59 protein-coding genes and 2 tRNA genes (2 of these 61 cut by a window edge) are annotated in these 54,691 nt (G+C 63.8%); 44 read left to right on the top strand and 17 right to left on the bottom strand.

Going from position 1 to position 54,691, the window contains the following annotated elements; genetic code table 11:
• Together CYJ07_RS10360 and CYJ07_RS10355 are read right to left on the bottom strand one after the other, a co-directional pair.
• On the bottom strand, window positions 1-512 hold the 5' portion of the coding sequence (locus CYJ07_RS10360; RefSeq protein ID WP_104203613.1) for a response regulator transcription factor. Its footprint begins 151 nt before the window's first position; the window shows 512 of its 663 coding nt (coding positions 1-512); its start codon is at window positions 510-512; its stop codon lies beyond the left edge, outside the window.
• Window positions 509-1,111: a helix-turn-helix domain-containing protein gene (locus CYJ07_RS10355; protein WP_104203612.1), complete on the bottom strand. Its 603-nt coding sequence runs from the start codon at window positions 1,109-1,111 to the stop codon at window positions 509-511. Before CYJ07_RS10355 ends, CYJ07_RS10360 begins: the two co-directional genes overlap by 4 nt.
• Window positions 1,112-1,301: 190 nt before the next feature.
• Between CYJ07_RS10355 and CYJ07_RS10350 the strand changes: the two genes are divergently transcribed.
• The 17 genes from CYJ07_RS10350 to CYJ07_RS10270 all read left to right on the top strand — a co-directional run bounded on the left by CYJ07_RS10350 (window position 1,302) and on the right by CYJ07_RS10270 (window position 17,148).
• Window positions 1,302-2,288: a Bug family tripartite tricarboxylate transporter substrate binding protein gene (locus tag CYJ07_RS10350; RefSeq protein WP_104203611.1), complete on the top strand. Its 987-nt coding sequence runs from the start codon at window positions 1,302-1,304 to the stop codon at window positions 2,286-2,288.
• Window positions 2,288-2,740 (top strand): tripartite tricarboxylate transporter TctB family protein, encoded by a 453-nt coding sequence (locus CYJ07_RS10345; protein ID WP_104203610.1) that lies wholly within the window; start codon window positions 2,288-2,290, stop codon window positions 2,738-2,740. The genes CYJ07_RS10350 and CYJ07_RS10345 overlap by 1 nt, the downstream gene beginning before the upstream one ends.
• On the top strand, window positions 2,740-4,272 hold the full coding sequence (locus CYJ07_RS10340; RefSeq protein WP_104203609.1) for a tripartite tricarboxylate transporter permease: 1,533 nt from the start codon (window positions 2,740-2,742) through the stop codon (window positions 4,270-4,272). Before CYJ07_RS10345 ends, CYJ07_RS10340 begins: the two co-directional genes overlap by 1 nt.
• A 397-nt stretch (window positions 4,273-4,669) precedes the next feature.
• The gene (gene urtA, locus CYJ07_RS10335; protein WP_422666959.1) at window positions 4,670-5,962 is read left to right on the top strand and encodes an urea ABC transporter substrate-binding protein; all 1,293 of its coding nucleotides are present in this window, start codon (window positions 4,670-4,672) and stop codon (window positions 5,960-5,962) included.
• Window positions 5,963-6,031: 69 nt separating this feature from the next.
• A complete protein-coding gene (urtB, locus tag CYJ07_RS10330; protein WP_104203607.1) occupies window positions 6,032-7,657 on the top strand; it encodes an urea ABC transporter permease subunit UrtB in 1,626 nt (541 codons plus the stop codon).
• A gap of 5 nt (window positions 7,658-7,662) precedes the next feature.
• The gene (gene urtC / locus CYJ07_RS10325) at window positions 7,663-8,793 is read left to right on the top strand and encodes an urea ABC transporter permease subunit UrtC (RefSeq protein ID WP_104203606.1); all 1,131 of its coding nucleotides are present in this window, start codon (window positions 7,663-7,665) and stop codon (window positions 8,791-8,793) included.
• Window positions 8,790-9,614 (top strand): urea ABC transporter ATP-binding protein UrtD, encoded by an 825-nt coding sequence (gene urtD, locus CYJ07_RS10320; protein WP_104203605.1) that lies wholly within the window; start codon window positions 8,790-8,792, stop codon window positions 9,612-9,614. The genes urtC and urtD overlap by 4 nt, the downstream gene beginning before the upstream one ends.
• On the top strand, window positions 9,614-10,312 hold the full coding sequence (gene urtE / locus CYJ07_RS10315; protein WP_104203604.1) for an urea ABC transporter ATP-binding subunit UrtE: 699 nt from the start codon (window positions 9,614-9,616) through the stop codon (window positions 10,310-10,312). Before urtD ends, urtE begins: the two co-directional genes overlap by 1 nt.
• 219 nt (window positions 10,313-10,531) lie before the next feature.
• Window positions 10,532-11,425 carry an urease accessory protein UreD gene (locus CYJ07_RS10310; RefSeq protein WP_197038313.1) on the top strand — a complete coding sequence of 298 codons (894 nt, stop codon included), beginning with the start codon at window positions 10,532-10,534 and terminating at the stop codon, window positions 11,423-11,425.
• A 17-nt stretch (window positions 11,426-11,442) separates the two neighbouring features.
• A complete protein-coding gene (gene ureA / locus CYJ07_RS10305) occupies window positions 11,443-11,745 on the top strand; it encodes an urease subunit gamma (protein ID WP_104203603.1) in 303 nt (100 codons plus the stop codon).
• 10 nt (window positions 11,746-11,755) lie between these two features.
• Window positions 11,756-12,076, top strand: a complete 321-nt coding sequence (locus tag CYJ07_RS10300; protein WP_104203602.1) for an urease subunit beta — start codon at window positions 11,756-11,758, stop codon at window positions 12,074-12,076.
• Complete coding sequence (gene ureC, locus CYJ07_RS10295; protein ID WP_104203601.1) at window positions 12,073-13,824, top strand: urease subunit alpha; 1,752 nt, start codon at window positions 12,073-12,075, stop codon at window positions 13,822-13,824. The genes CYJ07_RS10300 and ureC overlap by 4 nt, the downstream gene beginning before the upstream one ends.
• Before the next feature lie 222 nt (window positions 13,825-14,046).
• Window positions 14,047-14,583 (top strand): urease accessory protein UreE, encoded by a 537-nt coding sequence (ureE, locus tag CYJ07_RS10290; protein ID WP_104203600.1) that lies wholly within the window; start codon window positions 14,047-14,049, stop codon window positions 14,581-14,583.
• Window positions 14,573-15,292 (top strand): urease accessory protein UreF, encoded by a 720-nt coding sequence (locus CYJ07_RS10285; RefSeq protein ID WP_104203639.1) that lies wholly within the window; start codon window positions 14,573-14,575, stop codon window positions 15,290-15,292. The genes ureE and CYJ07_RS10285 overlap by 11 nt, the downstream gene beginning before the upstream one ends.
• Before the next feature lie 255 nt (window positions 15,293-15,547).
• On the top strand, window positions 15,548-16,186 hold the full coding sequence (ureG, locus tag CYJ07_RS10280; protein WP_104203599.1) for an urease accessory protein UreG: 639 nt from the start codon (window positions 15,548-15,550) through the stop codon (window positions 16,184-16,186).
• Between the two features lie 49 nt (window positions 16,187-16,235).
• On the top strand, window positions 16,236-16,838 hold the full coding sequence (locus tag CYJ07_RS10275) for a HupE/UreJ family protein (RefSeq protein ID WP_104203598.1): 603 nt from the start codon (window positions 16,236-16,238) through the stop codon (window positions 16,836-16,838).
• Between the two features lie 82 nt (window positions 16,839-16,920).
• A complete protein-coding gene (locus CYJ07_RS10270; protein ID WP_104203597.1) occupies window positions 16,921-17,148 on the top strand; it encodes a lipopolysaccharide assembly protein LapA domain-containing protein in 228 nt (75 codons plus the stop codon).
• Between the two features lie 11 nt (window positions 17,149-17,159).
• Here the strand turns inward: CYJ07_RS10270 and CYJ07_RS10265 are convergent, their stop codons facing one another.
• Window positions 17,160-18,083 carry a YihY/virulence factor BrkB family protein gene (locus CYJ07_RS10265; RefSeq protein ID WP_231489597.1) on the bottom strand — a complete coding sequence of 308 codons (924 nt, stop codon included), beginning with the start codon at window positions 18,081-18,083 and terminating at the stop codon, window positions 17,160-17,162.
• 463 nt (window positions 18,084-18,546) lie between these two features.
• Here CYJ07_RS10265 and CYJ07_RS10255 point away from each other — a divergent pair, with 463 nt between their 5' ends.
• The 4 genes from CYJ07_RS10255 (at window position 18,547) to dcd (ending at window position 22,187) form a co-directional block, all read left to right on the top strand.
• Window positions 18,547-19,068 carry a hypothetical protein gene (locus CYJ07_RS10255; protein ID WP_156085489.1) on the top strand — a complete coding sequence of 174 codons (522 nt, stop codon included), beginning with the start codon at window positions 18,547-18,549 and terminating at the stop codon, window positions 19,066-19,068.
• Window positions 19,069-19,234: 166 nt separating this feature from the next.
• Window positions 19,235-20,584: a coiled-coil domain-containing protein gene (locus CYJ07_RS20300; protein ID WP_156085488.1), complete on the top strand. Its 1,350-nt coding sequence runs from the start codon at window positions 19,235-19,237 to the stop codon at window positions 20,582-20,584.
• A gap of 135 nt (window positions 20,585-20,719) precedes the next feature.
• Complete coding sequence (apbC, locus tag CYJ07_RS10245; protein WP_104203594.1) at window positions 20,720-21,526, top strand: iron-sulfur cluster carrier protein ApbC; 807 nt, start codon at window positions 20,720-20,722, stop codon at window positions 21,524-21,526.
• 94 nt (window positions 21,527-21,620) lie between these two features.
• On the top strand, window positions 21,621-22,187 hold the full coding sequence (dcd, locus tag CYJ07_RS10240; RefSeq protein ID WP_104203593.1) for a dCTP deaminase: 567 nt from the start codon (window positions 21,621-21,623) through the stop codon (window positions 22,185-22,187).
• A gap of 313 nt (window positions 22,188-22,500) precedes the next feature.
• Here dcd and purN read toward each other — a convergent pair whose 3' ends face one another.
• Window positions 22,501-23,241, bottom strand: coding sequence for a phosphoribosylglycinamide formyltransferase (gene purN / locus CYJ07_RS10235; protein ID WP_104203592.1), 741 nt, complete (start codon window positions 23,239-23,241; stop codon window positions 22,501-22,503).
• Window positions 23,238-24,314 carry a phosphoribosylformylglycinamidine cyclo-ligase gene (gene purM / locus CYJ07_RS10230; RefSeq protein ID WP_104203591.1) on the bottom strand — a complete coding sequence of 359 codons (1,077 nt, stop codon included), beginning with the start codon at window positions 24,312-24,314 and terminating at the stop codon, window positions 23,238-23,240. The genes purN and purM overlap by 4 nt, the downstream gene beginning before the upstream one ends.
• A gap of 168 nt (window positions 24,315-24,482) precedes the next feature.
• Between purM and CYJ07_RS10225 the strand changes: the two genes are divergently transcribed.
• Window positions 24,483-25,559 carry an AI-2E family transporter gene (locus CYJ07_RS10225; RefSeq protein WP_104203590.1) on the top strand — a complete coding sequence of 359 codons (1,077 nt, stop codon included), beginning with the start codon at window positions 24,483-24,485 and terminating at the stop codon, window positions 25,557-25,559.
• A complete protein-coding gene (hda, locus tag CYJ07_RS10220) occupies window positions 25,556-26,257 on the top strand; it encodes a DnaA regulatory inactivator Hda (RefSeq protein WP_104203589.1) in 702 nt (233 codons plus the stop codon). The genes CYJ07_RS10225 and hda overlap by 4 nt, the downstream gene beginning before the upstream one ends.
• A 4-nt stretch (window positions 26,258-26,261) precedes the next feature.
• On the opposite strand, the gene CYJ07_RS10215 is transcribed toward hda, so the two are convergent.
• Entirely contained in the window at window positions 26,262-26,795 is a 534-nt protein-coding gene (locus CYJ07_RS10215) for a carboxypeptidase-like regulatory domain-containing protein (RefSeq protein ID WP_104203588.1), read from the bottom strand.
• A 268-nt stretch (window positions 26,796-27,063) separates the two neighbouring features.
• On the bottom strand, window positions 27,064-28,068 hold the full coding sequence (locus CYJ07_RS10210) for a sensor domain-containing diguanylate cyclase (RefSeq protein WP_104203587.1): 1,005 nt from the start codon (window positions 28,066-28,068) through the stop codon (window positions 27,064-27,066).
• Between the two features lie 237 nt (window positions 28,069-28,305).
• On the opposite strand from CYJ07_RS10210, the gene CYJ07_RS10205 reads away from it, so the two are divergent.
• Complete coding sequence (locus CYJ07_RS10205) at window positions 28,306-29,058, top strand: helix-turn-helix domain-containing protein (protein WP_231489596.1); 753 nt, start codon at window positions 28,306-28,308, stop codon at window positions 29,056-29,058.
• Here the strand turns inward: CYJ07_RS10205 and CYJ07_RS10200 are convergent.
• Window positions 28,996-29,565: a hypothetical protein gene (locus CYJ07_RS10200; RefSeq protein ID WP_104203586.1), complete on the bottom strand. Its 570-nt coding sequence runs from the start codon at window positions 29,563-29,565 to the stop codon at window positions 28,996-28,998. The genes CYJ07_RS10205 and CYJ07_RS10200 overlap by 63 nt on opposite strands.
• A 293-nt stretch (window positions 29,566-29,858) precedes the next feature.
• Between CYJ07_RS10200 and CYJ07_RS10195 the strand changes: the two genes are divergently transcribed.
• Window positions 29,859-31,238, top strand: a complete 1,380-nt coding sequence (locus tag CYJ07_RS10195; RefSeq protein ID WP_104203585.1) for a class II fumarate hydratase — start codon at window positions 29,859-29,861, stop codon at window positions 31,236-31,238.
• Window positions 31,239-31,245: 7 nt separating this feature from the next.
• Here CYJ07_RS10195 and CYJ07_RS10190 read toward each other — a convergent pair whose 3' ends face one another.
• The 3 genes from CYJ07_RS10190 to CYJ07_RS10180 form a co-directional block, all read right to left on the bottom strand.
• Window positions 31,246-32,310 (bottom strand): endonuclease/exonuclease/phosphatase family protein, encoded by a 1,065-nt coding sequence (locus CYJ07_RS10190; protein WP_422666958.1) that lies wholly within the window; start codon window positions 32,308-32,310, stop codon window positions 31,246-31,248.
• A 70-nt stretch (window positions 32,311-32,380) separates the two neighbouring features.
• Entirely contained in the window at window positions 32,381-33,883 is a 1,503-nt protein-coding gene (gene glpD, locus CYJ07_RS10185; RefSeq protein ID WP_104203583.1) for a glycerol-3-phosphate dehydrogenase, read from the bottom strand.
• 155 nt (window positions 33,884-34,038) lie between these two features.
• Entirely contained in the window at window positions 34,039-34,797 is a 759-nt protein-coding gene (locus tag CYJ07_RS10180) for a DeoR/GlpR family transcriptional regulator (RefSeq protein ID WP_104203582.1), read from the bottom strand.
• A 150-nt stretch (window positions 34,798-34,947) separates the two neighbouring features.
• Between CYJ07_RS10180 and glpK the strand changes: the two genes are divergently transcribed.
• The 3 genes from glpK to CYJ07_RS10165 all read left to right on the top strand — a co-directional run bounded on the left by glpK (window position 34,948) and on the right by CYJ07_RS10165 (window position 36,697).
• Complete coding sequence (gene glpK, locus CYJ07_RS10175) at window positions 34,948-36,435, top strand: glycerol kinase GlpK (RefSeq protein ID WP_104203581.1); 1,488 nt, start codon at window positions 34,948-34,950, stop codon at window positions 36,433-36,435.
• A gap of 90 nt (window positions 36,436-36,525) precedes the next feature.
• Window positions 36,526-36,602 (top strand) — tRNA-Val (locus CYJ07_RS10170).
• 18 nt (window positions 36,603-36,620) lie between these two features.
• A tRNA-Val gene (locus tag CYJ07_RS10165) sits at window positions 36,621-36,697 on the top strand.
• 72 nt (window positions 36,698-36,769) lie between these two features.
• Here the strand turns inward: CYJ07_RS10165 and CYJ07_RS10160 are convergent.
• The gene (locus tag CYJ07_RS10160) at window positions 36,770-37,255 is read right to left on the bottom strand and encodes a GAF domain-containing protein (protein WP_104203580.1); all 486 of its coding nucleotides are present in this window, start codon (window positions 37,253-37,255) and stop codon (window positions 36,770-36,772) included.
• Between the two features lie 93 nt (window positions 37,256-37,348).
• Between CYJ07_RS10160 and CYJ07_RS10155 the strand changes: the two genes are divergently transcribed.
• The gene (locus CYJ07_RS10155) at window positions 37,349-37,648 is read left to right on the top strand and encodes an MTH1187 family thiamine-binding protein (protein WP_104203579.1); all 300 of its coding nucleotides are present in this window, start codon (window positions 37,349-37,351) and stop codon (window positions 37,646-37,648) included.
• 82 nt (window positions 37,649-37,730) lie between these two features.
• Here the strand turns inward: CYJ07_RS10155 and CYJ07_RS10150 are convergent, their stop codons facing one another.
• From CYJ07_RS10150 to CYJ07_RS10140, 3 genes are read right to left on the bottom strand one after another with little or no spacing between them, the layout of a single operon-like run.
• Complete coding sequence (locus CYJ07_RS10150) at window positions 37,731-38,546, bottom strand: MetQ/NlpA family ABC transporter substrate-binding protein (protein WP_104203578.1); 816 nt, start codon at window positions 38,544-38,546, stop codon at window positions 37,731-37,733.
• Between the two features lie 25 nt (window positions 38,547-38,571).
• Complete coding sequence (locus CYJ07_RS10145) at window positions 38,572-39,225, bottom strand: methionine ABC transporter permease (RefSeq protein WP_104203577.1); 654 nt, start codon at window positions 39,223-39,225, stop codon at window positions 38,572-38,574.
• Window positions 39,206-40,294 (bottom strand): methionine ABC transporter ATP-binding protein, encoded by a 1,089-nt coding sequence (locus tag CYJ07_RS10140; protein ID WP_104203576.1) that lies wholly within the window; start codon window positions 40,292-40,294, stop codon window positions 39,206-39,208. Before CYJ07_RS10140 ends, CYJ07_RS10145 begins: the two co-directional genes overlap by 20 nt.
• 427 nt (window positions 40,295-40,721) lie before the next feature.
• Between CYJ07_RS10140 and CYJ07_RS10135 the strand changes: the two genes are divergently transcribed.
• From CYJ07_RS10135 to CYJ07_RS10105, 7 genes are all read left to right on the top strand, one after another.
• Complete coding sequence (locus tag CYJ07_RS10135) at window positions 40,722-41,351, top strand: riboflavin synthase subunit alpha (RefSeq protein ID WP_104203575.1); 630 nt, start codon at window positions 40,722-40,724, stop codon at window positions 41,349-41,351.
• Between the two features lie 197 nt (window positions 41,352-41,548).
• Window positions 41,549-42,850: an NCS2 family permease gene (locus CYJ07_RS10130; RefSeq protein ID WP_104203574.1), complete on the top strand. Its 1,302-nt coding sequence runs from the start codon at window positions 41,549-41,551 to the stop codon at window positions 42,848-42,850.
• A 22-nt stretch (window positions 42,851-42,872) separates the two neighbouring features.
• On the top strand, window positions 42,873-43,418 hold the full coding sequence (locus tag CYJ07_RS10125) for an adenine phosphoribosyltransferase (protein WP_104203573.1): 546 nt from the start codon (window positions 42,873-42,875) through the stop codon (window positions 43,416-43,418).
• Window positions 43,419-43,425: 7 nt separating this feature from the next.
• On the top strand, window positions 43,426-43,905 hold the full coding sequence (gpt, locus tag CYJ07_RS10120) for a xanthine phosphoribosyltransferase (protein WP_104203572.1): 480 nt from the start codon (window positions 43,426-43,428) through the stop codon (window positions 43,903-43,905).
• Window positions 43,906-43,908: 3 nt separating this feature from the next.
• The gene (gene ung, locus CYJ07_RS10115; RefSeq protein WP_197038312.1) at window positions 43,909-44,607 is read left to right on the top strand and encodes a uracil-DNA glycosylase; all 699 of its coding nucleotides are present in this window, start codon (window positions 43,909-43,911) and stop codon (window positions 44,605-44,607) included.
• A gap of 111 nt (window positions 44,608-44,718) precedes the next feature.
• On the top strand, window positions 44,719-45,348 hold the full coding sequence (gene upp, locus CYJ07_RS10110) for a uracil phosphoribosyltransferase (RefSeq protein WP_104203570.1): 630 nt from the start codon (window positions 44,719-44,721) through the stop codon (window positions 45,346-45,348).
• Window positions 45,349-45,474: 126 nt separating this feature from the next.
• Window positions 45,475-46,719, top strand: a complete 1,245-nt coding sequence (locus tag CYJ07_RS10105) for a uracil-xanthine permease family protein (RefSeq protein WP_104203569.1) — start codon at window positions 45,475-45,477, stop codon at window positions 46,717-46,719.
• A 259-nt stretch (window positions 46,720-46,978) separates the two neighbouring features.
• On the opposite strand, the gene CYJ07_RS10100 is transcribed toward CYJ07_RS10105, so the two are convergent.
• The gene (locus CYJ07_RS10100; protein ID WP_104203568.1) at window positions 46,979-47,560 is read right to left on the bottom strand and encodes a cupin domain-containing protein; all 582 of its coding nucleotides are present in this window, start codon (window positions 47,558-47,560) and stop codon (window positions 46,979-46,981) included.
• A gap of 150 nt (window positions 47,561-47,710) precedes the next feature.
• On the opposite strand from CYJ07_RS10100, the gene mobA reads away from it, so the two are divergent.
• The 6 genes from mobA (at window position 47,711) to CYJ07_RS10070 (ending at window position 51,758) form a co-directional block, all read left to right on the top strand.
• Entirely contained in the window at window positions 47,711-48,310 is a 600-nt protein-coding gene (gene mobA / locus CYJ07_RS10095) for a molybdenum cofactor guanylyltransferase MobA (RefSeq protein WP_104203567.1), read from the top strand.
• Window positions 48,310-48,909, top strand: a complete 600-nt coding sequence (gene mobB / locus CYJ07_RS10090; RefSeq protein ID WP_104203566.1) for a molybdopterin-guanine dinucleotide biosynthesis protein B — start codon at window positions 48,310-48,312, stop codon at window positions 48,907-48,909. The genes mobA and mobB overlap by 1 nt, the downstream gene beginning before the upstream one ends.
• Before the next feature lie 145 nt (window positions 48,910-49,054).
• On the top strand, window positions 49,055-49,864 hold the full coding sequence (gene moaC / locus CYJ07_RS10085) for a cyclic pyranopterin monophosphate synthase MoaC (RefSeq protein WP_104203565.1): 810 nt from the start codon (window positions 49,055-49,057) through the stop codon (window positions 49,862-49,864).
• Between the two features lie 5 nt (window positions 49,865-49,869).
• Window positions 49,870-50,337 (top strand): molybdopterin synthase catalytic subunit MoaE, encoded by a 468-nt coding sequence (gene moaE, locus CYJ07_RS10080; protein ID WP_104203564.1) that lies wholly within the window; start codon window positions 49,870-49,872, stop codon window positions 50,335-50,337.
• Window positions 50,327-51,319, top strand: coding sequence for a GTP 3',8-cyclase MoaA (gene moaA, locus CYJ07_RS10075; protein WP_104203636.1), 993 nt, complete (start codon window positions 50,327-50,329; stop codon window positions 51,317-51,319). Before moaE ends, moaA begins: the two co-directional genes overlap by 11 nt.
• A 148-nt stretch (window positions 51,320-51,467) precedes the next feature.
• On the top strand, window positions 51,468-51,758 hold the full coding sequence (locus CYJ07_RS10070; RefSeq protein WP_104203563.1) for an H-NS family histone-like protein: 291 nt from the start codon (window positions 51,468-51,470) through the stop codon (window positions 51,756-51,758).
• A 106-nt stretch (window positions 51,759-51,864) separates the two neighbouring features.
• Here the strand turns inward: CYJ07_RS10070 and CYJ07_RS10065 are convergent, their stop codons facing one another.
• On the bottom strand, window positions 51,865-53,448 hold the full coding sequence (locus CYJ07_RS10065) for a ribonuclease J (RefSeq protein WP_104203635.1): 1,584 nt from the start codon (window positions 53,446-53,448) through the stop codon (window positions 51,865-51,867).
• Between the two features lie 243 nt (window positions 53,449-53,691).
• On the opposite strand from CYJ07_RS10065, the gene purU reads away from it, so the two are divergent.
• Both purU and CYJ07_RS10055 read left to right on the top strand, forming a co-directional pair.
• A complete protein-coding gene (purU, locus tag CYJ07_RS10060; protein ID WP_104203634.1) occupies window positions 53,692-54,546 on the top strand; it encodes a formyltetrahydrofolate deformylase in 855 nt (284 codons plus the stop codon).
• 26 nt (window positions 54,547-54,572) lie between these two features.
• Window positions 54,573-54,691, top strand: the beginning of a protein-coding gene (locus CYJ07_RS10055; protein WP_104203562.1) for an energy-coupling factor ABC transporter permease. Its footprint extends 553 nt past the window's final position; 119 of the gene's 672 nt are visible here — the first part of the coding sequence; it begins with the start codon at window positions 54,573-54,575; the stop codon falls past the right edge of the window.

Raw genomic sequence — 54,691 nt, 5'->3', positions numbered from 1 at the left:
TTGTCGACGGGTTCGCCGGCGTGACGCATCAAGCAGCCGAGCAGGCGCTGTTCCCGGGGCGGCAGGGCGAGAACCTCGCCGTCGAGGGTGAAACGCTGCGCCAGGCCGTCGAAGTGCAGCGACCCGACGCGCAGCTCCTGACCCCGAACGCGTCGTCTCAGCAATGCACGCACGCGGGCCTCGAGTTCCTCGAGCGAGAATGGCTTGGCCAGGTAGTCGTCGGCGCCCAGGTCGAGCCCGCGTACGCGATCCTCCACCGCACCCCGGGCGGTAAGAATCAGCACCGGCGTGTCCCGGTCGTGACGCCTCAACGCCTCGAGCACTTCCAGCCCACTGGCGCCGGGTAGATTGAGGTCGAGCAGGACCAGCGCGTGGCCGTGATGCGGGTTCTCCAGATGCCGATGGCCGGCGTCGCCGTCGGCCAGGTGCGTCACCGCATAACCCGCCAGGGCTAGAGCGTCCTGAAGGGTTTCGGCCAGCAGATGGTCGTCCTCGACGAGCAGTAGATTCATGTCACGACCTCCGCTTGGCGGGTGGCCGTCAGCTCGTCCCGCGCCGCCTTCAATGCGGCCTCGCCACGGGCATCGAGTCGGCTCGACGGGCCCGAGAGGGACAACCAGCGCCTAGGCTCGCCGGGAACGCTGGGCAGGGCTTGCAGCAGCATGTTGCCGCCGGGCAGGTCGGGGCGGGGGTCGTCGGCCGCGGCCAGGGGCCATTGGCTGCCGGGCCTCAGCTCGTGGCGCAGGGCCTCGGTCGGCAGGGCGACCAGTCGGCATTCGACTTGGCTTCCATCATTCTCCAGCAGGGCGGCGGTCTCGCCGGTCTCGGCAGCCAACCGGTCGAGCAGCGGCTGAATGCGCGTGCTCAGGTGGCGGCTGGGAGGGTGGCGCCGCGCCAGGCGCAGCGGCGCATGACCCAGGCTCCAGCGGCCGTCATGGCTGCGCTGTACGTAATCGAAGCGGGCCAGCGAACCCAGCAGGCGTAGCAGGGTGCTCTTGTAGTAGCCGGTCGCCTGGGCGAGCTCGGCCAGGGTGAAGGTTTCCTGCTCGTTGTCGAACGCTGCCAGTACGGTGAGTGCGCGCTCGACGGCTTCGACGCGATCCTGGGCCATGCCTTGAGTCTCCTGGTTGGGAAGCATTGGACTTTGGTCGCAATTGCACCCCTACGCATTGACGCTACCTGTCGGCACGCCTAGTTTCTATTCTGAAGAACGTTGTTCTGCCTTACAGAATTGTAAGGTAGCCGACTAAACACCGCAAGCCACATTTGCACAACACGACAAGACCGGAGGGACAACGACAATGTCCACGAACACGCCGCTCAAATTTCTCGCCGTCGCTGCTTTCACCCTGAGCGCCAGCAGCGCCATGGCCTTCGAGCCCCAGGGCAAGGTGGAGTGTCTCGCCCCGGCCGACCCTGGCGGCGGCTGGGACTTCACCTGCCGCAGCGTGGGCAATGTGATGGAGGAGCTGGATCTGGTGCCGCGCAGCGTACAGACCGTCAATATGGCGGGCGCCGGCGGCGGCGTTGCCTTCGCTCATACCGTATCCAAGCGTTCCGGCGACGAGCAGCTGCTGGTTGCCGCTTCCACTGCCACCACTACCCGTCTGGCCCAGGGCCAGTTCCCCGGGATGACCGCCGACATGGTCAACTGGATTGGCGCGCTGGGGGCCGACTACGGCGTCATCGCCGTGGCCGCCGACTCCGAGTATGACGACCTGCCCGCACTGATGGAGGCGCTTCAGGAGGACCCGCGCAGCGTCAAGTTCGCCGGTGGTAGTGCCAAGGGCGGCTGGGACCACCTCAAGGTCCTGATCGCTGCGGATGCTGCCGGAGTGGATGAGCTGCCGCGCATTCCCTATCTCTCGTACAACAACGGTGGCGAAGCCATGACCCAGGTCGTGGGTGGCCATGTGGATGCCTTCACCGGTGACATCAGCGAGGCGCAGGGCTTCATGGAGTCCGGCGACCTGCGCGTGCTGGCGGTGCTCTCCGATGACCGTCTGCCGGGTGAGTTCGGCGAGATTCCCACCGCCATCGAGCAGGGCATCGACGCGGTCGGGCCCAACTGGCGCGGTTTCTACATGCCGGCGGATATTTCCGACGAAGCCAAGCAGTACTGGGTCGAGGCCATGGACACCATTTACGAGAGCCAGGAATGGCAGGACATCATGGAAAACAATGGCCTGATGCCCTTTCACATGAGCGCAGGTGAGTTCGAGACGTTTGTTAAAGAGCAGATCGAGGACATCGAGACGCTCTCCAAGGATATCGGGCTGATCCAGTGATGACGTTCAACGACCGCATCTTCGGTGTTCTGCTGCTCGTCCTGGCCGTCGCGTACGGCTGGGGCGCCAGCCAGTTCCCCGAGCCGTTCGGTGGGTCCGAGGCGATCGGACCCGAAACCTTTCCCTATCTGCTTGCCGTGGTGCTGGCACTGTCCAGTCTCTACTTGATCGTACGTCCCGACCCGGATAACGCCTGGCCCTGGAGCCGGACCGGGGTCGAGCTGATCATTGCTGTGGTGGTGCTGGTGTTCTACGCCATGCTGCTGCAGCCGCTGGGCTTCATCCTCAGTACCACACTGGCCGTCGGCACCCTGTGCTGGCGCATGGGCGCTAGGCCGCTCAATGCCTACCTGGTCGGGGCGGCGTCGGGCGTGGTGGTGTTCCTGCTGTTCAACTTCGCCCTCGACCTGTCGTTGCCGCTGGGGCTGCTCTCGTTTCTGGAGGTGGGCTGATGGAAACCCTCGGCTTTCTGATCGACGGCTTCGGGGTGGCGCTCGCCCCGCACAACCTGCTGTTCGCCCTGATGGGCGCCTTTCTGGGCACCCTGATCGGCGCGCTGCCAGGCCTGGGACCGGCCAACGGCGTGGCCATCCTGATTCCGCTGGCCTTCTCGCTGGGGCTCGCACCGGAAACCGCGCTGATCATGCTCACGGCGGTCTACGCCGGAGCCATGTACGGCGGACGCATCTCGTCGATTCTGCTCAATATCCCCGGCGACGAGCCGGCCATGATGACCTGCCTCGACGGCTATCCCATGGCCCAGCAGGGCAAGGCCGCCGAAGCGCTGGCAATCTCCGCCATCGCCTCGTTCATCGGTAGCTTGATCGCCACGGTAGGCTTGATCCTGCTGGCCCCGCTGCTGGCGAACTTCGCCCTGACCTTCGGACCCGCTGAATACTTCGCTCTGTTCCTGCTGGCCTTCGCCACCCTGGGTGGCATCACCGGCAAGAATCCGATGAAGACCGTGGTCGCAGCCTGTCTGGGCCTGATGGTTTCTACTGTGGGCATCGACTCCACCGGCGTGCAGCGCTATACCTTCGGCACCCTGGAACTCTACGAGGGCATCGACTTCATCATCGCCATCGTCGGCCTTTTTGCCATCTCGGAACTGCTGTTCTTCATTGAGGAGCGTGCCGGCGGCGGCAAGGAGAAGATGGCCGTCAACAAGCTCAAGCTCAGCTGGGCCGACATTCGCAACATCCTGCCGTCGAGCGTGCGCGGTGGCATTCTGGGCTTCATCGCCGGTGTGCTTCCCGGGGCCGGGGCGTCGCTGGGCAGCTTCATCGGCTACACCCTCGAGAAGAAGGTGGTGGGCAAGAAGGGGTTCTTCGGCCAGGGCGACCCGCGTGGCGTGGCCGGCCCCGAGGCGGGCAACAACGGTGCCTCGAGCGGCGCCCTGGTGCCCATGCTGACGCTGGGCGTGCCGGGCAGCGGCACCACCGCGGTGCTGCTGGCGTTGCTGATCTCGCTCAACATCACCCCCGGGCCACTGATGTTCACCCAGAACGCCGACATCGTGTGGGGCGTGATCGCGGCGCTGCTGATCGGCAACTTCCTGCTGCTGCTCCTCAACATCCCGCTGGTGGGTATCTTCGTCAGGCTGCTGTCGGTGCCGCCGATGTACCTGCTGCCGTGCGTGACGATGATCGCCTTCGTCGGCATCTACTCGATCAGCAACACCACTTTCGATCTCTACTTCATGGTGGCCTTCGGTGTCGCCGGCTACGTGCTGCGCAAGCTCGAGATCCCGCTGGTGCCGGTCATCCTCGGCTTGCTGCTGGGGCCGGAAATGGAGAAGAATCTGCGCCACGCCATGGATATCTCCGATGGCGACTGGACCGTGCTGTGGAACAGTGGCCTGGCCATAGGCCTGTGGCTGTTCGCCGGCCTGGGGCTGATCCTGCCCTATATCGTCGGGCCCATCCTACGTCGTCGAATGAAGGTGGCGACAGCCGCAACCGCGGGCAATCCGGAGGGCGACTGAGCCGAATTCTACCCACCTCGAAATCGGGGGCGCCGAGCGATCGGCGCCCCCGATTCGCTTTCCGGCGCTGTTCGTCAACACGGTGCAAGGGGCGGGGCCTGGCTGTCGCCTCGTGGTGCACCTGCACCGAGCGATTGCGCCCCGATGGTGCGAGGGGTTCGCCGCTCGGGCCCGAGGGTCCTTTCTAACTCATTGAAACAAACCGTTCCATGCCGGCTGGAAGAAGCGTGGCCCGTCCCTTGCAAAAGCTGATTGCTGAGCCCTGCGCTGCCTGTCGGCGCCACCATCACAGCAAGCCCCATCACAACAAGCCCGTTGCTCAGCAGGGCGCAAGGAGATACACGTGAACGCTTCTCGCCGCACCAAGTCTTTCCCGCTTCGCTCCACGGCCGCCGCACTGCTGTCGATACTTGCCCTCGGGGCATCCTGCCAAGTGCTGGCGCAGGAAGAGCCCATCAAGGTGGGTATCCTGCATTCGCTGTCCGGCACCATGGCGATCAGCGAATCGACCCTCAAGGACACCGTCGAGATGCTGATCGATCAGCAGAACGAGCAGGGCGGCTTGCTGGGCCGCGAGCTCGAGGCGGTCGTGGTGGATCCCGCCTCGGACTGGCCGCTGTTCGCCGAGCGCGCCCGGGAGCTGCTCGAGCAGGAGGAGGTCGACGTGATCTTCGGCAACTGGACCTCGGTGTCGCGCAAGTCGGTGCTGCCGGTGGTCGAGGAACTCAACGGCCTGCTCTTCTACCCGGTGCAGTACGAGGGCGAGGAATCCTCGGAGAACGTCTTCTACACCGGTGCGGCACCCAACCAGCAGGCGATTCCCGCCGTCAACTACCTGCATGACGAGCTGGGTGTCGAACGCTGGGTGCTGGCCGGAACCGATTATGTCTATCCGCGCACCACCAACCGCATCCTTGAGACCTACCTCAAGGAGGAGCTCGGCGTCGCCGAGGCCGATATCCTGATCAACTATACGCCGTTCGGACACTCCGACTGGCAGAACATCGTCTCCGAGATCAAGCGCTTCGGCAGTGAGGGCAAGAAGACCGCCGTCGTTTCCACCATCAACGGCGACGCCAACGTGCCGTTCTATCGCGAGCTGGGCAATCAGGGCGTCGATGCCGCCGACATACCCGTGGTCGCCTTCTCGGTGGGCGAGCAGGAGCTCTCCGGTATCGACACCGGGCCGCTGGTGGGACACCTGGCCGCCTGGAATTACTTCATGAGCGTCGATACCGACGCCAACTACGACTTCATAGACGCCTGGATCGAGCACAGCGGTGACGAAGAGGCTGTGACCAACGACCCCATGGAGGCGCACTACATCGGTTTCAACATGTGGGCCGAGGCCGTGCGCAAGGCCGGCACCACCGAGGTCGATGCCGTCAAGGAAGCGATCATCGGCGTGACCGTGCCCAACCTCTCCGGCGGCTATGCGGCAATGATGCCCAACCACCACATCACCAAGCCGGTGATGATCGGCGAGATCCAGGACAACGGCCAGTTCGTGGTGGTATGGGAAACCCCCTCCACCGTGGCCGGCGACGAGTGGTCCGACTATCTGCCCGGTTCGCGCGACCTGATTGCCGATTGGCGCAAGCCGATGGCGTGCGGCAACTACAACGTGCGCGAGGGTCGCTGCATGGGTAGCGATGCCGAGGCGCAGGCCGAGGAAGCCCTGGCTGAGTAATGACGATTCGCGGGTTCGGCCGTGGTCGAGCCCGCGCCGTTTTCGCACGCCACTCAAAGGACTCACTTCATGAGAACTCCTGCCACGCTCATGACGTCCTCCATCACGGCAAGGATCGTCACGCTGGCTCTGCTGTGCCTGCTCGCCTGGCTGCCTGCCTTGGCTAGCGCCCAGGATGACGACGGCCGGGCTGTGCTGGAAGGACTCGATTCGCGCAGCTTCGCCGACAAGGCCGAGGCCATCGAGGCGATCATCCAGAGCGAGGACGAGCGCGCCACCGACTGGCTGCAGGCGCTGCTGGACGGCAACCTGCAGCGGCTCAAGGAGGATGGTCGGTTGGTCATCGTGGTCGACAACGTCGGTCGCGAGTGGCCGGTGCGCGATGCCTTGACCGGCGACGAACTGGGCGAGGTGCCGCGCCGGGACCTGGATCGCATCACTATCAACAATGCCCTGCGTAGCCAGCTGCGTTCGGCGCTCTCCATGGTCGAGCTGTATGTCGGTGACGAGCGCTCGCGCCTGGCCGCCGCCGAGGGCGTTATTGGACGCGTAGACGACGAGCTCGCAGCAGCGCTTGAGGCGCGGCTCGAGGAAGAAGAGAGCGACCAGGTTCGTCACCGCCTGAACCAGGCGCTGGCCGTTCATCGCCTGGAGCGGGGCGAGGCGGGTGCCGTCGAGACGCTCTACGGAAGCCTAAACAGCAATGTGCGTGTGGCCCTGACCCGTGCCGCGCAGAGCGATGACGCGCAGGTGGCCGATGCCGCCCGGCGTGCGCTGGCCGACATCGAGCAGAAGCTGAAGCTCAACCGCATCGCCGAGACGCTCTACTTCGGGCTTTCCATGGGGTCGGTACTGGTGCTCGCGGCGATCGGCCTGGCGATCACCTTCGGCGTGATGGGCGTGATCAACATGGCTCACGGCGAGCTGATCATGCTGGGCGCCTACACCGCCTGGGCCATGCAGCAACTGCTGCCCGGCCAACCGGGGCTGGCGCTGCTCCTGGCGATACCCGTCGGTTTCCTGGTGTCGGCACTGGCCGGCATTGCCATCGAGCGCGGCGTGATCCAGTTCCTCAAGGGGCGCCCCCTGGAGACCTTGCTGGCGACCTTTGGTGTCAGCCTGATCCTGCAGCAACTGGTGCGTACGGCCATATCTCCGCTCAATCGCACCGTGATCACGCCGGAGTGGATGAGCGGCTCCATCGCGATTAACGACGCGCTGTCACTGACGCTCAATCGGCTCTACGTGATGGGGTTCGCGCTGCTGGTATTCGCTGCGTTGATGCTGGTCATGCGCCGTACCCGGCTGGGGCTTGAGGTGCGAGCGGTCACGCAGAATCGTGCCATGGCTCGCTCGATGGGCATTCGTGCCACCCGTGTCGACATCCTGACCTTCGCCCTGGGTTCCGGCGTGGCGGGACTGGCCGGCGTGGCGCTGTCGCAGCTCACCAACGTGGGCCCCAACCTGGGCCAGAGCTACATCATCGACTCGTTCATGGTGGTGGTATTCGGCGGCGTGGGCAATCTATGGGGCACCCTGGTTGCAGGGATGTCGCTCGGCGTGATCAACCAGGTGCTCGAGCCCTGGGCCGGTGCGGTGCTGGCCAAGATCATGGTGCTCGTATTCATCATCCTGTTCATCCAGAAGCGTCCGCGCGGTCTGTTTCCGCAGAAGGGCCGGGCAGCGGAGGGTTAATCATCATGCATTGGCTGGTTCATCCCTTCAGGGAGCGCTCGACGCTCCTCTTTCTCGGTGTGCTGCTGCTGGCGCTGACGATAGTAACCCTGCTGCATATCGCCGTGCCGCGCGAGCAACCGCTCCATGTGAACGCTTATACCGTTAACTTGTTTGGCAAGTATCTGAGCTATGCGCTGCTGGCGGTAGCGGTGGATCTAGTGTGGGGCTACCTCGGGATCCTCAGCCTGGGTCACGGCGCCTTCTTTGCCCTTGGCGGCTATGCCATGGGCATGTACCTGATGCGGCAGATCGGCGATCGCGGCGTCTACGGCAACCCGGAGCTGCCCGACTTCATGGTCTTCCTCAACTGGGACAGCCTGCCGTGGTACTGGCAGGGCTTCGATATGGCCTGGTTCGCCTTCCTCATGGTGCTGCTGGCTCCGGGGCTGCTGGCGCTGATATTCGGCTTCCTCGCCTTCCGTTCGCGGGTGACCGGGGTGTATCTGTCGATCATTACCCAGGCGCTCACCTTCGCCCTGATGCTGTCGTTCTTCCGCAACGAGATGGGCTTCGGCGGCAACAACGGCCTGACCGATTTCCGCGAGATCCTTGGCTTCAACCTGCGCAGCAACGACACGCGCCTGGGTCTGTTCCTGGCTTCGGGGGCGGCGCTGGCGCTGGGGTACGTGGTGTGCCGCGGCATCGTGACGAGCAAGCTGGGGCGGGTCTGCGTGGCAACCCGCGATGCCGAGGCGCGCACGCGCTTCCTCGGCTACCGGGTCGAGCGCTTCCAACTGTTCGTGTTCGTGGTGTCGGCAATGCTCGCAGGTGTTGCCGGGGCGCTCTACGTGCCCCAGGTGGGCATCATCAACCCCAGCGAGTTCGCGCCGCTGTTCTCCATCGAAATCGTGCTGTGGGTGGCGCTGGGTGGTCGCGCGACTCTCTACGGTGCGGTGATTGGTGCGATCATCGTCAATTACGCCAAGACGGTGTTCACTGGCGTGATGCCCGACGCCTGGCTGTTCGCTCTGGGCGGGCTGTTCGTGCTCGTTACGGTACTGCTGCCGCGCGGTGTGGCCGGGCTGCTGGCCGTTCGCGTCCGACGCCGTCGCGGTGATGACGACTCGCCGGTCAACCGGGAGGTGGCGGCATGAATCTTCTTCAATCACTGGCCCAGCGCGACCGGGTCTTCGACTTCCTGGTGCCGGCCGATTCCCCCGTCGACGTTCGTCACGGGCCGATCCTCTACCTCGAGGACGTCAGCGTGAGCTTCGACGGCTTCAAGGCGATCGACGACCTGAACCTGACCATCGACAACGGCGAACTGCGCTGCATCATCGGGCCAAACGGCGCCGGCAAGACCACCATGATGGACGTTATCACCGGCAAGACGCGGCCCGACAGCGGCAAGGTGTGGTTCGGCAGCCGCCACGACCTGCTGACCATGAACGAGCCGCAGATCGCCAGTCTCGGCATAGGGCGCAAGTTCCAGAAGCCTACGATCTTCGAGGCGCTGAGCGTATTCGAGAACCTGGAGCTGGCCATGGCCGCCGACAAGCGCATCCTGCCCACGCTCACCGCGCGCTTGAACGGCGAGATACGCGATCGCATCGACGAGATGCTCGCCACTATCGGCTTGGCCGGGCTGCGAGAGCGGCGGGCGGGGATTCTCTCGCATGGTCAGAAGCAGTGGTTGGAGATCGGCATGCTGCTGATGCAGCGGCCACGCCTGTTGCTGGTTGATGAGCCGGTGGCGGGCATGACCGAGCAGGAGATGGAGCGCACCGCCGAGCTGCTCACCGGCCTTGCCGGCAGGCAGTCGGTGGTGGTGGTGGAGCACGACATGGGCTTCGTGCGCTCGATTGCGCGCAAGGTCACGGTACTGCACCAGGGCAGCGTGCTGGCCGAGGGCAGCATGGACCAGGTCTCGGAGGATCCGAAGGTCGTCGAAGTCTACCTGGGCGAGGAGGCGTAATGCTCGAGATCGACAAGCTCAACCAGTTCTACGGCGAGAGCCACACCCTGTGGGACCTCGACCTCTCCGTGCCGGCGGGGCAGTGCACCTGCGTGATGGGCCGCAACGGCGTGGGCAAGACCACCTTGATGAAGGCGATCATGGGCGAGGTGGCGGCGGCTGCCGGCTGCATTCGCTACGCCGACGACGTGGAGCTCACCCGCCAGCGGGTTGAGGATCGCTCACGCCTGGGTATTGGCTACGTGCCCCAGGGGCGCCAGATATTTCCTCTACTTACCGTGGAGGAGAACCTGCGTACCGGCCTGGCCGCCCGCGGTGACGGCCGTCGCACCATTCCGGCGCGCATCTACGACCTCTTCCCCGTGCTCGAGGAGATGAAGCAGCGTCGCGGCGGCGATTTGTCGGGCGGACAGCAGCAACAGCTGGCGATCGGCCGCGCGCTGGTGCTCGAGCCTCGCCTGCTGATCCTCGATGAGCCGGGGGAGGGCATCCAGCCCAACATCGTCACGCTGATCGGCGAGGTGATCCGCAGGCTGATTACGGAGGATGGCCTGACGGTGCTCCTGGTCGAGCAGAAGTTGCCCTTCGCGCGCAGATATGCCGATCGTTTCGTCATCCTGGATCGTGGCCGGCCGGTGGCCAAGGGCGAGATCGACGAGTTGTCGGACGCGCTGATCCAGAAGCACCTCACGGTGTAGGGCCAAGCATTACTGCACCAGGATGGTGTGTCCTGGAGAATCGCTGCACTTCGAGGGTGCGTCAGTCGTCTCCTGCCTGCACCAAAAGACTCGGCAGACCTTGCGATTGGGTCCGCCCTTTTCTGTAACGTGTTGTTCCAAAAGAAGAGGGTGGAGGATACACCCTTCTGGTACGCCCTTTGCTCAAGGCTTGTAGACACGCCATGCCACGAGCCGCCCATGACCGCTTTCGAAACATCCGCCATCGCCATGCCCGTCACGGATTCGGGGCATCGCTTCGATGCCGAGCGCCGCTGGGCAGCGTCGCTGGAGCTTGGCTTCGTGTCTCGTCAAGGCGTTACTCGCCTGGTCAGGGCTCGCCACCAGGGCCCGCTGCGAGTGCAGCGTACTTTCTACCCGGAGGGCAGCAACGGCGCCTGTCACGCCTACCTGCTGCATCCCCCCGGTGGGCTGGTCAGCGGCGATTCGCTGAACATATCGGCTTGGGTCGAGGCCGATGCTCATGCGCTGTTGACCACACCAGCCGCCAACAAGCTCTACCGCGCCGACAGCCATGGCGTGGCCTGGGCACAACACACCAGACTCAGGGTGGATGACGGTGGCGTCCTGGAGTGGTTGCCCCAGGAGACCATCGCCTTCGACGGATCGCGCGGCGAGCAGACGACGCATATCGAGCTTGCTGGCGAGGCCCGCTGCCTGGGCTGGGAAGTGCTGGCTCTGGGCCGGCCGGCGAGCTGCTTGCCCTACATTTCCGGCCGCATCGATCAGCGTTTCCAGTTGATTCGTGACGGCAAACCGCTATGGCTGGAGCGCCAGCCTCTCGATCCCCATCACCCACGCTTTTCGGGGCGCTGGGGACAGGGCGGTGCCAGCGTGCAGGGCACGCTGTGGGCCGTGGGCCTTGCTGACGAGACTGGCGCCATCGAGGTGCTGCGTGACGCCATAACGGCGAGTCCGCGCTGGGCCGTCACCGTTCGCCACGGCGTGCTGCTGCTTCGCTACTTGGGTCATGAGCGCAACGAGGCCTGGGAGCTCTGCCAGCAGGCCTGGGCATGCCTCAGGCCGTTGCTTGCCGGCGTACCTGCCCATCCCCCCCGTATCTGGTTGACCTGACTTACCAGGAGACTCGCATGGAACTGACCCCAAGAGACAAAGACAAGCTGCTGCTGTTTTCGGCCGCACAGCTCGCCGAGCGACGCCGGGCCCGTGGTCTCAAGCTCAACTATCCGGAGGCCGTGGCGCTGATCAGCTTCGAGATCATGGAGGGCGCCCGTGACGGTCGCGGCGTGGCTGAGTTAATGAGCTACGGCCGCGAGATCCTCAGCCGCGATGAGGTAATGGAGGGGATAGCCGAGATGGTCGATGAAGTCCAGGTCGAAGCCACCTTCCCGGATGGGACCAAGCTCGTGACGGTGCATACCCCTATTGTCTGAGGAGGGCCCAATGATTCCCGGTGAATATCAGTTGAAGGACGGCGAGATCGTACTCTGCGGGGGGCGCGAGCGGATCAGCGTCGAAGTCGCCAACACTGGCGACCGGCCGATCCAGGTCGGCTCCCACTACCATTTTGCCGAGGCCAATCCAGCGTTGGAATTCGACCGCGACAAGGCACGCGGCTTTCGGCTGGACGTGGCGGCGGGAACGGCGATCCGCTTCGAGCCGGGCCAGACCCGCGGAGTCACCCTGATTCCGTATGCCGGTACACGCCATGTCTACGGTTTTCGCGGTGAGGTGATGGGGTGGCTGGACGGAGGCGAATCATGAAGCCGACCAACAGCTCTCCAAATACCTCTGCCAGTAGCTCTCCCAATAAGATCGGCCGCGAGGCCTATGCCGACATGTACGGGCCAACGGTGGGCGACAGGGTGCGCCTGGGCGATACCGAGCTGTGGATCGAGGTGGAGCGCGACGCGACTCACTACGGCGAGGAGGTGAAGTTCGGTGGCGGCAAGGTGATCCGCGATGGCATGGGCCAGAGCCAGCGTGTCGACGCCTCGGTGATGGATACCGTTATCACCAACGCCCTGATCCTCGATTGGTGGGGCATCGTCAAGGCCGACGTGGGCATCCAGGCAGGGCGCATCAGGGCCATCGGCAAGGCGGGCAACCCCGATACCCAGCCCGACGTGGAGATCGTCATCGGGACGGGTACGGAGGTGATCGCGGGCGAGGGCAAGATTCTCACCGCCGGCGGCATCGACGCCCATATCCACTTCATTTGTCCGCAGCAGGTGGAGGAGGCGCTGATGAGCGGCATCACCACCATGCTCGGCGGCGGCACGGGGCCGGCGACCGGCTCCAATGCCACCACCTGCACGCCCGGTGCGTGGCATATCGGCAAGATGCTACAGGCTGTCGACGGCCTGCCGATGAACATCGGCCTGCTTGGCAAGGGTAACGCCAGCCTGCCTGAGGCCCTGGAGGCTCAGCTGGAAGCCGGTGCCATGGGCCTCAAGCTGCACGAGGACTGGGGCACCACGCCGGCTTCCATCGACAACTGCCTCGCGGTAGCCGAGCGCTACGACGTGCAGATCGCCATCCATACCGACACGCTCAACGAATCGGGCTTCGTCGAGGATACGCTGGCGGCCTTCAAGGAGCGCGGCATCCATACCTATCACACCGAGGGGGCCGGGGGCGGCCATGCGCCGGATATCCTCATCGCCTGCTCGAAGCCGTATGTGCTGCCGTCGTCGACCAACCCCACGCGGCCCTACACGGTGAACACCATCGACGAGCACCTCGACATGCTGATGGTGTGCCACCACCTCGATCCCAGCATTCCCGAGGACGTGGCCTTCGCCGACTCGCGCATTCGCCGCGAGACCATCGCCGCCGAGGACATTCTGCAGGACCTGGGCGTGATTTCGATGATCGCCTCCGACTCCCAGGCCATGGGGCGGGTCGGCGAGGTGGTGTGCCGCACCTGGCAGACCGCACACAAGATGAAAGTGCAGCGCGGCCTGCTGCCTGAGGACGAAGCGCTCGGTGCCGACAACTTTCGTGCCCGGCGTTATATCGCCAAGTACACCATCAACCCGGCGATCGCTCATGGCATCAGTCACGAGGTGGGCTCAATCGAGGTGGGCAAGCTGGCCGACCTGGTGTTGTGGAGCCCAGCTTTCTTCGGCGTAAAACCGGCGCTGATCTTGAAGGCGGGGATGATCGCGGCAGCCCCCATGGGCGACCCCAATGCCTCGATTCCCACGCCGCAGCCGGTGCACTACCGCTATATGTTCGGTGCTTTCGGGCGGGCGGCTAGCCAGACGCGGCTGACCTTCGTCAGCCAGGCGGCACTCGTTACCGGCATCAAGGAACGGCTTGGCCTGCAAAGCGAGCTCTCGGCGTGTCGCAATGTGCGTGGCGTACGCAAGAGCGACATGAAGCTCAACGATACCTGCCCCGAGCTCAGTGTCGACCCGCAGACCTACGAGGTGCGCTGCGATGGCGAGCTGCTGACCTGTGAGCCGGCCACGGAACTGCCGTTGGCGCAGCGTTACCACCTGTTTTGAACCATGACTACATCGCCAAGCCAGCTTGTCATCGCGAAACCTCGCGTGACCGCTGACACCACGGGCGAAGCGACGCGGTCGAACTTTGGATGAAGATCGAGGAAAGCCGGCACAGGGGTGTGCCGTCTTTCCGACCGCGGGAGTCCGCACGCGGTGTCCGGGTTTCGGTCACGTGGCGTTGAGCGAGGGCAAGGCTGGCGGCCTGCGAGGAGGCATATTCCCATGCTGATACTGACCGAACGTCTGGGGCCCATCGAGGCGAGCCAGGCCTGCGACACCCTGACGTTGCCTTATGAGCTGCGCATTCGCGGCCGTCTCAAGGCAACGAGCGACGCCGGCCTCGCGCTGGGCCTGTTCCTCGACCGCGGCCCGGTGCTGCGCGACGGCGAGGGTCTGCGTGCCGTGAGCGGCGAGATCGTGCAGGTAAGGGCCGCCATCGAGCCGGTGGTCACGGCGCGTGTGGCCGCGGGCCTGCCGCTGGCGCGGCTCGCCTACCACTTGGGCAACCGCCACGTACAGCTGGCGCTGGGCGAGGACGAACACGTTTCGTCAGGCCGGGGATACGTGCGCTTTCCTCCCGACCACGTGCTCGAGGAGCTGGCGGAGCTGCTGGGGGCGACCCTTGAGCGGCACGAGGCTCCCTTCGACCCCGAGCCGGGCGCGTACAACCAGCTCGGTCACTCGCATGCGCATGGACCTGACCATGACCACGATCTTGAGCACGGCCACCACCACGGCCATGGCCACCATGCCCATTGAGGCGTCCCCGTCGGAGATGGCGCAGGGCGACGACCTGGCACTACTGGGGCTGCTGCAACTGGTCAGCCCGGCGTTGCCGATCGGCGCCTTCGCCTTCTCCCAGGGGCTAGAAAGCGCCTTCGAGCTGGGCTGGGTGCGCGATGAAGCGAGCCTCGGCGAGTGGCTGGAGGGCGTCCTCGACGACGGCCTGACACGCTGCGAACTGCCCGTATTGGCTCGCCTGCAAGGCGCCTGGGCCGTAGGGGATGGCGAGGCGGTGGCGGAGTGGGACCGCTGGCTCGCGGCTAACCGCGAGACCGCCGAGCTGGCCGCCGAGGACTCGCGCCTGGGCGCGTCGCTGACCCGGCTGCTGGGCAGTCTGGAGCTGTTGCCCACGGATCATTCCTGTGAGGCGCCTTCTTTGCCGAAGGGGGCGGGCTACGTGACCGTCTTTGCCTGGGCCGCCCAGATAAGAGGTGTTACACCGCGCCAGGCCATGCTCGGCTTCGCCTGGGCCTGGCTCGAAAACCAGTTGGCGGTGGCCTGCAAGGCGCTGCCATTGGGGCATACCGCCGCCCAGCGCCTGATCGAGCGGCTGCGCCCGGCGCTGGTTGCCGCGGTGGATGCGGCGCTTGGGCTCCGGGACGACGAACTCGGCCCGGCGCTGCCGGGCCTGGCACTGGCCAGTGCACTGCACGAAACGCAGTACTCGCGCCTGTTTCGGAGCTGATCGCGATGAACCGCCTGGTGCCAGCCAGCCTGCTGCGCTCACCACGTCACGCGCTCGAAGCCCTGGCGCTCCGGCCGGACTCCCGCGGCCGGAAAGACGGCACTTCCCTGTGCCGGCTTTCCTCGATCTTCTTCCCTGAAGATCGACCGCGTCGTCTCGCCCATCGCGCCAGCGGGTGCGTGAGGTGGCCTTGGCAGCAGCTGGACTGACGCCTGTTGAACTGACCGTGCCGCTCAGGCGGCCAAGGAGATGAACATGACACATTGCCTACGCGTCGGCGTCGGCGGCCCGGTGGGCTCCGGCAAGACGGCCCTGCTCAAGCAGCTCTGCCAGGCGCTGCGCGACCACTACGACATCGCCGTGGTCACCAACGATATCTATACCCGCGAGGACGCCGACTTCCTGCTGCGCCACGAGGCGTTGCCGGCCGACCGCATTCTCGGCGTGGAGACCGGTGGTTGCCCGCATACGGCAATCCGTGAGGACGCTTCCATGAACCTGGCCGCCATCGACGAGCTGCAGGATCGCCATCCGGGCCTCGAGCTGGTGCTGGTGGAGTCGGGAGGCGACAACCTTTCGGCGACTTTCAGCCCGGAACTCTCAGATCTGACGCTCTACGTGATCGATGTTTCGGCAGGCGACAAGATCCCGCGCAAGGGCGGGCCGGGCATCACCAAGTCGGACCTGCTCATCATCAACAAGATCGACATCGCGGAGCAGGTGCATGCCTCACTCGAGGTGATGGAGCGCGACTCGAGGAAGATGCGCGGCGAGCGGCCGTTCGTTTTCACCAATCTCTACGACGGGGTGGGCCTGGAAGAGATCATCCGCTTCATCCTCGACCGCGGCATGCTGCCTGAGCGCCGCCCCCAGGCGCAGCCGAAAAGCGCCTGATCATGCTTCACCGCGCTACCGCCCAAATTACGGCAAGGAGACCGCCAACATGAACCATCGTCACTCTTCCGCCTCGTGCCTGGCTCTGGCCGCCGTGCCGGTCCTGCTGCTCGTCGCCGGCACGGCCTTAGCGCATTCCGGCCCGGATCACCACCATGACTCGGGCTTCGCCGCGGGGCTGATGCATCCGCTGCTAGGACTCGATCATCTGCTCGCTATGTTGGCCGTGGGGCTCTGGAGCCTGCGCCAGAGCCGGGCCTTCAGTCTCGTCGCGCCCCTGTTGGCTGGCGGCGGCCTGCTGTTGGGGGCGGGGTTGGCATGGTCGGGAACGACTCTGCCCGGTATCGAGTTCGGTATCGCCATGTCGGTGCTGCTCGCCGGTGTGCTGGTTGCTGCGCTGGCTCGGGTGCCTGCCGTCGTCGGCGCCGCTGCAGTGGTATCGTTCATGCTGTTCCACGGATACGCCCACGGCAGCGAGATGCCCCATGGTGCATCCATGTTCGCCTATCTGGCCGGCTTCAGCCTGACCACACTGGCCCTTGGCTATGCAACGAGACTGGTCGGAGGCTTTCTCATGGAGCGAGAGAACCGCATCGTGCGAGCCCTTGGCGTATTGATTGCCGCTGCGGGTGCCTTGTTTGCATTCGGTTGACCGTGCTGTACGGCTTTCCGGCGCGCATTGACAGGAGACCGGACGCCGCCCAGCTTGAAGGGAAACCGATCGGAGGGGGCACATGGACAAGCTGCTGCTGGGCGTGAAGATATTCATCACCCTGCTGGTTCTCATACTCTTCGTGCAGAACATCGAGGTGATAGAGGTTCGGTTCCTGAACTGGAGCGTCCAGCTGCCCCTGGCGTTGCTCTTGCTGGTGATCTACCTGCTGGGCATGGTCAGCGGTAGAAGCCTGTTCGGCCTGCTGCGTCGATTGCGCCGGCAGGGGGCCCATCGGAATCGTTACTGAAATGCCGGCGATCAGTCGACATGGGTTACCGCCTCCCGCCGTGGATCGACGTACCACGGCAAGCCGCGACGAGCGTTGTATTCCAGTTCGGCGATGACCTGAGCGCCCAGCAGCAGGATCATTGCCCCCGCTTCCAGGGTCAGCAGCACCACGATCAATGTGGCGAGCGACCCATAGACGACGTTGACCACCGATACGTTGAGAAAATAGAACACCAACAACAGGCGTGCGCCTTCCCAGAGCAGTGCCGCCACGAAGCCTCCCACCACGGCTCGCTTGAGCGCTATCGTGACGACGGGCAAGACCTTGTAGATGGCACTGAAAAGCAGAAAGACGCCGATGAAGCTGAACAGGTTGAGCAGTGGGGTCGAAAGCCCGCTGAAGGGCATCTCGCGATCGAGCAGAAGCCACCACAGCGTGTTGATCGCCTCCGCCAGGGTCACCAGCAGGGTCAGGGCCAGCAGCCCGGCACCCAGCACCACCACGAAGACATAGGGCATCAATACGGAAACCCACACACTGCGCTTGGGATGCGCTTCGGGTGTATGAAAGATGATAGCCAGCGCGTCTTCGAGCATGCGAAAGGCGAAGGAGCTGAACAGCAGTAGTACCAGGATGCCGAACAGGCCGACCATGTCGCCCGAGTCGAGCAGGGCGCGGACCGCATCCATCAGCACTTCGGCATGCGCGGGAGCCAGATGCACGGCCTGTACGCTGAGGACGTCGAGTAATACGTCCTTGTCGACTATCTGGGTCAGCAGCACGCCCAGCAGAGCGAATAGCGGCACGATGGAGAGCAGGATGTTGTAACCGACCCCACTGGCCAACAGAACGCCACGGTTGCGCATGAAGGCCTTGATGACACGCCAGAGAAAGGCCCCCATGCGGGGTAGCCAGACGAACCTGATACTACGCGAGTGTTGGTGTCGTGCCATGTGGCTTGACGGTTCCTGTGCCGATTATCGGACGATTGTCCTGTTCAAGGTATGCGTCCAGAGAGGGCCTCACAAGTCGGCCGCTTCGCTGGCCGGATTCGACAGGTTCGCTACACTAGGGGCTGACGCCGCTTGTTTGCGGTGTCGTTCACCAATCTTGACGAAGCGAACCCGAACCCGACAGCAAGGAGAGCTGCATGCGTAATATCATCTATATCATCGGCCTGATCGTGGTGGTGCTGTTCATCCTGTCGATGCTGGGCCTGCGCTAACCCGTCCGGGATACGCTCCTCACCTCGATACGCATGGTCGGCGCGGCACTGTCGCTCGGCCATGTATCGGTCCCGTACGATTACGCCCCCGGGCGGCTCATGCGATGCGGAGAGTCCTTGTCGCGAGTCGGCTTGTACGGTTGCTTCCCGTCATTCTGCTGGTGGGCTGTGTCGGACGCGTGGTTGCTCCGTTGCCTCAGAACATCGAACAGCCGGTCGCCATCTACCTGCTCGATCATGGAAGACACGCCAGCCTGGTATTGCCGGACGGGCAGGGTGGCATGGTGCGCTACAGCTTTGGCGAGTGGCGCTGGTATGTCGAGGGGCGGCGTAACCTGCTGAGCGGCGCTGTCGCGCTGCTATGGCCAACCCAAGCCGGATTGGGGCGCGGTCTCTATCCCGAGATCGATGAGCCAGAACAGTTCGAACGGCTGGCTCCGGAGGGGTTGGAGAAAATTCATACGCTGCAAGCGGATGCGGGTAGTGTGCAAACGCTGAGACGGCGGCTGGATGCCCGCTTCGAGGCCGCAGATGCGGAACCGGTCGAGAGCGAGGAGTTCGGACTGGCCTTTGTTCCCGACCCGAGGCGCTATTCGGCGGTACATCAGTCGAACCTGGTCGTGGCGGATTGGCTGCGTCAACTGGGATTCGAGGTTCTTGGTACTCCCTGGTTTTCCCGCTGGTGCATCGAATCCGACATGCAAGCGCACTAAGCGTCGCGGTTCGGTCGGTTCCTTTCGCCCTTGGGTAACGCTATGTATGCTGAGGTTGGAAGGCTAAACGAACGTCGCTGGCCGGCGGCGATAACAATTGACCATCTGGAGGGTCTTGCTCATGGCGGAAGGCAACGACAGCCCACTTTACAAGGACAGACGCGTCATGGCCGTAGTGGCTGTGGCCTTGCTCGCCCTTGTCTGGGCGATAGTCGCACACAACAACGCGTCGGATCACCGTGAGCGAAGCGAGGCGTTGGAAGAACAGCTCGCGGCGCTGGAGGGAGAGCATCAGGAACTGGTGAGTCAGCTCAACGAGCGCAACCAGGCCGGTGAGGATATCGAGTCGATGGAGGCGCGCCTGGCCGAACTCGAAGAGGAGCGGCAATCGACCGAAGCGGCTATGCATGACGAACAGCAAGCGGCTCGGAGCGAGATAGAGCGTCTTGAGGGTGAGGCCCAGCAGGCCGAGGAGCGTCTCAGCCAACTGCAGGAAGAGCAGTCCTCGCTGGAGAGCAATCTCGAGGCACGGCGCAATGAACAGGCCGAGATCGAGGAAACCGTCGCGACGCTGCGCGAAGAGTACCAGCAAGTGGACCAGGCCCGCGTCGATGCGGAGGAGGCCCGGCAGGCGGCTGAGCAGGCGCGACAGGAAGCCGAATCCGCTCGACAGACCATCGAGGAAGAGCGCCAGCAGGCCGAGGAGGCGCGCCAGCAAGCCGAGGCGGAACGCGATCAGGTTCAGTCGGAACTGGGTGAGCTGCGCGAGAAGGCGGACGCCGCCGAGGAACGCCTGAATACCCTGAACGAGGCGATCGATGAGCGTGAGCAGACCCTCGAAGCACTCGAGAGCGATATCGAGGCAATGGAAGCCTTGCGTAGCGAGATCGAGAGCGAAATGGGTACCCTTCGCGACCAGCGTGAAAGCGCCATGACCGAGCTCGAGTCGATCCGTCAGGAGCGTGACGAGCTGACCAATGCCATCGATTCGGGGCGCGACGAACTGCGTCAGGTCGAGGAGCAAGTCCAGCGCCGTCGGCAGCAGTTGCAGCGCCTGGAGGCACAGCTCGCCGAGTGGCGAGATACCCTGTCCGAGCTGGAGCTGGATAGCGCGGAAGGGGGTGAGGCTGGTCAAGGCCAGTCCCGGGAGCAGCAAGGCCAATCCCAGGAGCAGCAAGGCCAATCCCAGGAGCAGCAAGGCCAGTCCCAGGAGCAGCAAGGCCAGTCCCGGGAGCAGCAAGGCCAGTCCCAGGAGCAAGAAGGCCAATCCCAGGAGCAGCAAGGCCAAACCCAGGAGCAAGAAGGCCAATCCCAGGAGCAGCAAGGCCAATCCCAGGAGCAAGAAGGCCAATCCCAGGAGCAAGAAGGCCAATCCCAGGAGCAAGAAGGCCAATCCCAGGAGCAAGAAGGCCAATCCCAGGAACAGCAGGAGCGGCAGCGCGCCGAAGAGCAGCAAAGTACCCAGCCGCAGACTGGGGGGCAGTCCCAGGAGAGCGCAGAGGCTGAACAGAGCTGAATTGGCAAGGTTCATGTCTGCGGCGGGCTTCGGCCCGCCGCAGGCCGTTTCGGCCAACTGGAATCGGCGCGCTATACTGGCGCCCGTTCAGCTACCCTAGAGTAACGCGACAATTCTCAGCACAAGGAGCGGAATGTGATCGAAGGGGTCAAGCATATCGTGGCGGTGGCCTCCGGCAAGGGTGGGGTCGGCAAGTCCACGGTCACCGTCAATCTGGCGCTGGCCATGGTGGCCGAAGGCTACCGGGTCGGCATTCTGGACGCCGACATCCATGGCCCCAGCCAGGCGCAGATGCTGGGCGTACCGGAGGGCGTGCGACCACAACAGGCGGGCGAGAATCGCTTCAGACCACTGGAAACCCATGGCGTGCAGGCCATGTCCATGGCGTTTATGGTCGACACACGGGAGCCAATGGTATGGCGCGGGCCGATGGTGGCGGGCGCGTTCCAGCAGTTGCTGACCCAGACGGCGTGGAACGATCTCGATGTGCTCTTCATCGATATGCCGCCGGGCACCGGCGACATTCAGTTGACCTTGGCGCAGAAAGTCCCGGTCGACGGTGCCGTGATCGTGACCACGCCCCAGGACATAGCGCTGCTCGATGCACGCAAGGGCATCGAAATGTTCCGCAAGGTGAACGTGCCGGTGCTGGGCGTGGTGGAGAACATGAGCCTGCACGTCTGTTCCAACTGCGGCCATGCCGAGCCGATCTTCGGCGAGGGCGGCGGCAAGCGAATCGCCGATGAGTACGATACGCGGGTACTGGGTCAACTGCCGCTGTCGCTGTCGATCCGCGAGCAGGTCGATGGCGGTAGGCCCACCGTTGTCGCCGAGCCGGACGGTGAAGTGACGGCGATCTTTCGCGACATGGCGCGGCAGGTCGCCGAGCAAATCGAGGGGCAGTCGGCCGACGAGGGACCGAGCATCAGCTTCAGCGATTGAGTGCGTTGGGCGGGGGGCCGTGACGCCCGCCACGGGGGCCGCTATCATAGCGGCCCTACTTGTTTTGTTCGGCACATTCTTTTCAGGACGTCCCATGAGCATCAGACCCGACAGTTGGATCCGCCGCATGGCCGAGCGGGAAGGCATGATCGAACCCTTCGAGGCCGACCAGGTCCGCTACGTGAATGACCAGCGGGTGATCTCCTTCGGTACGTCCAGCTACGGCTACGACGTGCGCTGTGCCGACGAGTTCAAGGTCTTCACCAACATTCATTCGGCTGTGGTCGACCCCAAGGCGTTCGACGAGAAGAGCTTCGTCGACATCAAGGGCGACGTCTGCATCATTCCGCCCAACTCCTTCGCCCTGGCACGTACCGTCGAATACTTCCGCATTCCGCGTAGCGTCTTGACCATCTGCCTGGGCAAGTCGACCTATGCCCGCTGCGGCATCATCGTCAACGTGACGCCGCTGGAGCCCGAGTGGGAAGGACACGTGACCCTCGAATTTTCCAATACCACCAACCTGCCGGCCAAGATCTACGCCAACGAGGGCGTGGCGCAGATGCTGTTCCTGGAGTCGGACGAGGTCTGCGAGACCTCCTACAAGGATCGCGGCGGCAAGTACATGGGGCAACGGGGAGTGACTCTGCCGCGCACCTGAGAAAGCGTCGATTTATTGCTGCGCTCGGCGACCCACATGAATGTGGGAAGTGCGTTGGTTCGTCGGGAACGAACCTAGCCATCCTGACCGTCGGCGGTGCCGAAGCGTCGGACCGTCAAATCCTCATGTAGCAGGCTACACTCCGGTTGACTCGCAGCCTTCGGCTTCTCGCCCCTTCGGGGCCAGCCGACGGCTGTTTGTCGCTTCGCTCGGTACTGCGCTCCGGCGACGATCAGGCTCGGCGCCCCCGCCTGTCATCGCTCGTGACATAAATCGCCATCGTTCTGTACAAGCTCTTTTTGAGCTTCACCTATCATGAATTGCCAAGGTCTTCATCCAGCTCTTCGGCAGCGTCAGCATGTGACATTCGCAGGCCTTGGGGGGGAAGCGGCATCCCATCGAAGGTGGCAACTTCTCCCTCGAGGCGCAGGCGGCCCTCCAGGAACCACTTCACGGCGATGGGGTAGATCAGGTGCTCGCGGGCATGTACCTTCTCCTTGAGGCTGGCTTCGGTCTCGCCAGCGCCCACCTCCACCGCGGCCTGGATCGCCACCGGCCCGCCGTCGAGCTCTTCGGTGACGAAGTGCACGCTGCAGCCGTGTTCCGTCACGCCGTCGGCCAGCGCCTTGGCATGCGTGTTCAGGCCGCGGTAGGCGGGCAGCAGGGAAGGGTGGATGTTGAGCATGCGGCCGTGAAAGCGCTGCACGAAGCGCTGCGTGAGGATGCGCATGAATCCGGCCAGTACCACCAGGTCGGGCTCGTGACGCTCGATCACCTTGATCAGCGCGCCGTCGTAGGCCTCCCGAGAGTCGTACTCGCCATGGGGCAGCACCACGGCGTCAATACCGGCGTCCCGGGCCCGTTGAAGGCCGTAGGCATCGGCCACGTTGGAGATCACCGCGACGATCTCGCCGCCCAGGCGGTCATGGGTCTGTTCGTCGATCAGCGCCTGCAGGTTGCTGCCGTTTCCCGAAATCAGCACCACGATTCGACGCGCGCTGCTGGGCTCCGGAGTGAAACCGTTCAAGGTGTCGCTGAGGGATGTCTCGCTCATGCCTCGAGGTTCTCCAGTTGCACCGCTTCCTCGCCTTCGCCGCGGGCGACAATCTCACCGATGCGATAGGCCGTTTCGCCGAGCGCCTGGAGATGGGCACGCGCTTGGTCGGCCTGGCGCGCGGGCACGACCACGACCATGCCGATGCCGCAGTTGAGGACGCGATACATTTCGTGCTCGGCCACGTTGCCCTGTTGCTGCAGCCAGTCGAACACTGCCGGTCGGGTCCAACTGGACACGTCGATGCGCGCGGCGAGTGATTCGGGCAGAACGCGTGGGACGTTCTCCAGCAGTCCGCCACCGGTAATGTGTGACAGCGCGTGCACGGCCACGCCGCTTTCCTTGATCAGCGACAGCAGCGGTTTCACGTAGATGCGCGTGGGCGCGAGCAGTGCGTCGCCCAGGGGCTTGCCGTCGACGGCGACGTCCAGCGAGGCTTCGCTGACCTCGAGAATCTTGCGGATCAGTGAGTAGCCGTTGGAATGCGGTCCCGAGGAGGCGATGCCCAATAGCACGTCACCTTCGGCGACACGGCTGCCGTCCAGGATCTCGGACTTCTCCACTACGCCGACGCAGAAACCGGCAAGGTCGTAGTCGTTGCCCTCGTACATGCCGGGCATTTCAGCGGTTTCGCCACCGACCAGGGCACAGCCGGCGCGTTCGCAGCCTTCGCCGATACCCGCCACGACATCCGCGGCGATATCCACGTCCAGCTTGCCCGTGGCATAGTAATCGAGAAAGAACAGCGGTTCGGCACCGACCACGACTAGGTCGTTGACGCACATGGCGACCAGGTCGATGCCGATGGTGTCGTGCCGATTCAGGTCCATGGCCAGGCGCAGCTTGGTGCCGACACCATCGGTGCCGGATACCAGAACGGGTTCGCGGTAGCCCGCAGGCAGTTCGCACAGCGCGCCGAAGCCGCCCAGCCCTCCCATCACCTCGGGGCGCAGGGTGCGTTTGGCTACGCCCTTGATGCGGTCGACCAGCGCGTTACCGGCATCGATGTCGACGCCGGCATCCTTGTAGCTGAGAGATGCCTTGGCGGGGCGGGAGGAATCGGAGTCGGTCATGGCCTGTCCTGTACGAAGTGTCGCGGTTAGTGACCTGTCGGCGGTCGCATCGGCCGCTGAGAGATGCGCTCCGACAGGTCGATGGGCAGTGGGCAAGATCGGGCCGGAATTGTAGCATCACGTGGCGCGGCTCGCATCGCCGCGGACATCGAAGGCAGGGAGGGAGGGATGCGCAGAGAGTGGTGGTTGCTGGCGGGGGTGGTGGCGGTGGTGTGGCTGCTGTTCCAGCTGCAGGCGATATTGATGCCGTTCATCGCGGGGATGATCCTGGCATATCTCAGCGATCCTTTGGCCGATCGGCTCGAGCGCCTGGGAATGTCGCGCACGCTGGCGGTGTGCGCCGTATTCCTTGTCATGTCGATCGTGCTGGCGATCGCCCTGCTGATTTTCATTCCGCTGCTCATGCAGCAGATCCGCCAGTTCGATCAGATGATTCCCGGTATCTTCGCCTGGGTGCAGACGGTACTGGCCCCCCAAATACAGGGCTGGACGGGGCTCGATGTAACCGCCGACCTCGATGCCGTACAGAAGACGCTGGCCGAGAACTGGCAAAATGCCGGGGGCTACGCGGCCCAGTTCCTGGGACAGATCGGGCGCTCCGGTATGGCCTTCATCACCTGGGTCACCTACGTAGCGCTGATCCCGGTAGTGACTTTCTATCTGCTGCTCGACTGGGACAGGATGATGGCCAACCTGCACGACCTGCTGCCGCGTCGCTGGGAGCCGGATGCGATCCGTCTGAGCCAGCGCTGCGACGAGGTGCTGTCGGCTTTCCTGCGCGGTCAGCTGCTGGTCATGCTGTCGTTGGGAGCGATCTATGCCGTCGGTCTCACCCTGATCGACGTGCGTTTCGGGCTGCTGATAGGCATTCTGGCGGGGCTGGCCAGCATAGTGCCGTTCCTGGGTTTCATACTCGGGCTTAGCGTGGCGCTGCTCGTGGCATTCTTCCAGTTCGACGGCTGGCTGGTGCTGATCGGTGTCGTGGCGGTATTCGCTACCGGCCAGGTTCTCGAGAGCATTCTGCTGCAGCCCAAGCTGCTGGGGGACCGCATCGGCCTGCACCCGGTGTCGGTCATCTTCGCCGTGCTGGCGGGAGGCAAGTTGTTCGGCTTTACCGGCGTGCTACTGGCGCTGCCGGTGGCGGCCGTGATCATGGTACTCTTACGAGAACTCAACGAACGTTACAAGCGAAGCAGCCTGTACGATGCCGGGACACGGCGCCGTCACGATGAGGAATCACCATGAGCCGAGCACCGGCGCAACTGCCATTGGGCGTGGGGTTGCGTGACGATGCCACCTTCGACAGTTACCTGCCGGCGGCAAACGCCAGTCTGGTCGATCGGTTGGTGCATCAGCTCGATGCCGGGGGCGAGCCCTTTCTCTATCTCTGGGGGGGACCCGGTACCGGCCGCACCCATCTGCTACAGGCGGCCTGCCATGCCGCCTCGGATCGCGACATGCGTGCCCTTTACCTGCCGCTACGCGACCTGGGCCACTTTCCGCCGCTGATGCTCGAGGACGTCGAGCGGCTCGATCTCGTGGCCATCGACGATATCAATGCGGTCATCGGCCGGCGACGCTGGGAAGAGGGGCTCTTTCACGCCTTCAATCGTCTGCGCGACGCCGGCAAGCGTCTGGTGGTCTCGGCAAGCGCCGCGCCGCGCCAACTGCCGGTGAAGTTGCCGGATCTGGCATCGCGTCTGACCTGGGGTGTCACTTTCCATCTTCACGGCCTCGACGACAGCGAACGCCTGCAGGCGATGCAGCTACGTGCACGCCTGCGTGGCATGCAGTTGCCGGATGAAGTTGCGCGCTACATTCTCCATCGCGGCCCACGCAGTCTCGGCGAGCTGTTCGAGGCCTTGGCGGAGCTCGATCGCGCCTCGCTCACGGCCCAGCGCAAGTTGACCATTCCCTTCGTCAAGCAGGCCCTGGGCTGGTAGGGCGTCAACGGCTCAGTTCGACATCGAGACGCTGGCCATTGCGCAGCGACACCTGGCGGAGTATCACCTGGCGCTGCCCGTTGGCGGTATTGACCATGCTTCCCGACACGTAGAACTCCCCGGCCGGTAATCCCTGCACGGTGAAACGACCGCTGTCGTCGGTGCGGGTCGTATGGGTATATTCCCTGGCTCGTGGGTCGGCCGGTTCGACGGCCTGTCCGGCCAGGGCGTGCTCCGCCGCCTCGGCGGAATAGGTGGTCACCGGCGCCACCGAGATCGTCTCGCCCGCGCCCGGCCTGCCGTTGAGCGTGAGTCGACCGTGGATCGCTGCGTTGCCGCTCTTCTCCAGAGAGGCGTACTCCTCGGCGGGAAAGGCGACCTGGCGCGTTATGCGGGAGGTCTCTTCCGCCGGCTCGACGTCCGGCCGCGGCTCGCCGATCTCGATCACTTCGATGCGTTCTGGGGGAGGGCCGGGTTCCATCATCTGGCAGCCGGCGAGACTCAGGCCCACCAGGGCCAGGGGTATCCAGGCTTTCATGTCACTGTTTCCTCATTGCCGTGCCCGTGCGCAACGAGCATAAACGATGCCGTTGGAACCGCGACATCCCGACGAGAAACGACAAGGCCCGTCGAACCGGGTTCGACGGGCCTTGCGATATTACTGGCTGGCGCCGCGGCCGTCACTTCGCCTGGGCGGTCGACGATCGTTGTGCCTGCTTGAATTGGCCTTCGACGAGCTACCAGCGCAACGTAACAGAGTGGTTTGAGCGTCGCAATATGAGTTGGGTAAGCCAACGTTGCCGGATTTACGCAGGACATTCGATACGGTTGCGCCCGTTGCGCTTGGCCTGTAGCAGCATCGTATCGGCCCGATGAATGGGGTCGTCGATGAAGCGGTCGTCGGGCTCCAGGCTGGCGATACCGATGCTGACCGTGATCTGGCCCGATTGCTCGAGCGTTCTGCGTACTCTCTCGGCGATTTCCCGTGCTCCCTCCGGTGTCGTTTCGGGCATCAGGATAAGAAACTCGTCGCCTCCGTAACGCCCCACCAGATCGCACTCGCGCACCGTGGCCATCAGGGTGCGGGCAAGGATGCGGATCGCCCGGTCGCCCGCCTGGTGGCCGCAGGTATCGTTGATCTCCTTGAAGTGATCGATATCGAGCATCATCAGGCACAACGACAAGTCGTAGCGAAAGGCGCGCCTCAGTTCGATATCGGCCAGTTCCAACAGGTGGCGCCGATTGTAGGTCTCGGTCAGATGATCGCGAGTGGCCAGGATGGCAAGCTTCTGATTGGCCGCAACCAGCTCAGCGGTGCGCTCCATGACGCGCCGTTCCAGCTCGGGACTTTCGGGACGCGGGGAGGCAAACGGTGATGCCACCGGCAGTAATTCGCGAGAGACACCGAAGAGATGGGTGACGCGGCCGTTCTGGTCGCTGATGGGCACCAGCAGAGTCTGCCAATGGCCGTCTCGATAGTCGCCGTGCTGGTCGAGATAGCTGCTGCTCTCCTCATAGCGTATGGGACTGGCGCTTTCGACGCAGCGGGCGAAATTGGCGATGATGCCCTGGCATAACGGGGCAGGCATGAGCTGGTCGATGCGCTTGCCGACGCAGGAGCGTTCGTCACCGAGCATGGTTTGCTGCGTCGGGTTCATGGCTTCGATGACGTAATTGCCCGGCCCTTCGACGCGGACGATGAACATGTGCTCGGGGCAGTACTCCCACAGACTGCGAATCAACAACATGCCGGCATTGGCACTGAGTCGGCTCAGGACGTCCGTCGTCATCCAAGATAGATTCTGCTGCATGGCTATGCTCCCTTCGTTTTTCTTGCCTCCTGTTCCCGGAGGTCATGCCACCCTGCGGCGTTGCAGCATTAACCTTAGGGGCGTGGTCTGTTTCCTGCAGCATGGTTTTCATCATTCCGCTGAGCGCTGTGCCGTACTGCCTGACGAGATCAAAGCATGGGGCAACTCAAACTGCGGCTAGCAGTGAGGCTTCGTATACTCACAACTATGTTGGCTATGCAGGATGAGGGCCTTGCCATGGCGATTCGCAGCATGAGCGAGCACGCGGAAGGCACCCCGATAGCAGGTTGTTTCTCCTGCTATCTCAGCGCGACCTGCCTGCCGCAGGGACTGACACCGGAGGAGTCGGCGCAGCTCGAGGCCATCATTCCGCCACCGCTCAAGCTCGAAAAGGGCGACGCCTTGACGGCGCAGAACGATGTCTTCAAGAGCCTCTATGCCGTGCGTTCCGGCAGCCTCAAGCAGGTCACGACCACCGAGAGCGCCGAGTGTCTCGTGACGGCCCTGTGCCTGCCGGGCGACATGGTCGGCTTCGATGCCATCGGTACCGGCTACAGCCCCGGTGACGTTATCGCGCTCGAGACCACGACCGTCTGCGAATATCCCTTCGCGCGCCTCGATGGGCTCTGCAATCGCATGCCGACGTTGCGCCGCCGACTGCAGCGCAACCTCAGCCAGGCCATGCATGAGGAACGTCTCCGGCTGCATCTGTTGCTTAGCCGTAAGGCCGAGGTACGACTGGCCTGCTTCCTGCTGGTCATCTCCGAGCGTTTTCGTCGCCGTGGCTACTCCTCGCGGCATTTCCGCCTCGCCATCTCGCGTGGCGATATCGGCAACTACCTGGGCCTGACCTACGAGACCGTGGGGAGAACCTTGGCGGCCTTTCAGGCCCAGGAGTTGCTGGCGGTACGCGGACGGGAGTATCGCCTACTCGACCTTACGCAGCTGTCTCGGGTAGCGGACTCCACGGGCAGGCGTCGGCGCGCCTGAACGTGGTGCAGCGATGGGTTCCGTCATGGGTATCGCGTGTTTGCGCTGTTCGAGGAACTCGAGCAGGACGCGCGCTTCGCTCTCCTTCTGCTGTGTGAAGTCCACGAAGGGGCGATGCAGCTCGGGTGTGGCGTTGGTCTCGATCAGCCACTGGAAGAGGCCGCAGGCTTCCATCGCAGCGTGCAAGGTCTGCTGGAGTACCTGCTCGGCCATGTCCTCGTCGGTGACGAAGCAGTGCGGCTGCTCCATGACATAGCTGTGTAGCTCGTGGGGCGATTCGGCCACGCAGGCGTCGAGTTCCATACGGGCGGCGACCTGGCGAAGGCTTGCCAGTCGCGATTCGCATTGAAGGCCAAGCGAGGCCATCAGGCGGCTCACCTGGGGCATGAGCGGTAGAAAACCGAGAGTCAGCCGACGATAGCGCTGAAGTTCTCCCGTTTCATGCGAGTGAACAAGAGTGAGTTGCTCCTGGGGCAGGAGGGTCAATGCGATGTTCGGTTGCTTCATTGACGGAATCCGTGTCTTGGCCTGTTGGCCTTGTTTGAGTTTCGCTGAGAGTCGTGGCCGCTCGACTAGGCGGCCGAAGCTATCTTAGAAACTCGTTTCCGGAGTGGCGACGATAGTTATCACATTACCTCGCAGTCGCGGCGACAAGGGGCTGAAACTTGATAGTTGTCATGTCGGGGAATGACCGAAGCGACATGCCTCGGGCATTCGCCGAGAAGTGGGGCCCGGCTTGCAAGGGATGCCCTGTACCGCCATGGTGAAGAAAAGGAACGCAGAACAGACGAGGGATTGCCATGAGCGACTATCGAATCGAACGCGACAGCATGGGCGAACTCAAGGTGCCCACCACCGCGCTCTACGGGGCCCAGACCCAGCGGGCCGTCGAGAATTTCCCCGTTTCCGGCCAGCCGATGCCGGCTGCCTTCATCCATGCCATCGCACGCATCAAGTTGGCGGCGGCCAAGGTCAACCGTGAGCTGGGGCTGCTCGAAGCCGAGCGGGCCGAGGCCATCGTGTCGGCTGCCCAGGAGATCGTCGACGGTCGTCATGACGACCAGTTTCCGGTGGATGTGTTCCAGACCGGGTCCGGCACGTCGAGCAACATGAACGTCAACGAGGTGATTGCCCATCTTGCCAGTCGTGAGGGGCTGTCGGTGGGACCCAACGATCATGTCAATATGGGGCAGTCGAGCAACGATGTGATCCCTACCGCCATCCATCTCTCGGCCGCGCTGGAAGTGACGGCGGAACTACGCCCCGCGCTGGTTCACCTGCGCATGACCATCGACGAGCGAGCCACGGAGCTAGACGGCGTGGTGAAGACCGGCCGCACCCACCTGATGGACGCCATGCCGCTGCGCCTGAGCCAGGAACTAGGCGGTTGGTCGAGCCAGATCGGACAGGCGGTCGAGCGTATCGATGGCGCCATGCTGCGCCTTGCCAGGCTGGCCCAGGGCGGCACGGCGGTGGGTACGGGCATCAATGCGCATCCCGAATTCGCCGAACGCATGGCGCGCGAACTCAGCGCGCAGACCGGCCTTGCGCTTGCGCCCAACGACAGTTTCTTTGCCAGCCTGGGGTCCCAGGATGCCGCCGTGGAGCTGTCGGGACAGCTCAAGGGGTTGGCCTGCGGGGTGATGAAGATCGCCAACGATCTGCGCTGGATGAACTCCGGTCCGCTGGCCGGGCTCGGCGAGATCGAACTCCAGGCGCTGCAGCCGGGCAGCTCAATCATGCCGGGCAAGGTTAACCCGGTGATTCCCGAATCGGCGGCGCAGGCCGCCGCTCAGGTGATCGGCCTGGATAGTGCCGTGACCGTGGCGGGGCAGAGCGGCAATTTCCAGCTCAACGTGATGCTTCCCTTGATCGCGCATAACCTGTTGACCTCGATCCGCCTGATGAGTCGCACGGCTCGCCTATTGGCCGATCGTGCCATCGCGACCTTTCGCGTGCGTGAGGATCGGCTCGCCGAGCCGCTGGCGCGCAACCCGATTCTGGTCACTGCGCTCAATGGGGTGATCGGCTACGATGCGGCAGCGTCCATCGCCAAGCAGGCCTACCAGGCGGGCAGGCCGATCATCGACGTGGCCGAGGAGCAGACCGAGCTGAGTCGGGAAGAACTCGAACGATTGCTCGACCCCGTTCGTTTGACGCAGGGCGGTATCCCGGGCTGACCGGAAGTCAGGTTTCCTGTTCGCGCTCGTTGGCTTCTCGAATGGTCTCGCGTGCCCACTCCCGTTCCGATGCCTCGGCTTCGGGAGTCTCGTGCTCGTCGGTTCGCGAAGGGCGGAAGCAGAGCGATGCCAGGATGGGAAAGTGATCCGAACCGAAGCCGGGTAGCCGACGCATCGCTTTCAGGGTGAAGTGCTCGCTGGTGAAGATGTGGTCCAGCGGCCAGCGCAGTAGCGGGTTACGGGCATGGAAGGTGCTGTACATGCCTCGGCCGCGGCGCGGATCGAGCATGCCGCTGATACGGCAGAACAGGCGGGTAGTGCGCGACCACGCCACGTCGTTCAAGTCGCCGGCCACGATGGTGGGAATCGGGTTGCGATGAATGGCGCTGCCGACCAGAAGCAGCTCGGCATCGCGCCATAGCGTTTCCTCGCTCTCATTGGGGGCGGGCGGGCGCGGGTGGAGCGCATGCAGCCGCAGTGTATCGCCGCTCTCGAGTGTGACATCGGTGTGGATCGAGGGGATATCGTCCTGGATCAGCCAGTCGACCCGGGTGTTGTCCAGGGGGAGTCGCGAATAGAGGTGCATGCCGTAGAGATTGTCCAGGGGAATCTTGACGCTGTGGGGCCAGCTTTCATCGAGCGCTGCGTCGAGTCTTTCCTGCCACCAGGCATCGGACTCCAGTGTCAGCACGATATCGGGATCGTTCTGGCGGATGATCTCGATGAGTCGGCTGGCCTGTCGGTTGGGCGTCAGCACGTTGGCGATCAGCAGCGTCACGCAGCGAGTCTGCTGGCCGGGCTCGGCATCCTGCACCTGAATCGGCCAGAGGCGGGTCCAGGGCAGGATGAAGCGAGCCTGCAGGACGATGACCAACAGGCTCGCACCGAACAGGATCCAGCGCCATGGAGACTCAAGAGTGAGCGAGAGCAGGGCGGTGACCAGGGCGGCCGACGCCAGCTGCAGCCGAGGGAATTCACAGGCCCTTATCCACCACCAGCGCAGCGGCAGCTTGGCGATGATCGTGGCTACGAGCAACAGCGCGACCGCACCGCCAAGTGCGAGCGGGTAGATGGCCATGAGGTCTCCTAATGCGTAGGCGGGTTCGAGCGACCCTTTCTTCAGAGCCTACGCGATCGGAGCCTCATGCAGCCAGTCCGTGACGGTGTGTTGCAACATGTCGCTTCAGTGCATCGACCTGGCGCGGTGTCAGACGCAGCCCCAGTTTGGTGCGGCGCCAGAGAATGTCCTCGCTGCAGGCCGCCCACTCGTGATCCATCAGATAGTCGACCTCGGTTGCCGTAAGGCCAGCACCGAACTCCTCGCCCAGGTCTTCGACACACGTTGCGCCGCGCAGAAAGTGCAGGCAGAGGCTGCCGTAGCTGCGCGCGAAGCGACGAGCACGAGCTTCACCGAGCCAGGGAAAGTCGTGCTGCAAGCGCTCGACGAAGTCCGCCTGATTGTCGATGTCGCCGCCGGGCAGGACGGCCTCGGCGGTCCAGCGCGGCGCCATGCCCGGCAGAAAGGGGGTCAACTGACCAAGGGCGGCTTCGGCCAACTTGCGGTAGGTGGTGATCTTTCCCCCGAAGACCGAGAGCAAGGGCGCACCCTGATTATCCAGTGCCAGGGTGTAGTCGCGTGTCATTGCCGAGGGGTCCGCCGATTCGTCGTCGCACAGCGGACGCACGCCCGAGAAACTCGCGATCACGTCGTGACGGTCGAGCTGGCGGCGGAAATGATCATTGACCACGCCGAGCAGGTAATCGATCTCCTCCGCGCTGATGACCACCTCCGACGGGTCGCCCTGGTAACGTCGGTCGGTAGTGCCGATCAGGCTGAAGTCATCCTCGTAGGGCAGCACGAAGACAATTCGACGGTCGCTGTTCTGCAGGATATAGGCACGGTCGTCGGCGTTGAGACGGGGCACGATGATGTGGCTGCCCTGAATCATGCGGATCGAGTAGCGCGACGAACGCCGCGCCTGCTCGCGGACCACATTCTCCACCCAGGGGCCGGCGGCGTTGACCAGTACCCGGGCGTGCCGTTCGAAGCGTTCCCCGGTGCGGATATCCTCAAGTTCGACGCACCAATGGCCATGCTGCTCGCGCGCGCCCGTACAGCGGGTACGTACCAGTATCTCGGCGCCGTTCTCGCGCGCCTGCATGGCATTGAGCACCACCAGGCGGGCATCGTCGACCCAACAATCGGAATATTCGAAACCGCGCACGATTCCGTCAATCAAAGGCGAATCGGGAGCGAAACGAACACTACGCGAGCCGGGAAGTCGCCTGCGCTTGCCCAGGTTGTCGTACAGGAACAGGCCGGCACGAATCATCCAGGCGGGGCGCAGGTGGCCACGGTGAGGAAGGATGAAGCGCAGCGGCCAGATAATATGGGGTGCCTTCTGCAGCAGCACCTCGCGCTCGCGCAGGGCCTCGCCGACAAGGCGGAACTCGCGGTGTTCGAGGTAGCGCAATCCCCCGTGGATCAGCTTGCTGCTGGCCGATGAGGTGGCCCCGGCGAGATCGCCCTGTTCACAGAGGGCGACCGAGAGACCGCGCCCGGCAGCATCGTTGGCGATGCCGGTGCCGTTGATGCCGCCACCGATAACGAGCATGTCGAGGAGAGCGGGGGTGGTCTGCGCCATGAACGGAACTCCAATGAAACGGCGAGCCGCGGCTGCGCCTCGCCATCAGTCATGTTTGAAACCGAACATAAATCAATCGAAACCGAACATCAAGGGGCAATAACGCGAAAAGCCGACACATCGGTGCCGGCTTGAAGAGAACGGGAGGAGAGGCGTCAGGCGATGTGCAGGGCGACGTCGTTGACCTGCATGAGATGCACGATCCGTTCGGGCGGCTGGCGGTCGGTGAACAGGGCGTCGAGCTGGGAGAGGTTGCCTTGCCGTACCACGGGATTGCGATGGAACTTCGAGTGGTCGGCAATCAGGTAGACCTGGCGCGAGTTGTGAATGATCGCCTGGGCGACGCGCGCTTCCTGATAGTCAAACTCGAGCAGCGAGCCGTCCTCGTCGATACCGCTGATGCCGATGATGCCGAAGTCGACCTTGAACTGGTTGATGAAGTCGATGGTCGCCTCGCCGATGATGCCGCCGTCGCGTGAACGCACCTGGCCGCCGGCGATGATGACGTTGAAGTCGTCCTTGTGCTGGAGGATGGCCGCCACGTTGAGGTTGTTGGTGATCACTTCGAGCCCCTGGTGATCGAGCAGCGCCTCGGCTACGACCTCATTGCTGGTGCCGATGTTGATGAACAGCGAAGCGTGGTCGGGAACGTGGCTCGCCACCAGAGACGCAATGCGCCGCTTGGCTTCCAGATTGAGGTTCTTGCGCGTGCTGTAGGCGGTATTGACGGTGCTGGACTCCAGTCCCGCTCCCCCGTGCACACGACGAATCAGCCCCTCTTCCGACAGGGCGTTGAGGTCGCGGCGTATGGTCTGAGGCGTGACGGAGAAATGGTCGGTCAACTGCTCGATGCTGGCGTATCCCTGGCGCCGCACCAGGTCGACGATGGCATCCTGACGTTGTTGCTGGTTCATGACGGCTCCCTTTCGCTCACGCGAGTGTAAGCGATTCGGCACGGCATCGGCAGGCGGCGGTGGCGATGCGCGACGAAAGTCGTAGAGCATTGCGAACATAGTCCAGTACTCTTGATGATCATAAACGAACATACAACGACAGGACCTCTCATGGCCGACTATCTGCTTGCCATCGACCAGGGCACCACCAGCTCGCGTGCCATTCTCTTCGATCGCGGCGGCAACATTGCCAGCATCGCCCAGCAGGAATTCCCCCAGCACTTTCCGCACGACGGCTGGATCGAGCACGACCCCGAGGCGATCTGGGAGTCGGTGGTGGCGACCTGCCGAGAGGCGATCGAAACCTCCGGCGTGGCTCGCGAGCGCATTGCCGGTATCGGTATCACCAATCAGCGCGAGACCACGCTGCTATGGGATCGGGCCACGGGAGAGCCTCTCTACAATGCGATCGTCTGGCAGGATCGACGTACCGCCGATCTGTGCCAGCGTCTGCGCGAGCAGGGGCACGACGGAAACGTCCAGGCGCGTAGCGGACTGCTCATCGATCCTTATTTCGCGGCAACCAAGCTGGCCTGGTTGCTCGATAACGTCGAAGGTGCCCGAGCGCGCGCCGAACGCGGCGAATTGGCGTTCGGCACGGTCGACAGCTTCCTGCTGTGGCGCCTTACCGGCGGTCGGGTGCATGCCACCGATGCCACTAACGCCTCGCGTACGATGCTCTTCAATATCCATACGCAGCAGTGGGACGAGGAGTTGCTCGCACTGTTCGGCATTCCGGCCAGCCTGCTGCCGGAGGTGCGCGACTCGAGCGACGATTTCGGCATCTCCGACGCGCAGTGGCTCGGCGTCGAGTTGCCCATTGCCGGTGTCGTCGGCGATCAGCAGGCGGCGCTGGTGGGGCAGGCCTGCTTCGAACCGGGCATGGGCAAGAGCACCTACGGCACCGGTTGCTTCATGATCGTCAATACCGGCGATACCCCGGCGGTATCGCGCAACCGGCTGCTGACCACCGTGGCCTACCGACTGAATGGCAAGACCACCTACGCCATCGAAGGCAGCATCTTCGTCGCCGGTGCCGCCGTACAGTGGCTGCGCGACGGCTTGAAGCTATTCGACCATGCTGCCGAGACCGAGGCGCTGGCCAGGGAGACGAGAGACGGACACAGCGTCTACCTGGTGCCGGCCTTTACCGGCCTGGGCGCCCCGCACTGGGACCCCAAGGCGCGGGGCGCCGTCTTTGGCCTGACCCGTGACACCGGCATCGCCGAGATCGTCGCAGCGGGACTGCAGGCGGTCTGCTACCAGACCCGGGATCTGCAGACCTGCATGAGCGACGACATGGGGGTGTCGCCGGGGACGCTGCGGGTCGATGGGGGCATGGTGGCTAACAGCTGGCTGGTCCAGTTCCTCGCCGACATGCTGGGCGTTCAAGTGGACCGGCCCACGGTGCTCGAGACCACCGCGCTCGGGGCCGCCTACATGGCGGGGCTTCGGCTCGGCTGGTATCGCGATCTGAACGAGATCGCCGAGCTGTGGCGTTGCGAGCGGGAGTTCCTGCCGAGCATGCCGGAGGCAGAGCGCGACCGGCTCTATCGCGGCTGGCTCGAGGCGGTCGAGCGGGTAAAAAGCGCCGTTTGAGGCTTGCAAAAGACAGCGATATGGGTAAGATATGCATCCGTTGCCGGCGCGGAAAGCGGCGGCAACACAGCCGAAAAGGGAAGGCGAAACAGGACCATAGCTCAGTTGGTTAGAGCGCCACGTTGACATCGTGGAGGTCGGCGGTTCAAATCCGCCTGGTCCTACCAGCCCACGCCGCCCGCTTCAGGACCATAGCTCAGTTGGTTAGAGCGCCACGTTGACATCGTGGAGGTCAGCGGTTCAAATCCGCTTGGTCCTACCAGACTTCCGAACGCCTCGCAGCCATCGCTGCGGGGCGTTCTGCTTTTCGGCCCGGCTGGCCGATGCCCGGACGCTACCGCGATGTGAATAGGTCCGGCAGGTGCGTACGTTCGACGAATACCGAAACCAGCCGTTCGATGCCGACCTGATCCTCCTCGCTGAAACGTGCATGGCGCGGGCTGTCCAGATCCAGCACGCCCCACAGCACACTATCCCGCACCACCGGAATCACCAGTTCGGCGTTGGAGGCGGCGTCGCAGGCGATATGGTCGGCGACGGCGTGCACGTCGTCGATGCGCTGGGTCGTGCGCGTACGAGCGGCGGCACCGCAAACGCCCTTGTCGAACGGGATCGGATTGCACGCCGGCTTGCCCTGGAAGGGGCCCAGTGTGAGCCGCTCGGGCTGCCGCTGCAGGTAGAAGCCGACCCAGTTGAGCTCGGGTACGTGCTGCATGACGAAGGCGCAGGTCTGGGCGCTGTTGACCAGCCAGTCGCCCTCGTCGAGCAGGGCTTCGAGCTGGCGCGCGAGCAGGGCGTAATCGGGATTGGTGGAGGGCATGCGGTCTCCTCGGTGCGGGTTTGAACAATGGCCTTGGCGCGACTAGGTTTCGGATACGGACATGGACCCGTGGCCGACATGGAGGAATGAAGAATGCGCGTCGTTGCCGATATCAATGTGACCCCGGTCGGGGCGGGGGCCTCGCTGTCGTCCCATATCGCCGCCTGTGAGGAAGTCATCGAGGAGGCGGGCCTGAAGTACCGACTGCATGCCCATGGTACCAATCTCGAAGGTTCCTGGGAGGAGGTGATGCAGGTCGTCAAGCGCTGTCACGACGTGCTGCACGAGCGCGGTGCGCCGCGGGTGGACAGCGCGATCCGTATTGCCACGGCCACCGACAAGGACCAGAGCCTGGAGGGGCGGATCGACAAGGTCGAGCAAAAGATCGGCTGAGCGCCCCGACCGGCTTCGCTACGCAAACGGGCCGACGCATGGCGTCGGCCCGTTGTCTTGCATACCGCTCACGCTTGGCGGTTCACTCCCATCCGGGAACGGCGGCACCGTCGAACAGCTCCTTCGCCTTGGCGGCGACTTCTTCGCTCTGGTAAGCGGAGACCAGCTGTTCGATCTCCTCGCGATCCTGATCTCCCTCGCGCACCGCAATGATATTGACGTACGGGGATTCGGGACCCTCCCTTAACAGCGCGTCGTCCAAGCTCAGACCGGCAGGCTGGGCGAAGGTGTTGTTGATGAAGGCAAGGTCGACATCCTGCAGTACGCGTGGCAGCTGGGCTGCCTCAATCTCGCGGAACTGGAAGTCGTGCGGATTCTCCACCACGTTCACCGGCGTGGCCTCGAGGTTCTCGGGGTCGTCGAGCTCGATCAGGTCGGCGTTGTGCATCAGGATCATCGCGCGGCCGCCATTGGTCGGATCGTTTGGCAGGGCGATAATGGCACCGTCGGGCAATTCCTCGATGCTGTCGTGCTTCTCGGAGTAGGCGCCGATGGGATAGACGAAGGTGTGGCCGGCCACGGCCAGATCGTAGTCGCGATCCTCGATCATGCTCTGCAGGTAGGGCTCGTGCTGGAAGGCGTTGGCATCGAGGCTGCCGTCGGCCAGCGCCGCGTTGGGCGAGACATAGTCGGTGAACTCGACGATCTCGACCTCGAGGTCGTAACGATCCTTGGCGACCTGTACCGCCACTTCCATGACCTCCGACTCCGGGCCGGACATGGTGCCGACCTTGATCGAGCGGGTCTCGCTGGCGCCGTCGTTCTCGCCGCAGCCGGCGATCAAGGTGGCGCCGACGAGAGCGGTGGCGCCGAACAGGCGGGTCAGGCTGGCTTGCATGGGTCTTTCTCCTTTGGGGTTGCCTTCACTTGCGGTCCGACTTGCGTACCAGGTAATCGCCGAGGCTCTGGAAGCCCTGCACCATGACCACCAGGATGGCCACGGTGATCAGCATGACGGTGGGATTGAAGCGGTTGTAACCGTAGCGGATGCCCAGGTCGCCGAGGCCGCCGCCGCCCACGGCGCCGGCCATGGCCGAGTAGCTGACCAGAGTCACCGCAGTAATGGTCAGCCCGGTGACGATGCCGCCTCGGGCTTCCGGCAGCAGCACCTTGACGATGATCTGGTGCGGCGTGGCGCCCATCGCCTGGGCGGCTTCGACCAGGCCCGGCGGTATCTCATTGAGCGCGCCTTCCACCAGGCGCGCCACGAAGGGAATGGCGGCGATGGTCAGCGGCACGATGGCGGCATTGGTACCGATCGAGGTGCCGACGACCATGCGCGTGAAGGGGATGATTGCCACCATCAGGATGATGAACGGAATCGAGCGGCCGATGTTGGTCACCATGCCCAGCACCTGATTGAGCAGCGGGCGTGCGAGGATCTGGCGCGGGCGGGTGACGTAGAGCATCACGCCCAGCGGAACGCCGAGCGCGGCCGATACTACGCCCGAGACGGCGACCATGTAGAGGGTGTCCAGGGTCGCCTGGATAATCAGGTCAATCATCGCGCTGGACATGGCCGAGTACCTCCACGTTCAGATCATGGGATTCGAGATAGTCGATGGCCCGGCGGGTCTGCTCGGGTGGGCCAAGCAGTTCGGCGATCATCAACCCCAGGGTGCGCTCCTGGATCGACTCCACCTTGGCCTGCAGGATGCTGACGTCCACGCCGCATTCACGCGCGAGCCGCGAGATCAGCGGAGTCGAGACCGCATCGCCCGAGAAGGCCAGACGCACCACGGGATGAGTGTGCTCGCCCGGTTCCTCTTCGAGGCGCTCGACGAGTGCCTTGGGCGGCTCGAGCTGGAGGAAGTCGTTGAGGAATTCGCGGCCCAGCCGGGTGCGCGGGGCGGTGAAGAAATCGCCCACATCGGCTTCCTCGACCAGCTCGCCATCGGAAATCAGGCTCACCCGGTGGCAGATCGACTTGACCACTTCCATCTCGTGGGTGATCAGCAGGATGGTCAGGCCGAGCTTCTGGTTGATGTCACGCAGCAGCGTGAGGATCGAGCCGGTGGTCTGTGGATCCAGCGCCGAGGTCGCCTCGTCGCAGAGCAGCACTCGCGGTTCACTGGCCAGCGCTCGGGCAATGGCCACGCGCTGCTTCTGGCCGCCGGAGAGCTGGGCCGGAAACTGGCGCGTCTTGTCGGAAAGCCCGGTGAGCTCGAGCAGCGGCATTACGCGCTCGCGAATGGCGGAGCGCTTGAGGCCCATCAGTTCCAGCGGCAGGGCGACGTTGTCGAACACGTTGCGTGTGGTCAGCAGGTTGAAGTGCTGGAAGATCATGCCGATGCGATGGCGCGCCTGGTTCAACTGGGTGGCGGAGAGATCGGTCATCTCCTGGCCATCGACCATCACGCTGCCGCGAGAAGGCCGCTCGAGCAGGTTGACGCAGCGGATCAGCGTGGACTTGCCGGCGCCGGACAGGCCGATGACGCCATGAATGCTGCCCTGGGGCACGTGGAGGTCGACGTTGCTGAGCGCCTCGATGGTGCGGGATGGCGTTTCGCGGCGCGAAGCGAAGGGGAGCCGGGATCGACTGCCCCTGAGATGATAGGTCTTGGAGACGTTGCGTAGCGTGATCATCTGGCTTCCAGTGACGGGCCGTCACCGGGCGGGCGGCAGCGGGAGCCGGAACGAAAAAAAGGCCACCCTGGCGGGTGGCCATCAACGCTGGACACACCCTTTTAGCTGCACTTCACGTCGTTGGCTCGTGAAGCGGGTTCACCGCAGCCTTCGACGTGGGCGCCCGCAATCCGGGTACAAATCGGCGCCTGAAATGTGATGGCGAATACTAGGACCAAAGGCGCATGCTGTCAATGCGTTGGTGTATGTCTGTACCCGTTGCATCAGTTTTCAGAAGAAAGCACTGATGCCGTTGGCTTTTCCATGACTTCGTCCTGCTATGCCTTTCGGTGCCGCAGCCGTGCCGATGGACGTTGCGCCTGCGAGTTCATACACTGCGAGCCTTGCCATTCGTCCGCCGCCGCCGGGAGCCGCGCGAGGAGATATCATGTTCACAGGCATCGTTCAGGGCACGGCGGAAGTCGTCGCCATTCATGAGGCCGAAGCGTTCCGCACCCACGTGGTGCGGCTGCCCGAGACGCTGCGCGCAGGACTCGAACTCGGGGCTTCCGTCGCTCATAACGGCGTCTGCCTGACCGTGACCGCGGTCGACGACGATCTCGTCAGTTTCGACCTGATGCGGGAGACCCTGCGCGTGACCAATCTCGGTGCGCTGCGCGAGGGCGATCGCGTCAATATCGAGCGGGCGGCGCGTTTCGGCGACGAGATCGGCGGGCACGCCATGTCGGGGCATGTCATGGCCCTGGCCGAGCTCGTCGAGCTCGATGAGGCACCCAACAACCGCCGGCTTTGGTTCGAAGTGCCGCACGTTCTCGGGCGCTTCCTGTTCGACAAGGGCTATATCGGCGTCGATGGCATCAGCCTGACGATAGGCGAGGTGAGGCGCGCCACGACCGACCGTGGGCCGCGCTTCTGCGTCGACCTGATACCCGAAACGCTGGCACGGACCATTCTGGTCGACCGCGTGCCGGGCGACAGGGTCAATATCGAGATCGATCCCCAGACCCAGGCCATCGTCGAGACCGTCGAGCGCGTACTGGCGGCACGTGGTGTCTGAACGCGTTCTCAAATGACCGTTTCGTCAAGTCTGCGTTGGCCAGTGCGCTGGCGTATGGCGTGGAGTTTGCTTATACAGAGCGAACCGTGCCGCACAGGGTCCGGGCCGGCCTCGCATCGTCAGCGGCCTTTGGGTACCATGTGCGGCTTTTCTCGCCCCCTGGTCGAACACCAGTCCTTGTGCGCAGGAACGACAACATGAAGAACTTGCTCGACAACCACTTCAAGCTGAAAGAACACAATACCAGCGTGAAGACCGAGGTCATTGCCGGGATCACCACCTTCCTGACCATGGCCTATATCATCTTCGTCAACCCCAGCATTCTTTCCGAGGCGGGTATGGACTACGGCGCGGTCTTCGTCGCCACCTGTCTGGCCGCGTCGGTGGGCTGTCTGATCATGGGACTGTGGGCCAATTATCCCATCGCCCAGGCGCCCGGCATGGGGCTCAATGCCTTCTTCACCTACGGCGTCGTGCTTGGCATGGGATACACCTGGGAGGCGGCTCTGGGAGCGGTGTTCCTGTCCGGTTTCTGCTTTTTCCTGCTCAGTATCTTCAAGATCCGCGAGTGGATCATCCACTCGATTCCGCTCTCCCTGAGGCTTGGCATTGCCGCCGGCATCGGCTTGTTCCTGGCCATGATCGCGCTGAAGAATGCCGGCATCGTGGTTGCCAATCCCGCCACCTACGTGGCGCTGGGCGATCTCTCCGAACCGGCCGCAATCTATGCCCTGCTGGGTTTCTTCGCGATTACCGCCATGGCCTACCTGAACGTCACCGGTGCGGTGATGATCGGCATCATCGGCGTGACCGTCGTGGCGATGCTCCTCGGTCATAACGAGTACGGCGGACTGATGTCCATGCCGCCCTCCATCGCGCCGACCTTCATGGCCATGGACCTGGCGGGGGCGCTCGACGTGGCCATGATCAGCGTGATCTTCGCCTTCTTGTTCGTCGATCTGTTCGACACTTCCGGCACCCTGGTCGGCGTGGCGCACAAGGGTGGGCTGCTCGACAAGGACGGCAAGCTGCCGCGCCTGGGTCGGGCCATGATGGCGGATAGCGGCGCTTCCATGGCCGGTGCGGTGCTGGGCACTTCGACCACCACCAGCTACATCGAGTCCACCGCCGGCATCGCCTCGGGTGGGCGTACCGGCCTCACCGCCGTGGTGGTCGCGATACTGTTCCTGATCAGCCTCTTCTTCGCTCCGCTGGCGGGGTCGATCCCGGCCTACGCCACCGCCGGTGCGCTGCTCTACGTGGCCGTGCTGATGGCCGGCAGCCTGGCCCACGCCAACTGGGAAGATCCCACCGATGCCGCCCCGGTGCTGATCGCCGCGCTGGCCATGCCGCTGACCTTCTCAATCGCCGAGGGGATCGCGCTGGGCTTCATCAGCTACGCTGCGATCAAGGCGCTGTCGGGACGGTTTCGCGACCTCAACCCGGCCGTGGTCGTGCTGGCGATCCTGTTCGTGCTGAAGTTCCTGTTCCTCGATTGACATACACTCACCGAGACCTGCGATGAGCATCTACGGCGACTACATCAAGTCCGTGATTCGAACCGTCCCCGATTGGCCCCAGCCCGGGGTCAATTTCCGCGATATCACCCCGCTGCTGCAGAACAGCTCGGCCTTTCGCAAGCTGATCGACAGCTTCGTGCATCGCTATCAGGAGATGGAGCTCGACGCCATCGCCGCGATCGATGCCCGCGGCTTCATCATCGGCGCGCCGGTCGCCTACGAACTGGGCTGCAGCTTCGTGCCGGTGCGCAAGAAGGGCAAGCTGCCGTTTCGCACCATCAGCGAGACCTATACCCTTGAGTACGGTCAGGCCGAGGTGGAGCTGCATTCCGATGCGTTCCGCCAGGGGGATCGCATCCTGATCATGGACGATTTGATCGCCACCGGCGGCACCATGCTGGCAGCCGCCAAGCTCATCACCCGCTCCGGCGGGCACGTGGTGGAAACCGCCACCATTATCGACCTGCCGGAAATCGGCGGGTCGAGCCGGATTCGCGAGGCCGGTTTCGGCGTCTTTGCGGTCTGTTCCTTCAATGAGGACGAGTGAGACGACCATGACCGATAGCCGCTATCATCAGCATTTCACCGTCTCCTGGGATCAGTTGCATCGCGACGTGCGCGAGTTGTGCCGTCGTCTGGTCGAGCGCGACTTCAAGGGCATCGTGGCGATCACGCGGGGCGGCTTGATTCCCGCCGCGCTGATCGCACGTGAACTCAACGTACGGCTGATCGACACCATCTGTATCAGCAGCTATGAGCACATGGACCAGGGGGGCCTCGATGTGCTCAAGGCCGTTGAGCACGACGGCGACGGCTGGCTGCTGGTCGACGATCTGGTCGACACCGGCAAGACGGCGCGCAAGGTGCGTGAGATGCTGCCCAAGGCGCATTTCGTCACCGTCTATGCCAAGCCGGAAGGTCGCCCGCTGGTGGACCAGTACCTGACCGAAGTGGCACAGGATTGCTGGATACAGTTTCCCTGGGACATGGGGATCGCCTACGTCGAGCCCCTGGTGGATCAAGTGAAGCGTTAAATCATGGGCTATCCATTACCCGAAAGCTGGTGGCGCTGGCTGGGGGGCGAGTTCGATGCGCCCTACATGCAGTCGCTGCGCGATTTCCTGGCTGCGGAGAAAGCGGCCAGGAAAGTGATCTATCCGCATTCGACGAATTGGTTTCGCGCCTTCGAGCTGACCCCGCTGGAGCGGGTCAAGGTCGTCATCCTCGGGCAGGATCCTTACCACGGCCCCAACCAGGCCCACGGCCTCTGCTTCTCGGTGCGCCCCGGGGTGCGGGTGCCGCCCTCGCTGGTCAACATCTACAAGGAACTGGCCGACGACGTCGGTTTTCGTCCGGTGGCGCATGGCAATCTCGAGCATTGGGCGCGTCAGGGCGTGCTGCTGCTCAATGCCTCGCTGACGGTGGAGCAGGGCATTGCCGGTTCCCATCGGGGCAAGGGCTGGGAGAATTTCACCGATCGTGCCATCGAGACCGTCAGCGCCCACGGCAACCCATCGGTGTTTCTGCTCTGGGGAAGCCACGCCAGGCAGAAAAAGGCGTTGATCGATACGTCCCGGCATCTGGTACTGGAGTCGCCGCATCCCTCTCCGCTGTCGGCGCATCGCGGGTTCTTCGGCAACCATCACTTTTCGCGAGCCAACGCCTTTCTCGAACAGAACGGCCGCGAAGCGATCGACTGGCAGTTGCCCGAATCGCCCGGTGAGCCCGGTGAATAGGGGCGCGCGTCGCATGGCGCCTTAACCTGCTAGCGCGATGCGGGTAGAATAGCGCGCGATTTGCCCGAGCGACGACAGCCGTCGTTACCACCCCAGCCGAAGAGGTCCGTCATGAGCGTCCATGCCATTCAACATCCGCTGGTCCAGCACAAGCTGGGTCTGATGCGCGAAGCCGGCATCAGTACCAAGAGCTTTCGCGAGCTGGCCGGCGAGCTGGCCAAGCTGCTCACCTACGAGGCGACCAAGGACCTCGAACTCGAGGCGCAGGAGATCGACGGTTGGAGCGGCAAGCCGATCCCGGTGCAGCTGCTCAAGGGCAAGAAAGTCACCATCGTGCCGATCCTGCGCGCCGGGCTCGGAATGCTGGACGGGGTCACCGATCTGATTCCCAGCGCGCGGATCAGCGTGGTGGGACTCTATCGCGACGAGGAGACCCTCGAGCCGGTGCCGTACTTCGCCAAGTTCGCCGGCGAGATGGACGAGCGCATGGCCATCGTCATCGACCCGATGCTGGCGACCGGAGGGACGATGGTGTCAACGCTGGACATGCTGCGCGAGCGCGGCTGCCAGCAAATGAAAGTGATCGTGCTGGTCGCCGCGCCCGAGGGCATCAAGCGGGTGCAGGACGCCTACCCCGATATCGAGATCTATACCGCCGCGGTGGACGATCATCTCGACGAGAACGGCTACATCGTGCCGGGGCTCGGTGACGCAGGGGACAAGATCTTTGGCACTCGGTAATTTTGCCTTAGACCTGGCGAAAAGACCTTTGACATGGAAGACGCCCCTGAGATCGCGATCCAGGGGCGTTTTTCTGGGCAGGAAGCCTTCGACTCAATGAACGATACAAGAGAAGGAAAACATTCCATGAACGAACAAGCGGCGGTGGCGAAGGCGCCCACCGATTCCCTGCCCAAGACCTTGCTGACCGGGGCGCAGATGCTCTTCGTCGCCTTCGGCGCACTGGTGCTGGTACCACTGCTGACCGGGCTCGATCCCAGCGTGGCCCTGTTTACCGCCGGGGTCGGCACCCTGGTGTTCCACGGCGTGACCAGGGTGACCGTGCCGGTCTTCCTGGCCTCGTCGTTCGCTTTCATCGCGCCGATCCAGGGGTCGATCGCCAGCTTCGGCGTATCGGCGACCCTGGGAGGGCTGATGGTGGCGGGCCTGGTCTATGTGGCGATCTCGCAGGCGGTGCGCCTCAAGGGCACCGCCTGGCTGCATCGACTGCTGCCGCCGGTAGTGGTGGGGCCGGTGATCATGGTGATCGGTCTGGCCCTGGCGCCGGTGGCGGTCAGCATGGCTACCGGCGAGACCAGCGACCACATCGATTACGGCCCGGCTATTCTGCTTTCCATGGCCAGCCTGCTGGTCACACTGGTGCTGGCCGTATTCGGCCGCGGCCTGCTGCGGCTGGTGCCGATCATGGGGGGCATTCTCTTCGGCTATGCCATGGCCTTGCTGATGGGGTTGGTGGACTTCACGCCGGTCCGTGAAGCCGCCTGGCTGTCGATCCCGAACTTCACCGCGCCGAGCTTCCACTGGGCGGCGATCCTGTTCATGATTCCGGTCGCCATTGCCCCGGCGGTGGAGCATATCGGCGACATGGTGGCGATCGGTTCCGTCACACGGCAGAACTACCTGCAGAAGCCCGGACTGCATCGCACCTTGCTGGGCGATGGGTTGGCCACCTCCGTCGCGGCGCTGTTCGGCGGTCCGCCCAACACCACCTACTCGGAAGTGACCGGGGCGGTGACGCTGACCCGAGCCTTCGACCCGCGCATCATGGTGGTGGCGGCCTGCTTCGCCATCGCGCTGGCGTTCGTCGCCAAGCTGGGCGCACTGCTGCAGACCATTCCCGGCCCGGTGATGGGCGGCATCATGACGCTGCTGTTCGGTTCCATCGCGGTGGTGGGCATGAACACCTTGGTGCGTGCCGGTCAGCCCCTGACTGCGCCGCGCAACCTGGTGGTGGTATCGCTGATTCTGGTGTTCGGTATCGGCGGGATGCAGTTCGGGGGCGGTCAGTTCACCCTGCAAGGGGTCAGCCTCGCCGCTCTGGTGGGCATCGTGCTCAATTGGGTGCTGCCCAGTGCCGAAGAGGAGAACTGAGCTTCGTTTGAAAAGTCGGCGAGCGAAGGCCAGGGTTAGGCCCGTTCCCTACGGGCCAACGCACTTCCCACAACCCTGTGGGTCGCAAGGCAAAAAACAGTGACAAATCGGCAGGAAGCCGATTTGGGCAGCTCCGCTGCTCGAAGAGCGAGCGCCAGGGATGTCGCGAGTCCAAAGACGGAGTTTACGCAGTGTAGATGAGTACTTTGAACTGATTTTTAACGCAGTATGGCCAAGCGCAGCCAGTCTTCGGACGAAGCTAGGCGTGGTGCAGCTCCCTGCCGCCTTCAGAGAAGGTGGGCGGGGAGTTGGCACTGACAATGACGCACTCCACGTCGCCCAGGTTGCGAAAACGGTGGGGCAGGCGCGAGTCGAAATAGTAGGCATCGCCGGCACGCAGGATCTGCGCCTCGCCGGCGACGGTGATCTCGATCTCGCCCGAGATCACCACGCCGCCTTCTTCACCTTCGTGCTCGAGCATCTCCGCGCCGGTATCGGCGCCGGGCGGGTAGCGCTCGTGAATGATCGACATGCTGCGATCGGGACGACGCGCCGCGACCAGTCGCCACGAAAGATGCCCGTCGCCGATCTCGGTGAGCTCATCGGCAGGGTAGAACGCACGTGGCGCTGCCGGCTCGTCGCCGGCGAAGAAGGCGCTGATCGAGACGGGTAGCGCATCTAGGATCTTCTTCAGCGAGCTCACCGAAGGGCTGACGCTATTCTGCTCGATCAGCGAGATGGTGCTGTTGGTCACGCCGGCGCGCTTGGCCAGTTCGCGTTGGGACAGCTTGCGCCCCTTGCGCAGCTCGCGCAGGCGGGCGCCTACGTCAAATCCTTGCATTGTCGGGTCCAAAGGGTCCGTTCGATTTGTTTGACGCATGATACCTGCTGTCGCCGTCCGGTATAAGCATAAGGTGATCGGCGTCATGAACCGCTGTCGCCCGCGCTGACCGCCGTGGCATGCTGCCGCCGGCTCAGGCATCATGGAGGCATGAGAGACATCGATGTCACCGGATTGATTCTCGCCGGCGGGCAGGGTCGCCGCATGGGCGGCCGGGACAAGGGGCTCGAGAGCTTTGCCGGGCAGCCTTTGGTGAGTCATGTGCAAGCGCGCCTGGTTGGCCGTGTCGCCGAGATAGTGATCAGCGCCAACCGCAATCTCGAGGTCTACCGCTCCTTCGCGGATCGGGTTGTCAGCGATCCCGAGTCGGGTTTCCAAGGCCCGCTGATGGGCATCTACGGGGGCATGCGTGCGGCGACCACGCCTTGGCTGCTCGTGGTGCCCTGCGATACCCCGGCACTGCCGAACGACCTGCTGAGCCGGCTGGCGGCAGGCGTCGACGAGCACGATATCGCCGTGGCCCACGATGGCGAGCGCCTGCATCCCGTGGTGGCCCTGCTGCGCACGACTCTGGCCGACGATCTGTTGACCGTGCTGGCGACGGGAGAGCGCAAGGTCGGCCGCTGGTACGCGCGTCATGCCTGGGTGGCGGTGGACTTCGGCGACTCTCGCGAGGCCTTCACCAACCTCAACACCGAGGATGACAAGCGGCGCCTGGAAGCGCGCTTGCAGGAGGAGAGTCGACCTTGATGGACCATCCGCAAACCGCTCCGCCGCAAACGGTTCCGCTGCGCTTCGACGACGACCTGCCGCTGCTGGGGATCGCCGCCTGGAGCGGCACCGGCAAGACCACTCTGCTCGAGCGCCTGCTGCCGCGCCTGGCGGCGCGCGGGTTGCGTGCCGCGGTGATCAAGCATGCGCATCACGGTTTTGACGTCGACCAGCCCGGCAAGGATAGCCATCGCCTGCGTCAGGCCGGGGCGGCGCCGATGCTGGTGGCTTCGCGCGTGCGCTGGGCGATGATGATGGAAACCCCCGACCAGCAGGAAGCGGACCTGGCGCAATTGGTCGAGGCGATACGCGGACAGCGCCCCGACCTGGTGCTGATCGAGGGTTTCAAGGCCTGGCCGCTACCCAAGCTCGAACTCTATCGCGATGAGGTCGGCAAGCCGCTGCGCGTGGCCGAGGATCCATGGGTCAAGGCGGTGGCCAGTGCCGGCCCGGCGAGCGTGCCGGCCGGGGTCGACTCGCTCGATCTCGACGATCTGGACGGCATCGCCGACTGGATTTCGGCCTGGCCGGCGCGCTGGCCGCGTGAGCAGGCGCCGCGTGAGGTGCCTGACCCATGAACCCTTCCTGCCGCAGCCGTGTCGAGCGGTCGTCCTCGATATCGCCCGCCTATCGTCTTGGCACAAACGCCGCCGACATGACGCGTGTCGTGCGCGCCACCGCTTCCGTTCAACCGCTTTCAGAAGTATCCCGAGGCTGCCCTTCATGACCCTGACCCATCTCAATCAGCGCGGCGAGGCCCATATGGTGGACGTCGCCGACAAGCCCGAAAGCCGCCGTGAGGCCAGCGCCTCCGGCTACATCCAGATGAAGCCCGAAACCTTGGCATTGCTCAGCGAAGGGGGGCTGCCCAAGGGCGACGTGCTGGCGACGGCGCGCATCGCCGGCATCCAGGCCGCCAAGCGTACCCATGAACTGATTCCGCTGTGCCATGCGCTGGCGCTGTCGAAGGTCACGGTCGACTTTCGCCTCGACGAGGAGAATTCACGTGTCGAGGTGTTCGCCAGCTGCCGCCTCAATGGGCGCACCGGAGTGGAAATGGAGGCACTGACAGCGGTTTCCGTGGCTTGCCTGACGCTCTATGACATGTGCAAGGCGGTCGACAAGGACATGGAGATTGGCGCCATCCATCTCGATACCAAGCAGGGCGGCAAGTCGGGCGACTACCAGCGCCAGGCACATACCTCGGCGACGCCCATCGTGACGGGTGAGGGCATGGCCGGTCAGGTGTCGGTGGGCACGCGTTGCGATATCGACTCGGCCTGCGTGCGGGTGAAATTCCTTGCCGAGCTGCGCGAGCGATTGGGTATCAGTGAGCTTTCTCTACCGCTCGACAGCCTGCCGAGTGCCGATGTCGGTGGCCTCAAGGCAGCGCTGGTTAAGCGCGACGCACGCTTCGCGAAGCTCACCGAGGGGCGCGTGCTGTGCGCCGTCAATCAAGTGATGGCGCTCGATCCGACCCCGATCACCAACGAGGACGAAGTCGCCTTCTTCCCCCCGGTGACAGGAGGCTGAGCGGGATGATTCGCGTACAGCAAGCGCCCTTCGATACAGGTGAAGAGCAGCGCCGCCTGTTGGCAGGGCGTACGGATATCGGTGCCGTGGTCAGCTTCACCGGTTTGGTGCGCGACTTCAACGAGCGTCCCGAAGTGACTGCGCTTAGCCTCGAGCACTATCCGGGCATGACGGAAGCCGCGCTGGGAGAGATCGTGTGCGGGGCCGAGGCGCGCTGGCCGTTGCAAGGAGTGCGGGTGATCCATCGGGTTGGACGCCTGGCGCCGGGAGACCCTATCGTATTGGTAGTGGTGGCGAGTGCCCATCGCCGGGCGGCCTTCGAGGCCTGCGATTTCATCATGGACTATCTCAAGACTCGCGCGCCTTTCTGGAAAAAGGAACATAGTACTACCGGCGATTACTGGGTCGCCGAGCGCGAATCGGACTACCGGGATGCCGGCCGCTGGGAGAGCGACAATGACGATACCCCATGAACTGATCGACGATTTCGGCAGGCGGGTTCGCTATGTGCGGATCTCGGTGACCGACCGTTGCGATTTCCGCTGTGTCTATTGCATGAGCGAAGAGATGACTTTTCTGCCGCGCGCTCAGGTGCTGACGCTGGAGGAGCTCGGCATGGTGGCGCGTGCATTCGTCGAGATGGGAGTGGAGAAGATCCGCCTGACCGGCGGCGAGCCGCTGGTCAGGCGCGGCATCGATCAACTGGTCGAGCAGATCGCCGGTCTGCCGGGCCTGAAGGATCTCGCCATGACCACCAACGGCGCGGGGCTGGTCAAGCATGCGCGGCGTCTTCGTGACGCCGGCCTGCAGCGACTCAATATCAGTCTCGATACGCTCGATCCCCAGCGCTTCCGTCAGTTGACCCGCACCGGTGATCTTGACCGGGTGCTGGGGGGGTTGCGCGCTGCACGTGAGGCGGGTTTCGAGCGTATCAAGCTCAATGCCGTGGTTCTCAAGGGACGCAACGACGATGAAGTGCTCGACCTCGTCGAGTTCGCACGCAACGAAAAGGTCGACCTGAGTTTCATCGAAGAGATGCCGTTGGGCGATGTGTCGGACCACAGCCGGGATGAGACCTTCTGTTCGAGCGACGATGTCCAGAGCCTCATCGAGCGACGCCATGCCCTGCTTCCCACTACCGAGACCACGCTGGGTCCCTCGCGTTATTTCCGAATGACCGACAGCGAATCTCGCATCGGCTTCATTTCACCGCACAGCCACAACTTCTGTGCCAGCTGTAACCGCGTAAGGGTAACGGCGGAGGGACGTCTACTGCTCTGTCTGGGCAATGAGCACTCGGTCGATCTGCGCGCCGTACTGCGTCGACACCCGGGGGATATGGAGGCACTCAAGCGTGCCATTGTCGAGGCTTTGCCGCTTAAGCCTGAACGACATCACTTCACTACTGACGGCGATGTTCAGATCGTGCGCTTCATGAACATGACCGGAGGCTGAAGACTAGTCGCGGTTTTTTCGGTTCTATCGTGCCTTCATTGCAGCGGATTGGATTGTCCCTTTTCTTGCCAAGACCCCAATTCGACATATACTTTCGACGAGTGAGCCTTTTTGGCTTGCTCGTCTTTTTCTTGCATGGAGGAGGCCAATGTCCAGCGAAACCCTGGAGCGTATCGCCCGGAACAAGAATGTGGCTCGTGCAGCGGCTCGCCAGTTGAGCATGGAGCAGCTGAACAAACTCTCCGATGTCATCGGTGAGGTGATCGAGCAGAAAAAAGAGGAAGAGAAGCTCCGCAAACAGGAGGAAGCGGACAAGGAAAGAAAACTGGCTGAGATCCGCGAGGCCATGACCGATGCCGGTCTCTCCGTGGAAGATCTCGTGGGGGAGCAGCCGCGCCGTCGGCGCGGACGTCCACCCAAGAATGCCAGCGATTCTTGACGACTCGCTCGAGAATCGTCTGCTTGACCCAGGAGAACGGGGGCGATGCGGGAGCGTCACCTCCGTTTTTTCAGCGCTCGTTAATGAGATTTATGGCCAGCAACTATCAGCGAAAGGCCGGCGCCTCCACGGCGAGAAGCTGAAGATGCACGTCGGGCAATTGACGCAGGTGCTGCCCCAGCCATGAAGTCACCAGCGGCTGCAGTGCCGTGCGCAGTTCGGCCAGCGTCGTGGCGTCGAGTTCCTCCAACCGTTCGTCCAACCAGTCGGCGAAGGCATCTTCGTCCAGGGCGCTGACGCGATGCGCATCCAGCATGAGGCGTCCGATGCGAACCCAGCCATTGCCGGTCGAGGCCACGGGCAGGGCGAGGTGAAGAATGCCATGCCGCGACGAGCCGCGCTCGGCCGCCAGGCCTGGCAGAGGAGTGACGGCGTTCTGGCTGACGATGCAGGGGCGCTGGGGATGTCGCGTTTCCAGGCTGAGTCCCTCGGCATCCAGGCGTACGAGATCGCCGTTGACCGGCGCCAGCGGGGCCAGGATACCCATCGCCTCAGCGAGCTGCTGATGCGCTCGTTGATGCTGGCGCTCACCATGGACAGGCAGTAGATTCCGTGGCTTGACCCAGCCATAGAAGGTGCGCAGCTCGTCTTGGGCCGGGTGGCCCGATGCGTGCAGCTCCGGATGATTGAACTCGTCCCAGAGCGTCACGCCGAGCCGTCGCAGGGCATGCTTGAGTCGCTCGATGTGCGGCTCGTTGCCGGGAATGGCCTTGGCCGAGAAGATCACCGTGTCGCCCTGTTCCAGCTCGAAGCTATGGTGACGGCCCGCCGCCAACCGGCTCAGGGCGGCGCGCGGTTCGCCCTGGCTGCCCGTAGCGATCACCAGTATCTCTTCGGGGGGCAAGTAGCCGAGATCGCTCACCGGTACCAGGGGTGGCATGTCGTCGAGATAACCAAGCCCGCGCGCGACGGTCACCATGCGCTCCATGGCCCGCCCCATCAGGCTGACACGCCTTCCGCATCGTTCCGCTGCCTGGGCTACCGCCAGCACCCTGGCCAGATTGCTGGCAAAGCAGGTCACCACCACACGGCCCGAGCACTGCGCGAGGCGATGGCGCAGTGCCTCCGCCACTTCGCCTTCACTGCGTGAATGACCGGGCAGTGGAGCGTTGGTCGAATCTCCCACCACCAAGTCCACCGGCGCCAGGGCGCGAAACAGCGAGCCCTTGATGGGTGCGCCGATCAGCGGTTGCGGATCCAGCTTCCAGTCACCGGTATGCAGCACGCGATAGTCGCCAACGGCAATCAGCAGGGCACAACTCTCGGGAATCGAGTGGGTCACCGGCAGGTAACGCAAGGTGAAGGCGCCGCTCTCAACCGCCTCGCCCGGTTCGATCACCTGAATGGCGTCGATCGCCAGGCCTCGCTCATGGAACTTGGCGCGCAGCAGACCGGCGGCCAATGGCGTGGCGTGGATCGGGCACTGCCACCTGGGCCAGAGCCAGGCCGCAGCGCCGATATGATCCTCGTGGCCATGGGTGATGAACAGGGCCGAGGGTCGGATGCCAAGGGCTTCGGGCGTCTCGAGGCTGGGCACCTGCAGTGGGCTGTCCGGCAGGTCCTGGCGAATCATCATGCCGCAATCCACGGCAATCCATTCACCCTCGTGGCCGTAAAGCCCCAGATTCATACCGATTTCGCCGCAGCCTCCCAGCGGCAGAAAATGCAGCGGTATGCGGCGACGAGGACGGATGGTAGCGCGGGTCGAAGGCATCGGCAGAACGGTTCCGAAGAGTGTGATTTCACTATACGGGATCGCCGCGACCCTCCACAAATGCACTGCCGCGGCGACTACACCTTGGACGTGTCCCGTGCGGTGCGAGTTCGCTACAATGCGCGCTTCGCCATTTCCGGTCAGCAGCGTATCGCCACCATGTCCCATTACTACCGACTCGTCGTTTCCTGTCCCGATCGTCGCGGAATCGTGGCGCGCGTCTCCGGTTTCATTGCCGGACACGGCGGTTCGATCACCGAAGCCAGTCAGCACTCCGACCTGGAAGCGGGGCGCTTCTTCATGCGCTACGAAATTCTCGCCGATTCGGTCGGCATGTCCGCCGCCGAGCTACGCGAAGCATTCGCACCGGTTGCCCGCGAATTCGACATGGATTGGGCCTTGCGCGACACTCGACGGCGGCCTCGCGTGGTGGTCATGGTCTCGCGCGAGTCACACTGCCTAGTGGACTTGCTCTACCGCTGGACGGCCGGCGAACTCGACGGCGATATCGTGGGCGTGGTGTCCAACCATGACGACATGCGCGGCTTGGTCGAGTGGCATGGGCTGCCGTATCGCCATGTGCCGGTGCCGGTCGGAGACAAGAGAACTGCCTTCGATGAAGTCGAGCGTCACGTCGAGGAACTGCAGGCCGATTGCGTGGTGCTGGCTCGCTACATGCAGATACTCCCGCCGCGTCTGTGCCAACGCTACGCGGGGCGAGTAATCAACATTCATCATAGCTTCCTGCCGTCGTTCGCCGGAGCGCGCCCCTACCATCAGGCGCATTCGCGCGGAGTGAAGCTGATCGGCGCGACCTGCCACTACGTGACCGAGGAACTCGATGCCGGCCCGATCATCGAACAGGACATACACCGCGTCAGCCACTGCCACACTCCACAGGATCTCGTACGCTTCGGTCGCGACGTGGAAAAGGCCGTCCTTGCGCGCGGGTTGCGCTGGCATCTGGAGGACCGGGTGCTGATCCATGGCAACAAGACGGTGGTATTCGCCTGACTCACTAATAATGGATGGCGCTGGCCATGTCGTTTTCCGAACCGATTCTGGCGCCCTGGCTACTGATCGCCGGCGGGCTGATATCGCTGATCGTACTGGCGCTGGCGCTCCTTCAGCGCCCATGGCGCGAACTGCTAGAGGACCG

Origin of the sequence: Billgrantia saliphila (assembly GCF_002930105.1) — a bacterium.
Lineage (GTDB): Bacteria > Pseudomonadota > Gammaproteobacteria > Pseudomonadales > Halomonadaceae > Halomonas > Halomonas saliphila.
This window is presented reverse-complemented; position numbering and strand designations above follow the sequence as displayed.

Coding starts and splice junctions, on each gene's coding strand:
- ung (WP_197038312.1), top strand. CDS start 43,909: ATGGGCTATCCATTACCCGAAAGCTGGTGGCGCTGGCTGGGGGGCGAG.
- mobB (WP_104203566.1), top strand. CDS start 48,310: ATGGACCATCCGCAAACCGCTCCGCCGCAAACGGTTCCGCTGCGCTTC.
- glpK (WP_104203581.1), top strand. CDS start 34,948: ATGGCCGACTATCTGCTTGCCATCGACCAGGGCACCACCAGCTCGCGT.
- ureG (WP_104203599.1), top strand. CDS start 15,548: ATGACACATTGCCTACGCGTCGGCGTCGGCGGCCCGGTGGGCTCCGGC.
- CYJ07_RS10270 (WP_104203597.1), top strand. CDS start 16,921: ATGGACAAGCTGCTGCTGGGCGTGAAGATATTCATCACCCTGCTGGTT.
- CYJ07_RS10300 (WP_104203602.1), top strand. CDS start 11,756: ATGATTCCCGGTGAATATCAGTTGAAGGACGGCGAGATCGTACTCTGC.
- CYJ07_RS20300 (WP_156085488.1), top strand. CDS start 19,235: ATGGCCGTAGTGGCTGTGGCCTTGCTCGCCCTTGTCTGGGCGATAGTC.
- CYJ07_RS10355 (WP_104203612.1), bottom strand. CDS start 1,111: ATGGCCCAGGATCGCGTCGAAGCCGTCGAGCGCGCACTCACCGTACTG.
- CYJ07_RS10265 (WP_231489597.1), bottom strand. CDS start 18,083: ATGGCACGACACCAACACTCGCGTAGTATCAGGTTCGTCTGGCTACCC.
- CYJ07_RS10140 (WP_104203576.1), bottom strand. CDS start 40,294: ATGATCACGCTACGCAACGTCTCCAAGACCTATCATCTCAGGGGCAGT.
- urtE (WP_104203604.1), top strand. CDS start 9,614: ATGCTCGAGATCGACAAGCTCAACCAGTTCTACGGCGAGAGCCACACC.
- purM (WP_104203591.1), bottom strand. CDS start 24,314: ATGACCGACTCCGATTCCTCCCGCCCCGCCAAGGCATCTCTCAGCTAC.
- moaE (WP_104203564.1), top strand. CDS start 49,870: ATGATTCGCGTACAGCAAGCGCCCTTCGATACAGGTGAAGAGCAGCGC.
- CYJ07_RS10105 (WP_104203569.1), top strand. CDS start 45,475: ATGAACGAACAAGCGGCGGTGGCGAAGGCGCCCACCGATTCCCTGCCC.
- urtB (WP_104203607.1), top strand. CDS start 6,032: ATGAGAACTCCTGCCACGCTCATGACGTCCTCCATCACGGCAAGGATC.
- dcd (WP_104203593.1), top strand. CDS start 21,621: ATGAGCATCAGACCCGACAGTTGGATCCGCCGCATGGCCGAGCGGGAA.
- ureA (WP_104203603.1), top strand. CDS start 11,443: ATGGAACTGACCCCAAGAGACAAAGACAAGCTGCTGCTGTTTTCGGCC.
- mobA (WP_104203567.1), top strand. CDS start 47,711: ATGAGAGACATCGATGTCACCGGATTGATTCTCGCCGGCGGGCAGGGT.
- purU (WP_104203634.1), top strand. CDS start 53,692: ATGTCCCATTACTACCGACTCGTCGTTTCCTGTCCCGATCGTCGCGGA.
- CYJ07_RS10180 (WP_104203582.1), bottom strand. CDS start 34,797: ATGAACCAGCAACAACGTCAGGATGCCATCGTCGACCTGGTGCGGCGC.
- CYJ07_RS10195 (WP_104203585.1), top strand. CDS start 29,859: ATGAGCGACTATCGAATCGAACGCGACAGCATGGGCGAACTCAAGGTG.
- upp (WP_104203570.1), top strand. CDS start 44,719: ATGAGCGTCCATGCCATTCAACATCCGCTGGTCCAGCACAAGCTGGGT.
- CYJ07_RS10135 (WP_104203575.1), top strand. CDS start 40,722: ATGTTCACAGGCATCGTTCAGGGCACGGCGGAAGTCGTCGCCATTCAT.
- gpt (WP_104203572.1), top strand. CDS start 43,426: ATGACCGATAGCCGCTATCATCAGCATTTCACCGTCTCCTGGGATCAG.
- CYJ07_RS10155 (WP_104203579.1), top strand. CDS start 37,349: ATGCGCGTCGTTGCCGATATCAATGTGACCCCGGTCGGGGCGGGGGCC.
- CYJ07_RS10065 (WP_104203635.1), bottom strand. CDS start 53,448: ATGAATCTGGGGCTTTACGGCCACGAGGGTGAATGGATTGCCGTGGAT.
- CYJ07_RS10145 (WP_104203577.1), bottom strand. CDS start 39,225: ATGTCCAGCGCGATGATTGACCTGATTATCCAGGCGACCCTGGACACC.
- CYJ07_RS10100 (WP_104203568.1), bottom strand. CDS start 47,560: ATGCAAGGATTTGACGTAGGCGCCCGCCTGCGCGAGCTGCGCAAGGGG.
- ureC (WP_104203601.1), top strand. CDS start 12,073: ATGAAGCCGACCAACAGCTCTCCAAATACCTCTGCCAGTAGCTCTCCC.
- CYJ07_RS10310 (WP_197038313.1), top strand. CDS start 10,532: ATGACCGCTTTCGAAACATCCGCCATCGCCATGCCCGTCACGGATTCG.
- CYJ07_RS10125 (WP_104203573.1), top strand. CDS start 42,873: ATGAGCATCTACGGCGACTACATCAAGTCCGTGATTCGAACCGTCCCC.
- moaC (WP_104203565.1), top strand. CDS start 49,055: ATGACCCTGACCCATCTCAATCAGCGCGGCGAGGCCCATATGGTGGAC.
- glpD (WP_104203583.1), bottom strand. CDS start 33,883: ATGGCGCAGACCACCCCCGCTCTCCTCGACATGCTCGTTATCGGTGGC.
- urtC (WP_104203606.1), top strand. CDS start 7,663: ATGCATTGGCTGGTTCATCCCTTCAGGGAGCGCTCGACGCTCCTCTTT.
- ureE (WP_104203600.1), top strand. CDS start 14,047: ATGCTGATACTGACCGAACGTCTGGGGCCCATCGAGGCGAGCCAGGCC.
- CYJ07_RS10210 (WP_104203587.1), bottom strand. CDS start 28,068: ATGCAGCAGAATCTATCTTGGATGACGACGGACGTCCTGAGCCGACTC.
- CYJ07_RS10205 (WP_231489596.1), top strand. CDS start 28,306: ATGGCGATTCGCAGCATGAGCGAGCACGCGGAAGGCACCCCGATAGCA.
- CYJ07_RS10130 (WP_104203574.1), top strand. CDS start 41,549: ATGAAGAACTTGCTCGACAACCACTTCAAGCTGAAAGAACACAATACC.
- CYJ07_RS10215 (WP_104203588.1), bottom strand. CDS start 26,795: ATGAAAGCCTGGATACCCCTGGCCCTGGTGGGCCTGAGTCTCGCCGGC.
- CYJ07_RS10070 (WP_104203563.1), top strand. CDS start 51,468: ATGTCCAGCGAAACCCTGGAGCGTATCGCCCGGAACAAGAATGTGGCT.
- CYJ07_RS10345 (WP_104203610.1), top strand. CDS start 2,288: ATGACGTTCAACGACCGCATCTTCGGTGTTCTGCTGCTCGTCCTGGCC.
- CYJ07_RS10275 (WP_104203598.1), top strand. CDS start 16,236: ATGAACCATCGTCACTCTTCCGCCTCGTGCCTGGCTCTGGCCGCCGTG.
- CYJ07_RS10225 (WP_104203590.1), top strand. CDS start 24,483: ATGCGCAGAGAGTGGTGGTTGCTGGCGGGGGTGGTGGCGGTGGTGTGG.
- hda (WP_104203589.1), top strand. CDS start 25,556: ATGAGCCGAGCACCGGCGCAACTGCCATTGGGCGTGGGGTTGCGTGAC.
- CYJ07_RS10285 (WP_104203639.1), top strand. CDS start 14,573: ATGCCCATTGAGGCGTCCCCGTCGGAGATGGCGCAGGGCGACGACCTG.
- urtD (WP_104203605.1), top strand. CDS start 8,790: ATGAATCTTCTTCAATCACTGGCCCAGCGCGACCGGGTCTTCGACTTC.
- CYJ07_RS10340 (WP_104203609.1), top strand. CDS start 2,740: ATGGAAACCCTCGGCTTTCTGATCGACGGCTTCGGGGTGGCGCTCGCC.
- CYJ07_RS10160 (WP_104203580.1), bottom strand. CDS start 37,255: ATGCCCTCCACCAATCCCGATTACGCCCTGCTCGCGCGCCAGCTCGAA.
- CYJ07_RS10350 (WP_104203611.1), top strand. CDS start 1,302: ATGTCCACGAACACGCCGCTCAAATTTCTCGCCGTCGCTGCTTTCACC.
- purN (WP_104203592.1), bottom strand. CDS start 23,241: ATGAGCGAGACATCCCTCAGCGACACCTTGAACGGTTTCACTCCGGAG.
- CYJ07_RS10150 (WP_104203578.1), bottom strand. CDS start 38,546: ATGCAAGCCAGCCTGACCCGCCTGTTCGGCGCCACCGCTCTCGTCGGC.
- CYJ07_RS10200 (WP_104203586.1), bottom strand. CDS start 29,565: ATGAAGCAACCGAACATCGCATTGACCCTCCTGCCCCAGGAGCAACTC.